41 protein-coding genes are annotated in these 57,671 nt (G+C 48.5%); 12 read left to right on the top strand and 29 right to left on the bottom strand.

All coding sequences use genetic code 11. From position 1 onward, the window contains the following. Window positions 1-118 precede the first annotated feature (118 nt). The 9 genes from BUB16_RS01865 to BUB16_RS01825 all read right to left on the bottom strand — a co-directional run bounded on the left by BUB16_RS01865 (window position 119) and on the right by BUB16_RS01825 (window position 16,967). A complete protein-coding gene (locus BUB16_RS01865) occupies window positions 119-1,819 on the bottom strand; it encodes a RagB/SusD family nutrient uptake outer membrane protein (protein ID WP_073059108.1) in 1,701 nt (566 codons plus the stop codon). A 360-nt stretch (window positions 1,820-2,179) separates the two neighbouring features. Beyond that, window positions 2,180-5,401 carry a SusC/RagA family TonB-linked outer membrane protein gene (locus BUB16_RS01860; protein WP_211483053.1) on the bottom strand — a complete coding sequence of 1,074 codons (3,222 nt, stop codon included), beginning with the start codon at window positions 5,399-5,401 and terminating at the stop codon, window positions 2,180-2,182. A 131-nt stretch (window positions 5,402-5,532) separates the two neighbouring features. Next, complete coding sequence (locus BUB16_RS01855) at window positions 5,533-6,597, bottom strand: FecR family protein (RefSeq protein WP_073059107.1); 1,065 nt, start codon at window positions 6,595-6,597, stop codon at window positions 5,533-5,535. A gap of 438 nt (window positions 6,598-7,035) precedes the next feature. Then, window positions 7,036-10,194 carry a PVC-type heme-binding CxxCH protein gene (locus BUB16_RS01850; protein WP_084087948.1) on the bottom strand — a complete coding sequence of 1,053 codons (3,159 nt, stop codon included), beginning with the start codon at window positions 10,192-10,194 and terminating at the stop codon, window positions 7,036-7,038. Window positions 10,195-10,347: 153 nt separating this feature from the next. Then, the gene (locus BUB16_RS01845; protein ID WP_073059105.1) at window positions 10,348-10,932 is read right to left on the bottom strand and encodes an RNA polymerase sigma factor; all 585 of its coding nucleotides are present in this window, start codon (window positions 10,930-10,932) and stop codon (window positions 10,348-10,350) included. 422 nt (window positions 10,933-11,354) lie between these two features. After that, window positions 11,355-12,668, bottom strand: coding sequence for a Gfo/Idh/MocA family protein (locus tag BUB16_RS01840; RefSeq protein WP_073059104.1), 1,314 nt, complete (start codon window positions 12,666-12,668; stop codon window positions 11,355-11,357). A 379-nt stretch (window positions 12,669-13,047) separates the two neighbouring features. Further along, a complete protein-coding gene (locus BUB16_RS01835; protein WP_073059103.1) occupies window positions 13,048-14,088 on the bottom strand; it encodes a UDP-glucose--hexose-1-phosphate uridylyltransferase in 1,041 nt (346 codons plus the stop codon). Next, window positions 14,085-15,272 carry a galactokinase gene (gene galK / locus BUB16_RS01830; protein ID WP_073059102.1) on the bottom strand — a complete coding sequence of 396 codons (1,188 nt, stop codon included), beginning with the start codon at window positions 15,270-15,272 and terminating at the stop codon, window positions 14,085-14,087. The genes BUB16_RS01835 and galK overlap by 4 nt, the downstream gene beginning before the upstream one ends. 57 nt (window positions 15,273-15,329) lie before the next feature. Beyond that, window positions 15,330-16,967, bottom strand: coding sequence for a sodium/sugar symporter (locus BUB16_RS01825; RefSeq protein WP_073059101.1), 1,638 nt, complete (start codon window positions 16,965-16,967; stop codon window positions 15,330-15,332). Between the two features lie 619 nt (window positions 16,968-17,586). Between BUB16_RS01825 and dgoD the strand changes: the two genes are divergently transcribed. From dgoD to BUB16_RS01810, 3 genes are read left to right on the top strand one after another with little or no spacing between them, the layout of a single operon-like run. After that, window positions 17,587-18,741, top strand: coding sequence for a galactonate dehydratase (gene dgoD / locus BUB16_RS01820; protein ID WP_073059100.1), 1,155 nt, complete (start codon window positions 17,587-17,589; stop codon window positions 18,739-18,741). Continuing rightward, window positions 18,735-19,742, top strand: coding sequence for a 2-dehydro-3-deoxygalactonokinase (locus BUB16_RS01815; RefSeq protein ID WP_073059099.1), 1,008 nt, complete (start codon window positions 18,735-18,737; stop codon window positions 19,740-19,742). Before dgoD ends, BUB16_RS01815 begins: the two co-directional genes overlap by 7 nt. 10 nt (window positions 19,743-19,752) lie before the next feature. Continuing rightward, the gene (locus tag BUB16_RS01810) at window positions 19,753-21,123 is read left to right on the top strand and encodes a GntT/GntP/DsdX family permease (protein WP_073059098.1); all 1,371 of its coding nucleotides are present in this window, start codon (window positions 19,753-19,755) and stop codon (window positions 21,121-21,123) included. 88 nt (window positions 21,124-21,211) lie between these two features. Here BUB16_RS01810 and eda read toward each other — a convergent pair whose 3' ends face one another. The 6 genes from eda to BUB16_RS01780 form a co-directional block, all read right to left on the bottom strand. Then, on the bottom strand, window positions 21,212-21,841 hold the full coding sequence (eda, locus tag BUB16_RS01805; protein WP_073059097.1) for a bifunctional 4-hydroxy-2-oxoglutarate aldolase/2-dehydro-3-deoxy-phosphogluconate aldolase: 630 nt from the start codon (window positions 21,839-21,841) through the stop codon (window positions 21,212-21,214). Between the two features lie 115 nt (window positions 21,842-21,956). Further along, complete coding sequence (locus BUB16_RS01800) at window positions 21,957-23,027, bottom strand: glycoside hydrolase family 43 protein (protein ID WP_073059096.1); 1,071 nt, start codon at window positions 23,025-23,027, stop codon at window positions 21,957-21,959. A gap of 165 nt (window positions 23,028-23,192) precedes the next feature. Next, window positions 23,193-24,998, bottom strand: coding sequence for a glycoside hydrolase family 2 protein (locus BUB16_RS01795; protein ID WP_073059095.1), 1,806 nt, complete (start codon window positions 24,996-24,998; stop codon window positions 23,193-23,195). A gap of 363 nt (window positions 24,999-25,361) precedes the next feature. After that, a complete protein-coding gene (locus BUB16_RS01790; RefSeq protein ID WP_084087947.1) occupies window positions 25,362-26,390 on the bottom strand; it encodes a LacI family DNA-binding transcriptional regulator in 1,029 nt (342 codons plus the stop codon). A 387-nt stretch (window positions 26,391-26,777) separates the two neighbouring features. Then, window positions 26,778-28,106: a xylose isomerase gene (xylA, locus tag BUB16_RS01785; protein ID WP_073059093.1), complete on the bottom strand. Its 1,329-nt coding sequence runs from the start codon at window positions 28,104-28,106 to the stop codon at window positions 26,778-26,780. 229 nt (window positions 28,107-28,335) lie between these two features. Beyond that, entirely contained in the window at window positions 28,336-29,829 is a 1,494-nt protein-coding gene (locus tag BUB16_RS01780) for a xylulokinase (protein WP_073059092.1), read from the bottom strand. A 258-nt stretch (window positions 29,830-30,087) separates the two neighbouring features. Between BUB16_RS01780 and miaB the strand changes: the two genes are divergently transcribed. After that, window positions 30,088-31,449, top strand: a complete 1,362-nt coding sequence (gene miaB, locus BUB16_RS01775) for a tRNA (N6-isopentenyl adenosine(37)-C2)-methylthiotransferase MiaB (RefSeq protein ID WP_244545618.1) — start codon at window positions 30,088-30,090, stop codon at window positions 31,447-31,449. A 249-nt stretch (window positions 31,450-31,698) separates the two neighbouring features. On the opposite strand, the gene BUB16_RS01770 is transcribed toward miaB, so the two are convergent. The 5 genes from BUB16_RS01770 to BUB16_RS01750 form a co-directional block, all read right to left on the bottom strand. After that, window positions 31,699-32,538 carry a DUF4382 domain-containing protein gene (locus BUB16_RS01770; RefSeq protein ID WP_084087946.1) on the bottom strand — a complete coding sequence of 280 codons (840 nt, stop codon included), beginning with the start codon at window positions 32,536-32,538 and terminating at the stop codon, window positions 31,699-31,701. 414 nt (window positions 32,539-32,952) lie between these two features. Continuing rightward, window positions 32,953-33,894, bottom strand: a complete 942-nt coding sequence (locus tag BUB16_RS01765) for a hypothetical protein (RefSeq protein WP_073059089.1) — start codon at window positions 33,892-33,894, stop codon at window positions 32,953-32,955. 15 nt (window positions 33,895-33,909) lie between these two features. Further along, on the bottom strand, window positions 33,910-35,169 hold the full coding sequence (locus tag BUB16_RS01760) for a glycogen-binding domain-containing protein (RefSeq protein WP_073059088.1): 1,260 nt from the start codon (window positions 35,167-35,169) through the stop codon (window positions 33,910-33,912). Further along, window positions 35,166-35,897 (bottom strand): hypothetical protein, encoded by a 732-nt coding sequence (locus BUB16_RS01755; protein ID WP_073059087.1) that lies wholly within the window; start codon window positions 35,895-35,897, stop codon window positions 35,166-35,168. The genes BUB16_RS01760 and BUB16_RS01755 overlap by 4 nt, the downstream gene beginning before the upstream one ends. 3 nt (window positions 35,898-35,900) lie before the next feature. Next, window positions 35,901-36,461, bottom strand: coding sequence for an RNA polymerase sigma factor (locus BUB16_RS01750; RefSeq protein ID WP_073059086.1), 561 nt, complete (start codon window positions 36,459-36,461; stop codon window positions 35,901-35,903). Window positions 36,462-36,739: 278 nt separating this feature from the next. On the opposite strand from BUB16_RS01750, the gene BUB16_RS01745 reads away from it, so the two are divergent. The 3 genes from BUB16_RS01745 to BUB16_RS01735 are packed head-to-tail and all read left to right on the top strand — an operon-like array spanning window position 36,740 to window position 39,787. Continuing rightward, the gene (locus BUB16_RS01745) at window positions 36,740-37,909 is read left to right on the top strand and encodes a peptidase dimerization domain-containing protein (RefSeq protein ID WP_073059085.1); all 1,170 of its coding nucleotides are present in this window, start codon (window positions 36,740-36,742) and stop codon (window positions 37,907-37,909) included. Beyond that, window positions 37,884-38,879 (top strand): glucosyl-3-phosphoglycerate synthase, encoded by a 996-nt coding sequence (locus tag BUB16_RS01740; protein ID WP_073059084.1) that lies wholly within the window; start codon window positions 37,884-37,886, stop codon window positions 38,877-38,879. The genes BUB16_RS01745 and BUB16_RS01740 overlap by 26 nt, the downstream gene beginning before the upstream one ends. Window positions 38,880-38,884: 5 nt before the next feature. After that, window positions 38,885-39,787 (top strand): HAD family hydrolase, encoded by a 903-nt coding sequence (locus BUB16_RS01735; protein WP_073059083.1) that lies wholly within the window; start codon window positions 38,885-38,887, stop codon window positions 39,785-39,787. A gap of 9 nt (window positions 39,788-39,796) precedes the next feature. Here BUB16_RS01735 and BUB16_RS01730 read toward each other — a convergent pair whose 3' ends face one another. Continuing rightward, window positions 39,797-41,509 (bottom strand): sugar phosphorylase, encoded by a 1,713-nt coding sequence (locus tag BUB16_RS01730; protein WP_211483051.1) that lies wholly within the window; start codon window positions 41,507-41,509, stop codon window positions 39,797-39,799. Window positions 41,510-41,836: 327 nt separating this feature from the next. On the opposite strand from BUB16_RS01730, the gene BUB16_RS01725 reads away from it, so the two are divergent. The 3 genes from BUB16_RS01725 (at window position 41,837) to BUB16_RS01715 (ending at window position 44,371) form a co-directional block, all read left to right on the top strand. After that, the gene (locus BUB16_RS01725) at window positions 41,837-43,135 is read left to right on the top strand and encodes a sigma-54-dependent transcriptional regulator (protein ID WP_073059081.1); all 1,299 of its coding nucleotides are present in this window, start codon (window positions 41,837-41,839) and stop codon (window positions 43,133-43,135) included. Continuing rightward, window positions 43,122-43,640, top strand: coding sequence for an LPS assembly lipoprotein LptE (gene lptE / locus BUB16_RS01720; RefSeq protein ID WP_073059080.1), 519 nt, complete (start codon window positions 43,122-43,124; stop codon window positions 43,638-43,640). Before BUB16_RS01725 ends, lptE begins: the two co-directional genes overlap by 14 nt. Before the next feature lie 86 nt (window positions 43,641-43,726). Further along, complete coding sequence (locus BUB16_RS01715; protein ID WP_073059079.1) at window positions 43,727-44,371, top strand: tetratricopeptide repeat protein; 645 nt, start codon at window positions 43,727-43,729, stop codon at window positions 44,369-44,371. Between the two features lie 3 nt (window positions 44,372-44,374). Here the strand turns inward: BUB16_RS01715 and BUB16_RS01710 are convergent, their stop codons facing one another. From BUB16_RS01710 to BUB16_RS01685, 6 genes are all read right to left on the bottom strand, one after another. Beyond that, the gene (locus BUB16_RS01710; RefSeq protein WP_073059078.1) at window positions 44,375-45,010 is read right to left on the bottom strand and encodes an MBL fold metallo-hydrolase; all 636 of its coding nucleotides are present in this window, start codon (window positions 45,008-45,010) and stop codon (window positions 44,375-44,377) included. Between the two features lie 100 nt (window positions 45,011-45,110). Beyond that, window positions 45,111-45,323: a 50S ribosomal protein L31 gene (gene rpmE / locus BUB16_RS01705; protein WP_073059077.1), complete on the bottom strand. Its 213-nt coding sequence runs from the start codon at window positions 45,321-45,323 to the stop codon at window positions 45,111-45,113. A 302-nt stretch (window positions 45,324-45,625) separates the two neighbouring features. Continuing rightward, the gene (locus BUB16_RS01700; RefSeq protein ID WP_073059076.1) at window positions 45,626-47,143 is read right to left on the bottom strand and encodes a sigma 54-interacting transcriptional regulator; all 1,518 of its coding nucleotides are present in this window, start codon (window positions 47,141-47,143) and stop codon (window positions 45,626-45,628) included. Window positions 47,144-47,285: 142 nt separating this feature from the next. Continuing rightward, on the bottom strand, window positions 47,286-48,659 hold the full coding sequence (locus BUB16_RS01695) for a putative oxidoreductase C-terminal domain-containing protein (RefSeq protein WP_073059075.1): 1,374 nt from the start codon (window positions 48,657-48,659) through the stop codon (window positions 47,286-47,288). Window positions 48,660-48,827: 168 nt separating this feature from the next. After that, entirely contained in the window at window positions 48,828-50,099 is a 1,272-nt protein-coding gene (locus tag BUB16_RS01690; protein WP_073059074.1) for a DUF6807 family protein, read from the bottom strand. 81 nt (window positions 50,100-50,180) lie between these two features. Beyond that, window positions 50,181-51,941, bottom strand: a complete 1,761-nt coding sequence (locus tag BUB16_RS01685) for an amidohydrolase (RefSeq protein WP_073059073.1) — start codon at window positions 51,939-51,941, stop codon at window positions 50,181-50,183. Between the two features lie 312 nt (window positions 51,942-52,253). On the opposite strand from BUB16_RS01685, the gene BUB16_RS01680 reads away from it, so the two are divergent. Both BUB16_RS01680 and BUB16_RS01675 read left to right on the top strand, forming a co-directional pair. Then, window positions 52,254-53,636: a Gfo/Idh/MocA family protein gene (locus tag BUB16_RS01680; protein ID WP_073059154.1), complete on the top strand. Its 1,383-nt coding sequence runs from the start codon at window positions 52,254-52,256 to the stop codon at window positions 53,634-53,636. A gap of 63 nt (window positions 53,637-53,699) precedes the next feature. Beyond that, entirely contained in the window at window positions 53,700-54,944 is a 1,245-nt protein-coding gene (locus BUB16_RS01675; RefSeq protein WP_084087944.1) for a mandelate racemase/muconate lactonizing enzyme family protein, read from the top strand. On the opposite strand, the gene BUB16_RS01670 is transcribed toward BUB16_RS01675, so the two are convergent. Further along, complete coding sequence (locus BUB16_RS01670; protein ID WP_073059072.1) at window positions 54,936-55,904, bottom strand: DUF6807 domain-containing protein; 969 nt, start codon at window positions 55,902-55,904, stop codon at window positions 54,936-54,938. The two genes, BUB16_RS01675 and BUB16_RS01670, sit on opposite strands and share 9 nt — an antisense overlap. Next, complete coding sequence (locus BUB16_RS01665; protein WP_073059071.1) at window positions 55,901-57,631, bottom strand: divalent metal cation transporter; 1,731 nt, start codon at window positions 57,629-57,631, stop codon at window positions 55,901-55,903. The genes BUB16_RS01670 and BUB16_RS01665 overlap by 4 nt, the downstream gene beginning before the upstream one ends. Window positions 57,632-57,671 lie beyond the last annotated feature (40 nt).

Raw genomic sequence — 57,671 nt, 5'->3', positions numbered from 1 at the left:
ATGCACGTTACCAAGTATACATGAAATGATTGCATTAATTTAAGAAGGAATAGCTATAGCAGGACTTTGGATGCGGCAGTTGGCCCTATCCCTGCTATAGCTCATCCTGTTTCAATGCTTAATTTTCCCAGCCCGGATTTTGTTCTAACGTCACCCCGTTATTTTCATACAAAGTAATTTGATCGAGTGGGATCGGATATAAATATACCCTCGGATCATCAAATCGTCGCTGATCTTGCGCTTCAAAGGCTGGAACAATATATCCCTCTTCTGCTCCATTTTCGATATGCACATCTCCTTCGGTTGCCGGATAATCCGATCGTTGAATCCATGCTCCCCGGTTGATATCAGGATTTTCGATGGTATCCACATATTCAAGCTTCTTCCACCGCTTTAGATCATCCAGCCGAAAGCCTTCCATCATCAGTTCTACCCTGCGCTCCCGACGGATCTCCCAAATCATCGGAGGAACCGAAGGGTCCCGTTCCGGATCATCGTACGTTTGACCGTTTACAGCGGGTTGATTGCCGATAACCTGCAGGTGAGGCATATCCACACCTGATCTGCTGCGAAGTACATTGATCGTCTGGTCAAGATCTGCCTGAGTCAGTTCTCCCAATTCCGCACTGGCCTCAGCATAATTCAGTAACACTTCACCGTAACGGATAACAGGGCCGTCGGTTGTATTATCATTTGAATTTCCTTCCGGCAGACCTGCTATGGATTCGTTGAAGAATTTGTGTTGCGCATAACCGGAAGTAGAATAATTGCCATCAATTCCATTTAGACGCAACTCTTGCACAAAGGTCTCGTGGATTCGCGGGTCCCGGTTAGCCATTACATCTTCGATGGATTTGTCTCCCTGATATTCAGGTGAAATTGCAACAGGCAGACCATCATCAGCCAAATAAGATTCGATGGCATCTTTGGAGACTCCTGTCTGCGGCTCTTTGTTGGAGTAGCTGTGCAGACTGTGGGTAATGGATCCTGTGGCATACTTTCTAAATAGAATGACCTCCGGGTTTCCGGTTAAATCCAGGGAATTAAACAAACCACGATAGTCATCAGATACCGAATACCGCCCAGATTCCATTACCTGCTTGGCTGCATCTTTGGCAGCCTGCAGATATTCGGTTGCCTTAGCCTGGTTAATGTCATGGTATTTGAGATAGGTTCCGTGGTACAAAAAGACCCGGGACATAAAAGAAAGCACTACATATTTATTGACAGTCAGCTGATCCGTACCATCATCCTCCCGAACGTTTTCCACAGCATACTGAAAATCAGCCAACACGCTGTCCATCACCGTTACCCGTGAATTGCGTTTTTTATACAGTTTCTCAGTTTCATTTTCCTGCAGCACTTCGCCGTACCACTGAATATCTCCAAACCGTTTTACAAGGTCGTTGTATTCCAGGGCCCGAAAAAACCGTCCGATTCCAGTCCAGTGTCTAATGGCTTCTTCATTCATGGGTACGTCCTGTACCCGGTCAATGAATAGGTTAGTTTTACGAACCCAATCAAAAGACCAACCGCCCCCCGAAGTGGGAGTCTGATCAACAAATTTTGGCGGACTTGACGGAGCAAAATCATCATTTAACGACTGGCCTGAGAAATAATCTCCCCAGGAAAAGCTTTGTCCGTACGCCCAGAAATAAGCTTCATAAAAGCCCCAGGCGAAAGTACGCACATTACCTTCACTGGTCCAATAAGTTTCATCAGTAAATTCATCTTGTGGCGGCTGATTCAAGAAGTCCTCACAACCGATCACCGTGATGCATATCCCAAAAACTATCGATATTTGAATTAATCGTCTCATAATAGTGTATAAAAAATGTTAAAATTGCATTTCTAAACCGACAGAGATGACCCGCTGAAACGGATACACACGACCAAATGAACTGCCTGTATTAGTGGGCGTATAGTCAGTCTCCGGATCAAGGGGAACATTTACATTATCTAACTCGAATAAGTTTTCACCGCTTGCATATACCCTCAGATTATCAATATTAACTATGGAGGTAAGTGAAGCAGGCAGCGTATAACCAATGGTTAAATTTTTAAGCCTCATATAGGACATATCGAGGATATAGCGTGTTTGTGGACGGAAATTACGCGTGTAACTTGATTGCAGCTGATTGGTAGGACGAGGATAATAGGCGTCAGGATTATCGGGTGTCTAATAGTCAAGCTGATGATCAAACCACCCCTCATGCGGACGAAATCCAGGAACAAATATTGGGCCATTAGCCCAAAATTCCCGTTTCCCAACGCCCTGTAGGAACAAACTCATGTCGAATCCTTTCCACCCGCCTCCAATACGCAGGCCATACTGAAATTTGGGTGTAGAATTGCCAATTATTTTTCGATCTCCTGGTTCTTCTCTGGTATTGCTGCCAAAATTAATTTCTCCGTCCCCATTTATATCCTTGAATTTAACATCACCGGGGCCGAATGAGAATGAGCCGTCATCCAGAGCGGATTGATCAGGGATCCCTTCCTTAAGGATATAATTTCCATCTTCGTCAGTAATGAGATTTCCCTCGGTGTCCTGCTGAAAATCATCACGCCTGAATAAACGATCAGTAACGTAGCCCCAAATATCACCCAGAACGCGTCCTGTATAATTTGTTCCGATTACCTGGGTGGTATTTGCATACTTGGTAATCTCTTCGGAAAAGTTAGCGAGTGTACCCGTTACATTCACGTAGGCATCATTATCACTAAAAGAGTGATTCCAACCCAACTCCAGCTCCCATCCTTTTGTCTCCAGCTCGCCATAATTTCTCCTGGGCGAGCTGGTACCAAAAGTAGAGGGCAGTGAGATACCAGCCGAGAGCATATCGCTCGTAGTTCTGTTATACCAGTCAAAAGAAACATTTAACTTATCCTGGAACAAACGAGCATCGAAACCAAAATCGAGTGTTGTCACGGTTTCCCAGGTAAGTGAGCTCGAAACAGCGCCCGGTGTTCCAAACGTTACTTCATCTTCGCTACTGCCGATCAACCAGTCAGAACCATAGGAACCCATTGTCGCAATATATGGGTATGTTCCCACAGCGTTATTACCAACTGAGCCATAAGAAGCTCGTAACTTCAAAAAAGTAAGTGCAGGTTTGGTAGCGTCCATAAATGCTTCTTCACTTATTTTATAACCGGCCGAAACGGAGGGAAAGAATCCCCAGCGTTGGTTGGGAGGGAAACGAGATGACCCATCATACCGAGCATTTACTTGCAAAAGGTAGGTGTCCTCATATGAGTAGTTTAACCGTCCAAAGAATCCAACCGTAGACCAATTGCTGCGTGCACCATTTACAAACTGGTCGCCGTTGGCCAAATCAATTTCACCCTTGCTGGGATCAAGCAAATCCCGGCGCTCGGAGTACTGTGAGGTAAAATCAAACATTTCCGCCTCACCACCAGTCAGTATTTTAAAAGAATGATTTTGCAAATCATTCTGATAAGTAGCCACAGCCCGTAAATTACTCCTGCGTGTCCAGTCGGAAGTGTAATTCACGTTGTTAAAAGAGGGACTGGAATAGGTGCTATAATTAAGTTCACCACCGCCAGCCCAAAAATTATATCCCTGAATTTTTCCTCCTGTCTGATCAAGATGATCTTCTTTGCGGTTATAAGTAAAATCAGTGTCGATAGTAAATCCTTTTGCGAGAGTGGCTGTCCCTCCAACACTAATACGAGATAACGATGAGGTATAGAGTGATTTATTTGCTTGTTTGATTCCGGTAACGGCATTGCGAAACGGACGGCCTTCGTAGGTACCATAGGGGTAGGTACGAGGCCATCGGTACAGATAGTACCAGTAGTCATAAGTAGAACCGTAATTCGTATAGGGTCGTGTTCTTTCAGTCTGGGCAAACATGAACTTACCACGTGCATCCAGCCAATTGTTTACATCGGCCTGAAGCCCAATATCGACATTATAGCGTTGCCATTTATCATTACTGATATCCAACACTCCATGTTGGTCGAGATAACCCAATCCGATATTATAAGTTGTCGATTGTGTTCCGCCCGATACATTCATGTTATGTCTTTGCATGGGCGTCCAATCTTTCATAAACATATCACCCGCGTCCCAGGGACGATAGAAAAACAGACGGCCGTCGCGCATTTCAAAATCCCGTCCCATTACCATTTCATTGCTCAGTTTTTGGTCACCATACTGTTCCTCCCATTCACGCATTTTCTGAATAGCTGTTTCGTCAAAATACATACCAACCACCCCAAAAACATTCGTTGAGGGATTAGATCGTTGTAGAGCTTCAAATGCCATTTCTGTTCCTTCAGCCGCCGGCGCAAGATTAAGATCATTAGTGGGGGTGGCAAACGAGAAACTGTTGGTATAATCCAGTTGAGGTTGTGTGTTTTTTTTGCCGAGTTTCGTCTCTATAAGGACTGCACCCCATGCTGCACGGCTTCCATAAATAGCGGTCGATGCGGCATCTTTAAGCACTGAAATAGACTCAATATTATTCGGATTAATTTGATTGAGACTTTCGATTTCTACCCCATCAACCAGGATAAGAGGTTCGGCCCCTCCGGGTGCGTTTAATGATCCCTGAATTCCCCGGAGTGAAATATTAGAGTCAGTTCCAATCTCTCCGGAAGGGTTAGTAATTGTCAAACCTGCTACCGATCCCTGTAGACCTCTTGCCACATCAGTAATTGGTCGTGAAGCCAGTGTTTTGTCAACATCCACTGTTGCAATAGAACTGGTTAAATCTGCCCGTTGCTGTGTTCCATATCCTACAACCACGAGCTCTTCCCCCAAAACGGCTTCGGGACGAAGGTTTATCTCCAGTGTAGTACGTCCATTTATGGGTACTTCACGAGTTTGATAGCCAACAAATGATACCATTAAGGTATCCTGCAGAGATGGTACAACCAGTTCAAACTCTCCATTTTGATTTGATGAAGTACCCGTTGTTGTTCCTTTAACAACTATATTTACCCCCGGCATGGTTTCTCCCGTTTCCTCATCAGTAACCGTACCGGTTACCGTCTCTTGTTGCGCCTTAGCCGGTGCTTCCCACATTCTCAGCAGCACCAGCTGTCCGCTGGCAGAAATACCGAAACGAAAGGGCGTATCTTCCAGCACATGCCATAAAGCTCTTTCAGCCGTTGCCTCTGTCTCCCTTATAACTACTTTCTTATCCAGAGGTACAAATTGTTTGCTGTATGAAAGCTTCAAGTCAGCCTGACGGGCGATAGATTCAAGGACATTGATAAGACTTTGTGTCCCCTGATTGAGAGCAACAACCGTTTTAAGTTTAGTAGAGGTCGTTGCTTCTCCACCGGCTTTCATCTCACTTAAAGCCTTTTCCTTATACATATCGGCCAATGCTGCCTCATTATTTATATCCTGGGCATTTGCCATCATCGAACTTACCAAAAAGATAGGAAGCAGTATTCCGATACTTTTACAGAAAAAAAAGCTTAGTATCCTTATAACTCTCATAGTCCCATAGTTTTAAATTATTATTATAAGTTTATGGTAGATTACCTTTATAATTATTCTTGGTTATCTCTAAACGTTACCGTTCGTTTCTCCCGCTCGTAAGAGGCGCGCACCGAGACGGAGAGCACCTCAAGTACCTCGTCGAGCGGCATATTACTGTAGGTGGCTGTCAGGGTACGTTCTTTTAATTGAGGATCTTCGGTAATACATTCTATATTAAACCAGCGTTCTAACCGCTGTACCACTTCCGGGAATGGGGTTTCTCTGAAGACCAGCTTTCCTTCCGCCCATCCGGTAAACTCCTCCATGTCCGTAATATCAGATACCGTAAGTCCTCCTACCCTTTTCAATATTCCTAACTTATTAGGAGTTAGTTCCACCAGCTCTTTCTGTATAATTCCTTTTTTCACTGTCCCCAGCGATGCCAATCCCTCTTTTACGGCTACTTCGATCCTGCTTGAATCATAGGCCGTTATATTAAACTGGGTCCCCAGATCTTTCACATATCCCCGGGGCGTAATGACGATAAAAGGATGTTGTTCATCATGCTCCACCTCAAAAAAGGCTTCGCCTTCAAGATAGATGGTACGGGTGGGATCTCCGTAATTTTCTGGTATTTCCAAGCTGCTTTCTGCATTCAAGGTCACTAGGCTTCCATCGCTCAGTCGCAGATTCGTCCGCTGACCTCTGTCCGTGGTAATTTTCTGGGCCGCTATCTCAGTAGGTTTGGTTTGCTCATTAGCTTGCAACCAGTCCTGAGAAATAAAGTACAGGGTGGTGATGAGAATGACAGCAGCAGCGGCGATGGAAAACCAGTACGGGTAACCACGTGAGCCTACCTCCTTGAAATGATTGGCAGAAGCCGAGCTCTTTTTTTTAGTAGAAGCACTGCCGATAGGTTGTGAACTGGATGATAGCTTATTCCTTTTTTTAAACTGTTGCCAGGCCGCCTGTGCGTCCGCTTCAAATTCAGCATGCTCTTCCGGATCCCAATCCTCGATAAAGGATTTGAAAAAATCTTCATTGGCCGGATCTTCCTGTAACCATGCCCCCAGCTGCCTGAGCTCTTGTTCCGAGCAGCGGCCTTGTATATATTTCTTTAAAATTTTCCAGTTCATAGATACCTTTTTCCATCTGTTCATTTGGATTACGAGCGAAAAATCGCTTACCCTTAAACTTTTATGGAAAAAGTTTCTGTGATAATTTAAAACGGTAGGTGGGAAAAAAGAACCGCCGCTGAAACCCGGTCAAGGATCAATACTACATAACAGCCATTTTGAACTGCATCGCCCAACGGTGTCAGTTTTAGGCGGTGCAGCTTCGGCGAATGATTCTTTTTTTAGTCTTGATTTTTTATTTCTTGTTTTCCAGCCAGAAAAGGGATTCGAAAAATCGGGGTTTGTTCAAAAGTCAAGGCCGGAGCGAGGTTGGAATCGCAGCATATAGCTCATAGGTGAGAATTATAACCGAACTATAATACCATAATTGGACAAAAGACCCGTTTCGCAACGCCTTCCAGAACTATTGGAATCAATGCGAATAAGTCCTTTTACTAACTATTCTTCCAGATTTGTCAATTGATCGGGCAATGCTTCTAAAAAAGCCATCAGATTAGAAAGTTCTGCCTTTGTTAATTGCTGATCCAGTCCGGGAGGCATTAATGACATGTTCTGTGTATCAATCGAAGAAATTTCATCCCGGGTAATGCGAATTTTCTGTCCCGGTCCCACCGACAAAATAAGCGCTTCTGACAATTGCTCTACAATAACACCTGAATAACTGTTGGAACTCGTAGTAACCTGATAGGTCTCGTATTCCCTTGCAAAGCTGGCCGAAGGAAAAACAAGAGCTTCCAATATATCATGGCGAGACCGAATGGCTCCAATATTCGTGAGGTCGGGACCAAATTCAGTTCCTTCACTTCCAACGGTATGACAGGTTGAACACGTTGCTTTCCCAAAAAACAGTTTGCGTCCTGCCCCCACATCCCCTTTCCCAAGTTGTTTTTCCAATTTCTGTAATTTAGCCAGGCGCTCTGACTGCTTCTTTTGAATCTCTTTCATGAGCGAAGCTGCTGCTGCTTGTACAGACTCAGGATAGGCATTTATTATCTTTTTCAGGTCCTGCTGCGGGACATTATCCAGGTTTTCCGGTGAATTTTTCAGGACTTTTACCAACGCCAGCCCGACTTTTTCACTTTTACTATCCTGGAAGGTTTCTATCAGGCCCGGCACCATAAACGGATCGGCCCGAGGGAGTTGCGTTCGGGCAATATGCAAAAGTTGTTGCTCGTTCAGTTCCGCTTGGCTTAGTATTCGGGCCGCTGATTGCCGGACCGGTGATCTGTTTGCCTCACTCAGGTAATCTGTGACTATTTCAAACTCTTCCCAAGTTATTTGAGGCTGAATGCTCACCCGTGCTTTCATTGCTTCCAACCGAAATTCATTGATTTCTTCCGGATTATGAATAATTTCCTTTAACTGTTGATTCAGCGCTTCAACTTGACGGCTGCCTATCAGGTTCAGGACCGCATAACGCACCTGGTCAGATCCTGCTCTAAGCTCTTTTCCAAGTTGATCCACCCAGAGATCAGGAAGCTCCGGGATATCACATCGGCTCATGACATCTATGAATATTAGTTTGGTTCCCGGGGGAGTATTTTGGGCGGATAGACCGTTTCCTAAAAAGCGTTGCATATCATCATTCCCGCAAAAAGTATTCATCAGGGTTCCATATGAAACCGCCTCTTCATCCGTCAGTTCAGCAGTCCCCATAACCGAATCAAGAAAGTCTACCACGATCTCTGACCACTCGGGATGGTGTGAGGCCACCCAAACACCGACCTCCCGGAGCTCTTTTTTTTCACTGGAAAGAAATGGGAGTAACTGGTCTTTCGTGAGAGAAGAAGAATCCATCTGGTCCAGTGCTGTCAGAGCCGCTTTTCTGACCTGGTTAGAAGTACTCGTTAAAGCCTCAACTAGCGGGTCAGAATCGCCCAGGGTAACGAGAGAATGAATGATGGCGTGCTCGAGGAACCGGTCACTGACTCCATCGGCAGCTCTCAGCAGCGCATCGACCGCGATCGGGTCCCCAATCTGTCCCAACGCCGTTGCGGCCTGCCTTTGAACAGCGGGAGACTCATCCGCCTGTACGAGCTCTTCCAGCTTTTCGATTGCTCCCATATCTTTTGCAAGTCCCGCCACACGGGCAGCAGCTGTTCGCACTTGATCACTTTCATCGGTTAAAGCCGACCGGGCGGCATCATTTGCCTCTGCCGTACCAATCCGGTAAAGCGCAAAAACAGCTGCCGTACGGACCTTTTCCTTAGGCGACGACAACAGGTTTTGCAAAGCGGCTACAGCCCTCCCTCCTTGTTGAACAACGGCCTCTAATGCTTTTTCCCTTACCTTCGGGCGGGAATCCGCAAAAAATTCCGTCAGATCCCTGGCCGGCATCTCGCTAAAGTTGACAGCCTGTCCCCATGGATCATTCACGTGTTGATTGCCTTTTGCCTTTCTTATTCGGTATATCCCTCCTTCTACATTTGGCTTGGATTCTCTTGAAAGAGGACATCCTTCAATGAACCATCCTCCAGTTACCACCACCAATAAACTCCCGTCCGCGTCCTCCAACACATCTGTCGGGTGAATATCCTCCCGCGTTGCGGTTACAAAGGGTTCATCCTCCGTTGAATAGGTAGCCCCATTTCTTGAGATGCTATGCCGCAGCACTTCCCCGGTATTAAAGATCGCGCTAAACAAATTCCCCTGATACGCTTGTCCCCATGCCAAACCTTTGTAACGCATCAAGCCCGAAGGAGCTATGCGGGGAAACTTACTCATCACCGGCATTAAATCACCGGATAATTCAAGCTGATCCTGCTCAATAACTGAATGATATTTGGGATACACTCCACCTTCTACCCAGTGCATTAACGCATCTCTTTGGCCGTTCTGCGGATCGGTAAAATAGGTCATGGTTCCAATGGTTTCTCCCGAGGGCATAAATGCAATTTCTATGGAGTTGTCAAAGCCGCCCGCCGAGACCCACTCCAAATCAGTTCCATCGGGTTTGGTTCGCCATATTCTTGCGCCCTCTCCTGTTAGTGAATCTCCATCTTGAGTCTTAATAGCATATCCCCGCCGGGCACCAGCCATATACAACCACCCGTCGGGTCCCATAAAGGGCCCGCTTAATATGGCCCCATTCGAATTAAGGGTCCATCCCGACAGTAAGGTTTCCCGCTCATCAGCCGCACCATCTCCATTGGTATCCGTCAGTTTTAGCAAATCCGGCGAAGCGGTAACGTATAAACTGCCATTATAGAACTCTCCCCCCATTGGAAACGGAATCTGGTCAGCAAAAATGGTACTTTTATCAAACACGCCATCTCCATCCGTGTCCTCCAGCAAGCGAATTTGATAGGATGGATTTTCCAACATGGTGTCGGTTCCCATCGTATTTGTTTCCGTGGATTCAAATACAAACAATCTCCCCTGAGAGTCAAAGGTGGCAAACATGGGGTAAGAGATCAGATCTGAAGATACCACCCGCTCTATGGTGAACCCTTCCGGCACTTGGAGCCCTTCTATCTGGGTGACCTGCTTCTTCTCACAACCTGTTAGAAGTACCGCCCAGTTTATCATAAGTATCCCAAGTGCAAACCGTACCCATCTCATTCTTTCATTCCGTATTACGCTCAAATAGAATTTCATTCTTCACCTTGTGTATTTTGGGAAGTATTTACAATCCCCTTTCCTCTGAGCATTCATACGGCTACCGAACGGACTTAAGTGCTCATGGGAAGGCAAGATCAGCCGGATATATCCAGCTCAACAGAAACCTTGTTATATCTCAACGGTATAATACTACATGCAATCATGTATAAGAAATAAAAACGGCAAATATTTCGACAGGCGCTCCCTGAGTATCTTTAGTACTCTTCTCATATGGGATTCTACCGTTTTGACGGAAATATCCAGGTAGCCGGCTATCTCTTTGTAGGTAAGGCCCTCTTCCCTGTTCAATTTATAAATTTGGCGGGCTCTGGGTGGAAGATCATTGACGGCCTCACGGGCCTCATCGACAAACGGTATCTTACTACTTTCGTTGAAATTTATCGTGGTATGTGGAGTCTCTGTCCTCTCCTGTTTTGCTTCTGCAATATATTGATCGACAATTTTCTGGTGCTTGATATAATCCAGGGCTTTATTACGAGCCATTTCGTACAGTAGTCCACGAAGGTGTCCCCCCGGATCCAGATTGAACCTCGTTTCCCATACCGTGGCAAATACCTCCTGAATGATCTCTTCGGCAAGCGATTCTGACCGGACGTACTTCCAGATATATTTGCACAGTGGAGTGTAATACTTGAGAAAGGCTATTTCGAAAGCATATTCATCGCCCTCGCGGATCTTTTTTAATAATAAAGACTCACTATGCTCTGAACTCATAATCCCGTGGCTATAAAAAAAGAATTAGTATGTAGGTCAAGTCGTGATTATTCATTGCTTTTTTATACCCTGTCATCCCAGCCAACTGATCTGGCAATCAAAAAATAATAAGTACGAAATGTAACCCAGATGCCCTGATAAAGTATTAAAAGAATAAAATTTGTGAATTCAAAAAATGCATCACAACCGCAGCAGCCTTTTGGCGTTTTCATACAGCACCTTTCGTTCAACTTCCTTGCTTGGCGATAGCCGGCGTATCGTAGCAATAGATACGGCCGCCCGGCAATCCGGGGCCCGGTAACTTCAACGCCGCTCCGGCCAATAACAGGCCTGAATTAGCTAGAAAGGAACGCCTGGAGATTAAGTGAGATCCCTTCATGCCATCAAATTGAGTACAGTTTCTTTTGGATATAGGGTTATTGTTATATCTTCGGCTCCCATCCCGGCTCGTATTCACGATCCCACAGCTGCATGGCCCCTTCGTCCTGGATACGCCCGTTTTCAGCGTTGACATCCAGTGCCTTGCCTGTCCTTGCGGAAATATTCATCAGGTGGCACAACAGTGTACTTGTGGCTCCTTCATCAATAGGAGAATTCAGCTCCGCTTTCCCGCGGATGGCATTGAGAAAATTCAACACGTGCCTGTTTATTTTGCTTCGGCCCGTATCTTCCTCGTCCGAATCCGAACGGATCAAATCGCCTTCCCGGTCATATAGTTCATATCCGGAGCTGAGGAACTTGATAACCCCCTCCGTACCGTACACAACCGGACCCTGTCCCCCATAAGTATCGTAGCCATTGCGACTCTTACCGTCCCACCGAATAACTTTGTCCCCCGGAAACGTCAGTGTGGCATCCATCGTATCGTACATGGTCCACCCGTCGTCAGGGAAATGTTGTTTATGGGCATTGGTGACGACCCGTTTCGGCTGTTCGACCTGCAGGGCCCACCGGGCAATATCCACCGCATGAATCGCATTGTTACCGGCTTCAGCAGTGCCCCACTTCCAGCCGTACCAGTGCCAGTTGTAATCCCAGGCGTTGTGCACGTACTCCTGCCGGGGAGCCGGTCCCTGAAACAGCTCCCAGTTCAAGCCTTCCGGTACCGGGGCCGGGGTTGCCACAGGAACCTCTCCCCGGTCGTTATAATAAGAGGCAACCGCTTTATAGGGTTCCCCGATCAGCCCATTATGAATTTCGCTGATCAATTCCTGAGTGATGGCGGACGCCCGCCTCTGATTGCCCATCTGGATCACATTGCCGTACTTCTTCTGACATTCGACCAGCAGCTCGCCTTCCCGGGGATTATGGCTGCAGGGTTTTTCCACGTAGACATGCTTCCCGGCCTCCGAAGCATAACAGGTGCCGGGAGCATGCCAGTGGTCGGGAGTGGCGTTGATGATTGCATCCACCTCATTGTCTTCCAAAATTTTGCGAACATCATTTTCAAGCTCGGGGGTGTATCCCAGCACCTCCGAATAGTTTTCGGCCGCTGATTCGCGGCGGCTTTTCATGACATCACACAGGTATAACAGCCGGGCGTTGCTCTCTTCAAGGGCGATCGCCTCCGGCCAGGCATGAGCCCTTCGTCCCAGTCCAACAACCGCCAGGTTCAACCGCTCATTGGAGCCCATGATATTAGCATAGCTTGCACTGCTCATTCCCATCCCACCGATCGTCAGGCCGGCCATTCCGAATGCGGACTTCTTTATAAAACTTTTTCTGGATTCACCCATATTTCACTTTTTTTAGTTGAAAATACTTTTCAGATCTGATTTAATCTATAAATTCCATTAGTATATTGCTATCAATGGCTTATAGATATTATTTCAAGTTATTTTACCCCTCTCCCCTTATATCAGCAAACAATCAGCTGTTTTACAATACCATTGCAGTGGCTGTATCTGCAGTCCAGCTTCCTGTCAACGGCATACAGTATGAACGTAATAAAATTGATGAATTCAAAATAAGAAAGGAAGCGTTCTGATAATTTACTGTATGAAAGCAGTACCGGGCAGTTTTTTCCCAGGCAGTCTGTTTTCTAAAACAGTTTGCTGGAAAAAGCAGCTTCAACATCAACTGGCGGTCCCCAAATAGGGCCGGACGATCAAGCCTCTATTTTTTATAATGTTCGGGAGACAATTCCTTTAGCAGCTTCGTGCTTGCCTCCGGGGTAATATCACGTTGCGGGTTACCAAGCATCTCGTATCCCACTCTGAACTTTTTGATCGTAGCCGAACGCAGAAGCGGCGGATAAAAATGCATATGAAAATGCCACTCCGGATGCTCCTCCCCGTCGGTTGGAGCCGGATGGAAGCCTGCTGAATAGGGAAAAGAAACCTCAAAAAGATTATCGTATTTGACCGTTATCTGTTTGATAATATCTGCCAGTCCCCCTTGTTCTTCATCCGTCATATCGGTAAACCGGGAAAAAGGGCGCCGGCTTATGACCAGTGTCTCAAACGGCCAAAAGGCCCAATAGGGAACCACGACTACAAAATGCTCGTTTTCAACCACCATTCGCTCTTCTTGCTCCAGTTCGAGATCCATATAGTCTGTCAGCAGCGTTTGCCCGTGCTTTTTGTAATATTCAGCCTGCCGTTTCCATTCCTTGACCGGCTCATCAGGAATGGTCTCCTGGGCCCATATCTGTCCGTGCGGGTGCGGGTTGCTGCATCCCATGATTTCCCCTTTATTTTCGAAAATCTGCACGTAATTGATATAATCACGATTGCCCAATTCCCGGTATTCGCGGGTCCACAGATCAACGACCTGCCGGATTTGAGAAGTCTCCATCTCAGGCAGCGTCAAATCATGGCGCGGCGAAAAGCAGATCACCCTGCAGATGCCTTTTTCCCCTTTGGCAACCAGCAGATCACCGGCATTCCTGTATTCGGAGGGGGTATCCGGTTTCAGGGCACTGAAGTCATTGGTAAAGACAAAGGTGGAGTCGTATTCTGGATTTTTCGCCTCCCTCGCCCGCTCGTTACCCGGACACAAATAACAGTCGGAGGCGTACTCCGCCTTCTGTGCGGCGGACGTACTTTCCTTCTTTCCCTGCCAGGGACGCCTGGCCCGGTGAGGCGATACCTGTATCCACTCGCCCGTAAGGGGATTCAAACGCCTGTGCGGATGATTTGTGAGATCAAGTGTCATAACTCTTTATCGGTTTTAGCTTTTGGAAGATCGACGAGTTGGGTTCCTGCGGAAATTTTTGCCTGGTAAATCGCTATCGGCTGACCGGTTATCTTTTGGTAACGCTGGGAAATCCGTTCTTTAAATGAATCCAGGTATCGGTCTTCCACGAGGTTAATAGTACAGCCGCCAAAACCGCCTCCCATCATGCGGGCCCCCAACACCCCGTCGATAGTGCGGGCCGCATCAACAAGGATGTCCAGCTCAGCGCAACTGACTTCATACTGGTCCCGGAGCCCCGTGTGCGAGGCGTACATGCGCTGCCCGAAAGCATGGATATCATTCTCTTCGAGATCCCTGCAGGCATCCTGCACCCGTTTGTTTTCTTCCAGGATATAAGTGCAGCGCTTAAAGACAACAGGATCCATTTTTTGCCCGTGCCTGTTCAACAGCTCCGGGGAAACTTCACGGAGACTGTTAATACCGGGTTCATGCTGCTGCAGGATTCGAACGCCTTCTTCACATTGCGAGCGACGAACGTTGTATTCCGAGGACGCCAGCTCACGGCGAATACGGGTATCGCATAAAACGATATGGATATCCCGGCGTTTCAGGGGATAAAATTCATATTCCAGGGAACGGCAATCCAGCTTCATGGCGTGATCTTTTTTGCCGTTCAAACTGACAAACTGATCCATGATGCCGCACTGCACCCCGACAAAGTCGTTTTCCGCTTTTTGGGCCATTTTTGCCATTTCCACCGGCGGGATCTCCCACTCGAATAACCGGGACAGTCCAAACAACATGCCGCCTTCGAGCGCGGCCGAGGAAGAGAGTCCCGCTCCAATGGGTATGTTGCCACCGAACACACAATCAAAGCCCCCGGGGTCATAACCGTGGCGTCGAAGCTGGTCCACGACCCCAAGCAGGTAATCGGGCCAGCCTTTGCCGGATTTTGACAGCTGTCCGGAGATATCGGCTTCAAAGGTTTCACCCGGATCAATGGCGTAGAACCTGCCGCGATTAGATTCATTTTCCGCCAGTGCCAGAAAGATATGTTTATCGATAGCGGCGGGAAGGACAAAGCCGTCGTTATAATCGGTATGCTCACCAATCAGGTTAACGCGTCCGGGTGACTGCACCAGTATCGGGTCACCCTCGTAACGTTGATAAAATTCAGCTACAATTTTTTTCAATTTCTGCATTTACTGAGAATTCGATCTGAAATCTATGATTGTATATAGAATATGCATACATCAGCCTTACCAGAATACCGCATACAGTAAGGCTACCAGCACTAAAATGACATAAGCTCCGATGTTAAAAGACGGACTGGTTTTGAACATTTCGGCCGTGGTATGAATGGCTTTTGGGTCTTCATCACGGGGATTTGTTGTTAAACTGACCCCCGCGATGATTGCAATAGTGCTGATAAGGGTATAAAACATCTGGTCCAAAAAGGGAAGCTGAACGGCCGGTGTTTTTAAAAATACGGCAATTACAATAGATGCCAGAACTCCGTAAATTGCTCCTTTTGAAGTGGTTTTCTTCCAGAATAGTCCCATCAGAAATACGGCTAAAATACCAGGGCTTACCATGCCGGTATATTCCTGGATGTATTGGAACACCTGGGGTACACTATTTAATTGCGGGGCCATGAAAACAGCGGTGATCAAGGCTACGCCGGCCGAGATACGTCCCATATTCACCGTTTGTTTATCCGTGGCACTTTGATTGATATACGGGATATAAATATCCATCGTAAATATCGTGGCTACAGAATTCAGCATGGAAGCTACAGAAGATACAATAGCTGCTGCAAGGGCCGCTACGACAAGACCCAGAAAGCCGGGCGTAAGGAAGACCTTCATGAGCCAGGGATAGGCATTATCGTATTGGATGCTGCCATCGGGCCTGGTAAAGACATCAACAACGCCGGAAATCTGGGTGGTACCTTCGGGTTGATTATACAACACGTACACAATAATTCCGGGAATGACGACGATTAATGGAATGATCAATTTTAAAAAACCGGCAAAGATTATACCCTTTTGCGATTCTTTAAGCGATTTAGCGGCCAGGGTTCGCTGTATGATATACTGGTTAAATCCCCAGTAATAAAGGTTGGCTACCCACATTCCGCCGATTAAAACAGCAATGCCCGGCAAATTGTTGAATTCAGGATTGGACCGATCCAGAATCATCGTAAATTTTTCTCCGGCCACCTCATAAACATGGGTCAGACCGTTTAGGATTCCTCCCTCGGGCGTGACATTATAGAGGCCGGCAAAAGTAACCACAATCCCCCCTATCACCAGTAGCCCCACCTGCAAAACATCGGTCCACGCAACGGCCGAAAGTCCGCCATACAGCGAATAGGCAGCGGCAATGACTGCCATGCCTAGCAGCGCATGAATCATAAAAGTGCCATCCCCCGTACCCATTATGGTATCAAGGGCCAGAGCCCCCAGGTAGAGTACGGTGGTGAGATTAACGAAGACAAACAACGCAATCCAGAAGATCGCCAGAATAGTTTTCAGTGTAGTATTAAACCGTTTTTCGACGAATTCCGGAATAGTGAAGATCTTTTTTTCTATAAAAATGGGCAGAAAGTATTTTCCAACCACAATCAGCGTTACGGCCGCCATCCATTCATAGGAGGCGATGGCGAGTCCCACAGCAAAGCCCGACCCCGACATACCGATGATCTGCTCTGCGGAGATATTTGCTGCGATCAGGGACGCTCCGATAGCCCACCACGGAAGGGATTTCCCCGCCAGGAAATAATCCTCTGCATTTTTTTGATGTCCCTTTTTATCACGGGAAACCCAAAGCCCGATCGCAACGATGAGAACGCAATACAGGATAAAGACAATGGTGTCGATGGTAGAAAACTGCATGCTGAATCAATTAAGTTTTAAAAAAAGGAGCCGTCCGTTGTGTATTGGTTTTCCAGTACTCTTCTGTGTCCCCGCGACCTCAAGCATTGGTTTTGTAACGATGCGGCAGAAGCCAACAACCGGTGGAACGTAGGTTAGTCTGTCAAGCAGGTAACGTATAATAAAAAATGACAAAGTATAAAATGTTTTGATGATTAAAATATAGAATTTTATGTTATCGTTAACAAATATAAGCCCGTATTTGCTATTTTATCGTCGGGCGTTTGTGTAAACAATAAAAAAACTTTTAATTAGCATAAATTATTTTGTATACAGTGGTATCTGTTTAACATTCCATGATGCATCTAAACAAACTGAATTTGCAGTACATAACTATTATTAGCCCGTATTTTTCACACGAGAACATAAAAAAAGCTCCTCTTTCCCTGTAGAAGCATTCGGTATAAGGAGGATCAGCTGTCGCATTCGCTTGCGCTTTAAAGCTTCTTGCCATACAGGCCCGGGCAATAAAGGGATTTAATCCGGGACACGAATTCTTTTATAGCTCTTATCCCGGCCGTCCGATTAAAAAAACGGGTTACAAAATCCATCTTATCATACTAATATCACTATTGCTGCCATGAGTCGCATTGAAAAAATAGACCTGTACAAAGTTCCTCCCCGATGGCTTTTTTTAAAACTCACTACCTCCAATGGTATTGAGGGCTGGGGAGAGCCGATTGTGGAGGGCAAAGCGGATACGGTAATGGCGGCTGTGCAGGAGTTTAGCAGCGACCTGATAGGCAAAAGGGCCGGAAATATCGAAGATATCTTTCAAACGCTCTACCGGGGCAGTTTTTATCGCGGGGGACCCATTCTCATGAGTGCGATTTCGGGGATTGAGCAGGCGCTGTGGGATATTAAGGGCAAAGCGCTTGGGGTTCCCGTTTACGAACTGCTGGGCGGGCCGGTCCGGGATAAGATGAAAGTCTATTCCTGGGTTGGAGGAGATGAACCCTCGGAGCTTATTGAGGCTATTCAGCAGCGCCGGCAAACGGGATTCCGGCATGTGAAGATGAATGCGGTCGGGAAGGTGGCGTGGCTGGAAACCCCCGGGCAGATTGATGCGGTTGTTGGGCAACTCTCTGAAGTACGGGACCACCTTGGGTGGGATATCGATATCGGACTGGACTTCCATGGCCGGGTCCGCAAGGCCATGTCCAAAAGACTGGTCCGGGCACTCGATCCCCTGAAACCGATGTTTATAGAGGAACCGGTATTGTCTGAGCACCTCGATGCCCTGAAGGTTATCTCCCGGTACACCTCCGCCCCGATTGCCATGGGTGAGCGTCTGTACGGACGATCAGGCTTCCGGCCAATGCTCGAACACGGGTATACGGATATTATTCAGCCGGACCTGAGTCACGCAGGCGGGATCTGGGAAACCCGGAAAATAGCCGCCATGGCCGAGACGTATGATGTCGCTGTCGCTCCCCATTGTCCCCTGGGACCCATTAGCTTTGCGTCGGCACTTCAACTTGATTTTAGTACCCCGAACGCTCTCATCCAGGAAACGAGCTTAGGTATCCACTACCACGATGACAGTATGGATTTGCTGGATTACATGGCTAATCCGGAAATTTTTGCGGTTGAGAATGGGTATATCAAGCGTAATGACCGGCCGGGACTGGGCGTGGAGATTGATGAGGATAAAGTGAAGGAGTCGGCCAGGGAGGGACACGACTGGCATAACCCGATCTGGCGAAACGAAGATGGATCCATAACCGAATGGTAGCCGCTGCCCTGAAAAACAAAACTATACATACCACCCCCTTTTTCCTGAGCTGCGACTGGGGCACCTCCTCCTTTCGCCTTAGGCTCGTAGCATCGGACACAGGGAGCGTCATCACCGCCATTAAAGACAAAACCGGGATTAAAGAAATATACAAGCGGTGGACAGCCTACGGTGGTGAGTTGAGCCGGATTGATTTCTACCAGTCCTTTCTGATGCAAAAAGTTGAAGAACTGAAAAGCACTTCTCCCGTTGCTGTCGATTATCCCCCCGTCATTCTGTCCGGAATGGCCTCTTCAAGTATCGGCATCAAAGAGCTTGCCTATGCTCCCCTGCCCTTTGAACTCGATGATCCCAACCTGAATATCGAAATGGTTGCAGCGACGGACCGGTTTCCCTGTGATTTATACCTTGTATCGGGACTTTGTTCATCGGATGATGTTATGCGGGGCGAAGAAACGGAACTTTTGGGCCTTCATTCAACACTGAATATATCAGAGGGATTATTCCTCCTGGCCGGAACTCACAGTAAACACGTGGTGGTAGAAGACCGTACAGTTATCTCATTCAAAACGTATATGACCGGGGAGCTTTTTGATATAATCTCATCTCAAAGTATACTGTCTGCTTCCGTTGCGGAGGATATGGATAGCGCTGCCGCTCCCGGCCGGGACTTCAAGAAAGGAGTTGAGGAAGCTCAACAAAAAAACTTACTGCATTCATTATTCGGAATTCGCGCGCGCGACCTCCTCAGGGATACTTCAGATAAAGGGAGCAACTATGATTTTCTAAGCGGATTGTTAATCGGGACCGAGCTGAAAGAGATGAAGCCGGCCGCACGGACCCCGATTATACTCTGGGGCAGTAGCCGGCTGCAACAGTACTATGCAGCAGCATTGGACGTACTGGGACGGAAAGTGATCCGACCTGAGATCAAGGAGGAAGAGGAAATAACATCGCTGGGTCAGCGCAGCATCTTAAGACAAATTAACACCAACAACTAAACGGATGACTATGACAGGGGAACCGCTATATTTACTGCTTATCACGCTCATCGCTATTTTCTTGCTGCTCTTTCTCGTGATGAGGCTCAAGATTCACGCTTTTATCTCGCTCCTTATGGTGAGTGCTTTTGTCGGATTAGGGGCCGGCATGGGGTTTCAGGAAGTACTGGACAGCATACAGGAAGGGATGGGCGGTATTTTAGGATTTATTGCCATCATTGTGGGATTAGGGTCCATCATCGGAAAGCTCCTCGAAGTCTCTGGCGGCGCCGAAGCGCTGGCCCGTAATATCGTTCAAATATTTGGTACCGAACGCACTTCCTGGGGACTGACGATCACCGGCTTTATCATATCCATTCCCGTCTTTCTGGATGTCGGGTTTATCATCCTTGTGCCCATTGTCTATGCGCTGGCAAGAAAGTCCAAAAAATCCACCCTCTTCTACGCCATCCCGCTGCTTGCCGGACTGGGAGTCACCCATGCTTTCATCCCACCGACGCCCGGTCCCACGGCCGTAGCAGAAATTATGGACGTATCACTGGGCTGGGTCATTATATTCGGTTTTGCGGCCGGAGTTCCGGCAGCGATTTTGGCGGGACCTATCTTCGGGAAATACATTGGTAACAAGATTGATGTAGCTCCTCCTGATTTTAGCGAGACCAGTAAAACCAAGGACCCTTCTCTGGGAGATAAATGGGATTTTTACATTATTCTTGTCGTTATATTACTGCCCCTGTTCTTAATAGTCAACTCCACAATTTTTGATGTTATGCAATCCAACCAGACGGTCGCAGAAGGAGCCTTCTGGGTAAATTTCATCCAGTTTGTGGGTCACCCGTTCGTTGCGTTGATTATCGCCACCCTCGTGGCAGCCTATTTTCTCGGTTATCAAAAAGGCTTTACGGGCAAAGAAGTGCTAAAGTTCTCCGATAAGGCATTGGCGCCTGCGGGACTCATCATATTAGTGACGGGAGCGGGGGGCGTATTCAAGGAAATTCTCATTGACAGTGGTGTGGGGGAAGCCCTGGCCGAAACTATCCTGGCATACCAGGTAGCCCCTATTGTGCTGGCGTACCTGCTGGCCGTCATTATTCGCGTTACCCAGGGATCGGCGACGGTCGCAATGATCACCTCGGCGGGCATGGTTGCTCCTGTCGTGAGTGAATTTGACATGACATCACCTGAAAAAGCGCTGATTGTTATCGCCATTGCCGCAGGCTCAACAATCCTGTCTCATGTCAATGACAGCGGGTTCTGGCTGGTGAACAAGTACCTCGGATTAACGGAAAAACAGACGCTTCAATCATGGACGGCCATGGAAACCATCATCTCCGTCACCGGTTTTGCAATGGCCCTGTTGCTCTATTATACCGTGGTTTAATTTAGTGTAGTGACAACAGTGTATATATATAGCTTTGTAAAACCGTTCTCTTAGCCGTTAACGGCAGCAATCACGTCACAAACTCCGACTAACCCTGTTCAGCTAATATTACGGACTCCCGAACGATTGCTGTGATCTGCTTAAACTTTTTTTCCCGAATCAAATCAGAGGGGGTCAGCCATGAGCCTCCGGCCGCGGTTACCATATCGCTCTCCAGATATGATTTCAGGTTTGACAAATTCACTCCTCCCATCACCAGAAACCGGACCCCCGTATGCTTGTAAGGTCCTTCCAGGCTCCCGATATAGTTCTCGCCTCCCAAATCCGATACCGGGAAGAGCTTCAACATCTTATGGCCATAGGTTAAAGCTAATTCTATATCTGAAGGTGTCGAAACGCCGGGGATGAAAGGAAACTCATGCTCTTGTGCTTTTTCAACCACTTGTTTATTTAGTCCCGGCGATAAGCCAAACTGAGCTCCCGCTTCCTGAGCCGCGGACAGCTGGTCCGGGGACAGAATAGTCCCGGCCCCGACCTTCATTTCCGGAAGCTCCCTGGCTATGGCACGGATCGCTTCGGCCGTCGCGGAAGTACGAAAGGTGATTTCCATCACATTTATTCCGCCCTCCAGTAACGCCTCCGCTACCAAAAGCGCTGAGTGGACATCCGTCACCGTGACGGCAGGCAAGAGTTTATTTTTTTTAATTTCCCGGAACATCGATTATTCGTAATAAGAGATTATGACTGCTCGGCGATGAAATGATAAACGGATAAGTTATGATAAATCTCGCCGGGTTCCAATACGGTAGTGGGTAAGTTTGTCTGGTTGGGTTTCATTCGCATTCACCGGATGGTTTTTCAATGGATTTTCCCGCTGACACCGGTACCCCGAAATGGGGGGACCCGTCCTCATTCCATTCAAACGGCTGCAAATGCACCACCCGGTTCCAGCCCGGATCGGGACTCACTTTTGTATGATATGCAATCCAGTGTTCGCTCCCATCCGGGGAAGTGGTAAAGCTGGCGTGTCCAACCCCATAGACTTCCGGGGTGCCTTTAAATACCGGTCCTTTCTTCTCCCAGTGATCGGGATGCATGGGGTCATGTTCCGTTAATCTCAACTGACCCAAATTATAGGCCGGCAGCCATGACTCGCTGGCAGAATAGATGACAAACACGTCCCCTTTCTTATTTTTGAGAATCTGAAGTCCTTCATTAATGGCCAGTTCTGTCCCGGTTTCCCAGGATTTTTCGGGCGAAGATATGATCACCCTGTTGCTGCTGATCGTCCACGGATTCTCCATTTCAGCGATATACAGGTGCTGGGGCGTTCTGTCCGTATCCTCGTTTTTCTCCCACCCCGACCAGACAGCATAGAGCTGCCCATCTATCTCCAGGGGTGTTAAATCAATAGCCCACTTGGTTTCTGTTTTATTTTGAATGTCGTCGCCGGTGTAAAGCATTCCTTTGTCGATATATTCTCCCTGTGGATCATCCGTCTTTGATTCCAGGACGCCACTCCTCTGCCGAATAAAGGGCGATCCGTCGGTATTACCGGCGGTGTAATAGATATACCATTTCCCATCCAGGTAATGCAGCTCCGGCGCCCATAAATTCGACCGGTTCCATCCGGTATCCGGCTGAGCCCAGACCTTTTGCTCATCTTCTTTCAGTTGGGTCAGATCCCTGTTTTTTGAAACATACAGTTCCCCACCGCTGGATTCGAGGTAATAATAGAACCCGTCTTTTTTTATCACCCATGGATCCTGCCCATCCGCTGCCGGATTGCTAAACGTGCAGGGCTCCGGCGCACCACCTCCCTTTTTATCGGTTTGAGCTGTAGATCTGCACCCATGTAAAAAAAACAGTATCACAAAAGGCACCCACAACTTTGAATAACGCATACCTGCTGATTTATGATAAATTATATCAAGTACTACTTATAACGCTTTAGCAGCTTCATGCCAAATCCTGATTCCAATGAAGGAATCAATTGACCATCCTTCAACTTATAATCCCCGAAATATACATCTATTGACTCGCAGGTTACCCCCTTATCATCGAATGCATTAGTTCTCAATCAACGCCTCATGAATTTCCCGGAGATGCTCAAAGTCAAACTTGACCACTTCCCGGTCATACGTCATCAGGCCGTTTACTTCCGTCTCAACATCGGTTGTCTGGGTATAAACAGCAGCTGCCAGCCCATTATCTTTGAGTTTCATCAGCTCCTCAATCATTTGATCGTAAGTTTCATGCAGTTTGGACTCCGACTGGGACGTCTCATAGTGGCTGGGAGCACGGCTGAAGTCCTGCAGCCAGAGATGATCCTCGACCACCAGGGCTTGTCCCCCGTACTCCCCCAATACCGCGGCACGGTTGTCTTCCGTCTCCGGCATATCGGGACCCGGGTACTCATGCATGTCAATAACATCCCCGACCCCGTGGTCGGTCCATCCGCTGGCGTTATTAACCAAACGCGTAGGATCATAATTTTTGGTCCACTCTACAATTTTTTCGGTCTGGAACTGTCCCCACCCTTCGTTAAACGGGACCCACATAACGATAGAGGGATGATTATAGAATGCATCAATCATCCGCTCATACTCCTGCTTGAATTGACGGGCCGACTCTTCGGTCCTCCCCGGAATTTGTCCCGGCCTCATATCCCCGCTGGGCATATCCTGCCAGACTAAAATCCCCAATTTGTCGGCCCAATAATAAAAACGCTGCGGTTCAACTTTCACATGCTTGCGGAGCATATTGTAGCCCAGATCTTTGGTCACCTCAATATCGTATTTAAGGGCTTCATCCGTCGGTGCCGTATAGAGTCCGTCGGGCCACCATCCCTGATCCAGCGGGCCCATATGAAAAAGTGGTTCATTATTCAGGAACAACCGCGTATATCCATCTTCGGCTTTGGCAATTTCTATCTTGCGCATGCCAAAATAGCTGGATACCCTGTCGACCAGCCGGCCATCTTCATCCAGCAACTCCACCTCCAGATCATACAAAAACGGGTTGTCGGGGGACCACAGTTCGGGATTATCCAGCTCAATAAGAAAGTCCTGTTTGTGCAATCCTTTCGACTCGCCAACCACTTCTCCTTCTTTCAATGCCTCCACCCTGACCTGGTGTCCGTCGGAAAGATGTTTGCCGCTGACTTCGACTTTTACCCGGCTGTTATCCACGTCCGGTGTAATGTTCAGATCCTTAATATAGGATTCCGGAACGTACTCCAGCCAAACAGTTTGCCAGATTCCCGTGACCGCCGTATACCAGATGCTTCGCGGGTCGTGCGTCTGCTTACCCACCGGCTGATAGCCAATATCCGTCGGATCCCAGACGGTAATTTCAATTTCCTGCTCACCCTTTGTGAGCTGATCCGTAATATCAAACGTAAAAGGATCGTACCCTCCCTGGTGGGTGCCGACATACTCACCATTCACGCGTACATGTGTTTCCCAGTCACTGGCACCAAAATGCAGTAAAACTCGTCCTTCTTCATGGGGATTATCCACCTGAAAGCTTCGCTTGTACCACACGCGGTTATCGGCCCCTACGGTCTCTCCGATTCCTGACAAGGCTGACTCCACCGGGTACGGTACCAGGATCTGCTGCTCGTACTCGCCAAAAGCATTGTCTTTGGCTGTTATTTTAAACTCCCACAGCCCATTCAGGTTCTGCCAGTGCTCGCGTTCCATCATGGGACGCGGATACTCCGGCAGCGCGTTTTCGGGCCCCACTTCGTCCGCCCATCTTGACATCAGGGGATTTTCCGCGGGCTCCCAGTCGTTTTGTTGACCATACACGGTACATGGAAGCGATATACTTAACACAAGGGTAAAAAATAAGGGAAATATACGTTTAAGCATGGGATATTTATTATAATGTTATCGATAACATATGTAATCGTAATTTTAAAAGGAATGTAGATATTGTCAAGGTTTTTTCTATGTATTTAATTAATTTAGACATTCAATAGCAGATTGTTAGTTACTTCATGTAGTCCTTTAATATTTCTCCGCCATGAGGCTCTTCAACACGTTTTACTGCAATTTTTCTTAGATTTCGTCTATAGTTGCTTTTATATTCCCTGCATTTTTTTGCAAAACGAGTTCCCCAACTTCCCGGCGAAAGGAATGTCAAAATGCAATGGGTGCATGACAAGCATTCATTGATTCCCTTCATCCACACAAAAACATTGGAATTACTTTTGTTCTCAAAGTGATCAGCCATCACTCTTCTCCACACCCGCACGACTCCCGTATCTTCAGCGTTGTGAGCACTTCGATATTTTCGGCGGGCTCCTCTTCATGTTCTATCGTCTTGATCAGTTTTTGAGCGGCCCTCTTCCCTACTTCATAGGCGGGCTGATGAACGGTGGTAAGCGGTACCTTCAGCAGCTCTGCCCGGACATCATCGGTAAACCCGACAACCGCAAAATCATCCGGTATGGAAAAGCCGGCTTCACCTATGGCCTGGATAGCCCCGATCGCACAGGGATCGTTGACCGTCACTACGGCCTCGGGACGGTCCTCCGGGGGGAGGGCCAGCAGTTTATTCATGGCGTTGTAGCCGGACTTTTCCCGGAAGCCCGCTTCAATGACCCAGTCGTCATTTACGGGGATGTTATGTTTTTCCAAGGCCTCCATAAATCCCCGGTATCGTTTACGTCCGACCGAAACTTCCTGGGGTCCACTAAGATATGAAATTTTCTTAATGTTATGTGTAGTAATAAGGTGCTCCGTAATTCGGGTAGAGCTGCTGCGATCGTTGACACTGACACAGCTGGCTCCGAGGTTCTCAACACAACGGTCAAAGAATACCACTTTGGTGCGTGAGTTGAGGAGCTCCTCGTAAAATGAAAAATCTTCCACGGTCTGTGAGGAGGAAATCAAAATACCGTCTACCCGCTGCGATTGCAGTGCCCGGATCGCCTCCATTTCACGGCTAAACTGCTCATTGGCGTTGGTCAGAAAAAGCTGGTAATCCGAGCCGTAGGTAACTTCTTCAATTCCCCGCACGACCTCGGGGAAAAAGGCGTGCGTAATTTCCGGAATGACCACGCCGATCGTATAGGTTTTGTTGGAAACGAGGCTTTTAGCCACATGGTTCGGCCTGTACCCCATGCTCCTGGCTTTCTCAACGATCTTCTTTTTCGTTTGCTCATCGACATTGGGACGATCATTCAGTGCCCGGGAAACAGTCATGGCCGAGACGCCCAGCGCCTCTGCGATATGCTTTAACGTGACTTCAGAACTCAAAATAAAAGTTTCTTAATAATTAAACAGGCTGTTCAGCCTCGGTTTCTATTACCCGTATTTTATCATTATATATTCCTTCTGCGTGTAGCAGTGCTGGCAGCCAATCAGTGAGTGTTTGCTTCTTCAGTGTTTTTGATAAAAGAATGTTTCAAGTCTTGTGGATCCTGAAAGGTTATTTGTAACCATCCGCACAACGGGTTATAAGTTATATACAGGATGTTACCGATACCAATATAACAAAACTGCCTGACAATACAGGGCCTGCTAATGTATATAAATATTGAATAGTCTCGGGATGCGGAGACTCACCCGGAGAAGCAAACGGTAAAGCCCCATAGTAATAGTTGAATTTTAAAATTTCCTGTACTCACTTATTAAGAGTCCCGATTAAATATATTGGTTAATCAGGTTTTCCAGGTATTCCTGGCGACCGCTGATCTGCTCCGGCTCGCCCTGCTCCATGGCCACTTCTTTCAGATCCCCGAGGCTTAGCTCGCCTTTTTCAAAAGCAGCGCCCTGGCCACTGTCATAGGAAGCATATCGCTGCTTTCGGAATTCACGATACGGGGATTCCTCCAGGATTTTGTTTGCTGTCAGCAGTGCCCGGGCCATGATGTCCATGCCGCCGATATGCGCATAAAAGAGATCTTCAAGGTCGGTGGAGTTGCGCCGGATCTTCGCATCAAAGTTGATGCCGCCGGTATCAAATCCGCCGTTTTCCAAAATGACCAGCATGGCCTGGGTCACTTCAAAAATATCGGCCGGAAACTGATCGGTATCCCAACCATTTTGATAGTCCCCCCGGTTCGCATCGATACTGCCGAGCATCCCGGCATCGGCGGCTACCTGCAGCTCGTGCTCAAACGTATGCTTGGCCAGAATAGCGTGATTCACCTCGATATTGACCTTAAAATCATCCTGCAGGCCGTATTCATTCAGGAAGCCGATAACCGTAGCCGTGTCGAAGTCGTATTGATGCTTGGTGGGCTCCATGGGTTTGGGCTCAATGAGAAAGGTACCCTCAAACCCATTTTTCCGCCCGTAATCCCTGGCCGTATGCAGAAATTGAGCGAGGTGATCGCGCTCGCGCTTCATATCCGTATTTAAGAGGGACATATATCCCTCTCTGCCGCCCCAGAACACGTAATTTTCTCCTCCGAGTGCTATCGTGGCATCAAGGGCATGCTTAACCCGGGTCGCCGCATGGGCAAGCACATTAAAATCGGGATTGGTCGCCGCCCCGTTCATGTAGCGGGGATGGCTGAACAGATTCGCGGTTCCCCACAGCAGCTGAACGCCGCTTTCTTCCTGTTTCTGTTTCGCATACTCTACCATCTTTTGCATGCGTCGCTCTGTTTCTGCTATGCTATCCCCTTCATCCACCACGTCAACATCGTGAAAACAATAATAGGAGACGCCCAGCTTGGTGATAAACTCAAAGGCGGCATCCATTTTAGCCCGGCCGCGGTCCAGGGCTTCCTCATAACTCATCCAGGGCCAGAGGCGGGTACCGGTCCCGAAGGGATCCCCTCCCTGCTCGCAGAAGGTATGCCAGTAGGCAACTGCAAAGCGGAGATGCTCTTTCATGCTCTTATCACCTACTTTGCGATCTGCTTGGTAATAGTTAAAGGCTAATGGATTCGTAGAGTCTTTCCCTTCAAAGGGAATTTCATCGATATCGGGAAAATAAGAAGTACTGCCGGTAGTGATATTCATAGATTATGTATGATAGATATTATTAAGTTTAGTACTAAATTAACGTGTTTAAAGGTTGCATGTCCCCCGCTATCTTTTATTCATATACAACAAAATAAGTTGCCTGAGTAGCCCGGATCGGTATTCACGAAAATCCTCTGCGCAACGGTGTGTCCTTTTCGTTTAGATTCGTATAATAATTTCTTTGGAAATAGCAGAGTTTATGTGTTAACGTCTGAAATTTAAATTTTTATTCGCCTTCCAATTCCTTTTGTAAGATCTCATGCCAGTGGTCGTAGGCCTCGTTATATGGTTGCTGCAATTCAGAGGCGGGATACAGGGTGTCCGTCCTTGCGAGTCCCCGGAAAGCTTCCTTCCTGTTTTCAAAAACTCCTGTACCGATGCCGGCGCCGATTGCCGCCCCAAGCGCCCCGCTGCTGTCGTACAGTTCTACCGAGAGTCCGGTGGTGTTGGTAAAAGCCTCCCGGAAAACGGGACTCAAAAACATGTTGCCGTGGCCTACCCGGATGGTATCGATATCCAATCCCATCTGGTGCATAACCTGCAGCCCGTAGTTCATGGAGAAGGCGATGCCCTCCTGCGCGGCCCGAATAATATGCGCCTGAGAGTGTCGATTGAAATCCAGATTCTTTACCTGCGCACCTGTCGGTTGCTGCCCCAACACGCGTTCCGGCCCGTTACCAAAAGGCAACACCGTTACGCCTTCTGCCCCTGTTTCCACCGCTGCAGCAAGCTCGTTCATCTTATCATAACTGTGTAATCCGTTGAACAGCTCATTTTTCAGCCAGCTGTTCAATATCCCGGTTCCGTTGATGCAGAGCAGCACGCCGTACCGCGACTGCCGCTCGTCATGGTTCACATGCACAAAAGTATTCACGCGGGATTGCTCGTCGTAGAGCGGTTCATCGGTGACCCCGTAAATAACCCCTGAAGTCCCGGCCGTAGCGGCGGCTTCCCCCGGCTGCAATACATTCAGGGAAAGAGCATTGTTGGGCTGGTCGCCGGACCGGTACCCCACGGGTGTGCCTGCCTGTAAGCCCAGCTCCCCGGCAGCTTCCGGTGTCAGCTCCCCGGAAACGGCAAAATTCGGATCGTAATCCGGCAATAGATCGGGGGAAATATCATAGTACTCAAGCAGTCTGTCGGCAATGCTGTGGGACTGGTAGTCCCAGAAGATCCCTTCCGAAAGTCCTGATATGGAGGTTCTGATATCGCCGGTAAGCTTCATAGCTATGTAGTCGCCGGGCAGCATCGCCTTATGAATTCTGGCGTACCGCTCGGGCTCGTGCTCCTTCACCCATCGCAGTTTGGAGGCGGTAAAGTTACCGGGAGAGTTCAGGTAGTGGGTCAGGCAATACTCCCGGCCGATGCCGGCAAAAGCTTTATCGCCGATTTCCACCGCCCGCCCGTCGCACCAGATGATGGCGGGACGCAGTACCTGTTGATGCTCATCCACCAGCACCAGGCCGTGCATCTGGTAGGCAATGCCGATGCCTTTAACGGCCTGAGGGTCGGCAGCCGCTGATTTCATGACCATGGTCGTGGCCCGAACGACATGCTCCCACCAGGTCTGCGGATTCTGCTCTGCCCAGCCGGGCCGCGGCGCATCCATCTTGAGCTCCTCTTCCGGGGAGGTGGCCGAAGCAACCTCTTTGCCTGAGGATGCCTCAAGCAGCGAAGCTTTAATCCCTGAACTCCCTATATCAAATCCCAGTAATTGCATCTCTTGTCCGTAAGATATCTATTTATGCTATTGAATCAGGCATCAGTAATGTTCGCCTCCATTTATCGCTGCCGGCGAATTCCTTTCTTCAGCATGGAAAATAGCCTTTAATTCAGATCATCCGGCTATCTACCATCCAAAAATAAAGGAATGCCGGAATAATGCAAGAACCAAAATGACAACTATGGGAGTCTTTTTATCCCAAAATTTTTATTATATTTACCCTTCATAATCCGCAAGCAAAAAACTCCTATTCCTTTGGATCAACGCAACTTCTACATCGAAACATACGGCTGTCAGATGAACGTCTCTGATACGGAGATTGTAAACTCTATCCTCATGGAAGAGGGCATGCAGCCGGTGAACGAACCTGACGAGGCGGAAGTCATTTTTGTGAATACCTGCTCTATCCGGGAAAATGCCGAAGAACGCGTCTGGAACCGCCTGAAAGAGTTTAAGGCTCTTAAACGAGAAAAAGACGGCCGGCTTACGGTTGGTGTCCTGGGATGCATGGCCGAACGCATCCGCGAACAGATCATGGAAAAAGAAGAGCTGGTCGACCTCGTTGTGGGGCCCGACGCCTACCGGGATCTGCCGAAATTACTGGCGGATGTGGACGACGGACGAAAGGCCGTCAATGTATTGCTGTCGCTGGAGGAAACATATGCTGATGTCAAACCCGTACGCACCAATGACAACGGTGTTAGTGCCTTTGTAACCATTATGCGCGGCTGTGACAATATGTGTGCCTTCTGCGTGGTTCCCTTTACGCGGGGACGTGAACGCAGCCGTCCGGCCGAAAGCATCCTTGACGAGCTCCAGCGGCTGAGCGATCAGGGGTATAAAGAGGTTACGTTACTGGGGCAAAATGTTAACTCCTACGACGACGGGGAGCATTCGTTTGCGGATCTGATGTACAAAGCCAGTCAGGTGGACCCTGAGATGCGCATCCGGTTCTCTTCCCCTCACCCCAAGGATTTCCCGGAAGAACTGCTCCAGAGTATCAGTGAACAGCCGAATTTGTGTAATTATATCCATATCCCGGCACAGTCCGGAAACAATGCGGTCCTGGAGCGGATGCGGCGTCCCTATACGCGCGAACAGTACCTGGACCTGGTGGAAAAAATGCGGAAAATTATCCCGGGGGTCACTCTTTCCACGGATATTATCACCGGATTTTGCGATGAAACCGAAGAGGAACACCGGGACACGCTTTCCCTGATGGCGGAAGTCAAGTACGACCTGGCCTACATGTTTGCCTATTCCGAGCGAGGCCGCACGCTCGCCCAGCGAAAGTATGAGGACAATGTACCCGAGGAAGTCAAGAAGCGGCGGCTCTCGGAAATCATTGAACAGCAAATGAATATACAGGAAGAGTTAAACAAGAAAGAAATCGGTCGGCGGCACCTGGTGCTGGTGGAAGGGACCAGCAAACGTTCCGACGAGCAGCTGCGCGGGCGGACCGACACCAATAAGATGGTGGTATTCGACCGTCGGGATTATGAAAAAGGGGATTATGTGGAAGTGACGATCACGGACTGTACATCGGCCACGCTGATGGGCGATCCTATCCGAAAAAGCAGTATTGCGGAGTTTGAGGCCGAACCGGTCGCAGTATAAGAGGACTTTGAAAAGCCAGAAACTTTAATCACTGTCAAGGCCTGAGTGCATCCCAAACCGCAGCTTATGAAGAAAAAGGCATATGTGCATGTGGGGATGTTGAATATGCGAAAATACAGAAATCGGCCAAAAGAGCGATTTGCAAAACTCTATTAATAAAGAAAGGGCCCGCAACATACGTCGCGGACCCCTACCGCCCTAAAGAATACTCAGTGCCTGCTTCCTTCTCTGCTTATCGCATACCGTTTCTTACTCCTCCGTAGCCGGAGGCAGTTCAATCGTCCCTATCTCAGCCGTCGCGCCAACACTCACACTCACGTCTTCTTCCACTACGGATTGATAGGCCTCATTCCTGGAATGCAGGGCTACCTCATAACTCCCCTCCTCCAGGCCAATAATTCTGAAATCACCGCTTGTGGTATCGGCAATCGTGGAAGCAAGCGTATCGGTACCCGAAATGGCATAGACAACGGGACGAGATTCAGCGGGATCGGCGGTACCTTCAATATTCCCGGTAATCGCTTCCTCTTTTGCAGTAACAACCGGTTTTAAAAGATATTTAACAGCATTGCCCGGCGGGCCCGCTGCAACGACAGAGCGACTGGCGTCAAAATCAAGCAGCAGCACATATTCAATATCAGGTTCTATCTCTGCATTAATGTTAAGCTTGATTCCGGTCTGGGGACCACTGGGGACCTTCATATCATGCACTTCCCCGTTAACTTCCACACTATGTCCGCCTTCGCTTAAAATGAGTCGAATTTGGTTGTAAACTCCCGGTTCAAGCTCACTGCTGCCGATTACTTCTGTAGCACCATTCACAAGTTCCAGCAAGTTATAGCTTTGTTGAGGCTCATTTAAGACCGTCCACCCTTCCTCATCTTCGGCATTATTGACTTCCACTCTTTCAATGAAGACATTCACTGCATCCGCGGAATCTATGGGGGCATCTGTCATTTGAACGGTCATTGTTCCCATACCACCATCTGCTCCCAGTCCGCTGTCATCGGTCTCACAACCGACGACAAGCACTGAAATTCCAATCAAGAGTGTCAGGGGGACAGATAATATTTTGTTTTGTAATATCATATAACTCTTTTAAGAACTATTAATCATATTTTTTTGAATTCTGCTTATAAGACGACCGAAATCCCAAAAGGTTACAAGAATTATTTATTTTTGCAGATGAGTCCCTGGTTTTCCATTGTGAAGGAATGGTATGGCAGCTATACATTGGAATGAAGGTTGTATTATCTCTTCATATGATGTGCCGGGCCCGTAGAAACGATTTCTACGGATATTTTTACCCGTAATTTGGGGACCTGTGTTGTTTTAAATGCCGGCTTGATTGCGCTGTCGTTTAGCCCGTGTTATGAGTTATGAGGGGAAACAATGCAAAAAACACCGAAATTGTGGATGGCTTAACTTGTGCTGGTCTCCCCGACGCTCGCAGTCATTTAACTCCTCCCTTATAATCCTCAAGACAACAGTGAATGAAGAGAATTACCTACCGCCGGGACCGTTATTACCACCACGGTTGTTATTGCCACCGCGATTATTATTGCCGGGATTATTACCGCGATCGGGACGACGCTCCAGTCCCGGGGGGAGGTTTCCCGGCGGACCGCCCCCAATGTTGCCATTGAAAAGATTCTGTAAAACCTGTTTGGCCGGAGTACCTTGTTCCATTTGCTGAGCCGCGCCTTTGATCACCGAGGCCGCAGGCAGCTGGCTTCGCTGCTGACCCATCTTCATCGCTGATGGAAGCTGCTGTAGCTTATCGGCATCAAAACCGCCCCGGAGCGCCCTGACAATGAGGGAAGCAGAAGTTTCAGGCTGAGTAGAGGTGGTAGGCAAGTCCGGCAGGACATTGATCGCTGTAAGCAGATCAGCAGCCGAACGCTCGGAGAGGATCTCTTTATTTCCGATCTCATTAAAAATACGTTTGACTTGACCGGGAGGAATTTTTTGAACGAATGATTTAGACGCTGCCCTGATCATTTGCCCCCGGTAGTTGTTTTGCGACATCGATCGCCCCGGACGTCCCATCATCTGCTGTACTTCCGGCCGCTTCATCCACGGGTCTACTATTTCAGCGGCTTGCCTCATTCCTTCTGCTATATTAAGAACGGCGGGAATGATACGATCTGCAGGGACCCCCTTCGAGAGTCCCTCGAGGGCTTTATCAATGGCAACTTGTCCCGGCAGGTTTTGGTCAGACAAATCCAGAGCCGATTCCAGAATCTGCTGAAGCTGCTGGTTACTCATGCCCTGGCTTTGGGCCCTGTTCTGGAGCTCCGTTACCGCCGATTGCTCGATCCCTGCAGCCTCAGCCTTTTCTATCAGGGCCGAAACCTTTGTGCCTTGCGCCTGGACCGAACCGGTCGTCAACAACAAGAGTCCGCCCATAAGTCCTGCAAGTAAAAGATGTTCTAAAACATTCATAATTTTTTGGTATGATTATTCAACTAAAATCATTGCATTTTCATTGTCGAACCCGTCACTGACCGTATACACTTCATTGGAAAATTCAAGCCACTCTTCTGAATCTCCCCGCACTCTCAGTACTTTGTATTCATAAGCCCCCATCTCCAGTGAGAGTTGGGTGGTGAATGTATTCTCAGACTGCTCTGTTAAAGGTATCCCCTCTTTGTTCCAGTTATTAAAACTACCAACGAGATACAGGCGTCCTTCGCCCGAAAATGATATATGAATCTCCTGATGTTCCCCTTCTTTCTCCCACTCGGGGGTAATAGCAGGAGCGCCGCTGTTTAATTTTGGCTCAATGCTGAAGCGTATGCCTCCGGAAACGTTAAAATCGCTGGTGGACTCTTCCACAGCATTGTCTAAAAAGCGCATTGCCCCGATATCAGCAAAAAGGGCCAGACGTTTACTCACAGGCAGGGCGCTTTCCAATCCCACACGCAGAATGCGATTTGTATGATCAGCAGTCCCCGTTGCAGATCCTCCCCCGCCAGGAGGAATCGCATTTGTGCCTCCATTGCTTTCGGTTATCGCTTGTTGAAACTGGTATTGCTGCAAATAACCGGTCAGGGTTATCGAAGCTCCATTTCGAAAATAATAGCCTGCTGAAGTCTGGGTGGTAAATCCTTCTTGAATATCGGGCAACGTATCCATTCCCCCGTAAATTCCGGCAGTAAGCCTCCAGCGATACGTAGGCCATGTTTCGAATTCCAGGCTGTAGAGGTCCAGCCGGTCGGATAGCTCATCCACTTCTCCATAGTTCCTATATCTTCTGAAGTTGGAACCCAGTTTAGTTCGAAGAAGCGTAAAGGGCGTCAGGAACCAGGTGAATTTGGGTTGTACCCAGGCGAATGTTCGGTTATACTGGCTTTGCATATAACTACTCCCTCCCTCCACTCCGATACTAACATTGTTCGTAAGTCGGTAGTTATAGTCCACAAGTCCTATTCCTCCCTTCCAGGTGGAAAGCTGTTTGTCAAAAAAAGGTTCATAGATCACACCTCCCGACAGTGAAAAAGAATGGCCGCTGCCGTACCAGAACGACCGGCCTAAGAGAGACGTAAAATTATATCCTGTTTCCACCGTACTGTCCCATTCTCCCAAAAATGGATTTAAATAACTGTTCGTCGAGTATCCCACCCGTGAATCGAGAGACAACACCGTTTGTCCATGTTGGCCGAATCCGGATGGTGTTGTCAAAAAGAGCAGGCATATGATGAACGGGAGTTGCTTCATAAATAGATCACAGCATTTTTATTGCCAAAACCATCATCACGGTGCACGGGAGCCAGCGGGTCGGTAACCCACTGTTCCCCGTTCTTCACAAACATGTAATGGTGCTCGCCGCGCTTCACCGATACGAAGCCGGTCCAGACCTCTTCGCCGTTTACCTCCTGACGGGTCAGCTCAACGGGCTCCCAGTCATTGAAATCACCCGCCACGGATACCGATTGTGCTTCTTCATCGATATAAAAAAAGCGAAGAATGACCTCTTCCCCGCCATCTCCGGAAGAGATCTGCCGGACAGAATCATTCAAACCAGCACTTTCGGAACTCGCAAAAGGACGTTCATTTCCCATATCCTGAACCATATACAGCGGATAGCCAAGCGAGAATAGCAGTATAACAGCGATAGCTAAAGCGTAAGCAGGCCGCCATTGTATCTGTTTCGGAATCCACAAGCTGCGATACCAGGCCTGCAGACGCCCGGTAACACCCAAAGAATCGGATGATTCCCCCATCCCGTACACTTCCTGCATCACCCGTTCTGAAAATCCCTCCGGCACGGGGTCGGCCTCCGACTGAAGCAAAGCAACGAATGCCGTATCATTTAGTTGATGCTCAAAACGAAGCATCGAACGCAACTCATCATCTTCTGCAATTTTATGAAGAGCCTGCTTCTCCTCCTGGGGCGACAGCTCTCCGTCGACATATTGTTGGAATAGTTCTTCCCTGTTCTTCATATTTCAGCTGTTTTGTTCGATAAAAGCTTTTAATTCCTTTTTGGCTCTATATACGCGCACCTTCAGCGCTCCTTTGGAAGCCTCAAGCCGTTGAGCCATGGCCTGGTACGTCATTCCTGCTTCATACTTCATTAAGAATGCTTCCGCATAATCGGTGTTAATCTCTTTTAATCCCTTCTTCAACAGCGCAATCCATTCAGCTTTTTCCAGTTCCGCATCCGGCATGCTATATCCTCCCATGTTATTTTTGAGATCCTGTTCTCTCACTTCGTCAAAGGATTCGTTCTTTCGCCGTATATTCTTTGCGTAATCCCGGCAATGATTATAGGCAATACGGTACAGCCAGGAAGAAAATTTCGATTGCTTGTTAAAGGAAGACAACCTCTCATAGGTTTTAACAAATATTTCCTGAGCAAGTTCTTCTGCTTCCTCCCTCCGACTCACAAATTGATTCACGATATTAAAAACCAATGGAGCATGCCGATCGACTAATTCCCGATATCGATCCTTCTGCCCGTTCAGGACGGCTTCTACTATCTGAAATTCTTCTTCCGAATTGTTCATCTGGAATATTAAACTAAAGAATATGTAACAGTGCCGGCAGAGCGAACACCATTATATCATAAACTAAAGTTCAGATAGTTTCCACTTTAATTATAAGACGATTATGATTGCTGATGGTTACAAAATTATTTTTTATAATTAAGCCTTCTGTAAATATGTGCGAGGAAATATCATCTCTTTGGAATAGCTTTAAAATATATCTTACTTATCTTTATAGAGATATGATTTTTTACCTTTTAACGCACTACAAAGGCAACCGTTAATCTAAGGAGAAAACAGTGGAACAGTCATTTGAAGACATTCTGGGTTCGCTTTCCGAAATCAGAAAAACGGCACAGGAGCTGAGAGAAATTCTTTTGGCCAACCTGGTCATGGTTGGAGAAATTCCGGCTCCCACTTTCGGGGAGGATAAACGTATGGAGTTTGTACTGAACCGATTCAAAGAAGCCAGTATTACCAAAAACTCGGTTGATGAAGTCGGTAATGGCATCGGTATTTTAGAGGGAAAAGAAAACAGTGGTAACGTCCTGGTAGTGGCCCATGCCGATACCGTCTTCAACACCAAAGTGGATCATACCATACAGATTCAACCCGAGAGCGTTACCGGTGCAGGGGTTGCCGACAACAGTCTTGGACTGGCTGTTCTGTCGACCCTCCCCACTTTTCTGGAGAAACTGGATATCGAATTGAATCACAATCTTATTCTCATGGGCGCTACCCGAAGCCTGGGACGCGGAGATCTGGAGGGACTCCGTTTTTTTCTTTCCAATTTTGAACAGCCTATCAAGGCGGGGGTGGGCATTGAAGGCGTCGAACTGGGTCGCCTGAGTCATACTTCCATTGGTATGAAACGGGGTGAGATAACCTGCCGGGTCCCCGAAGAATACGACTGGTCCCGTTTTGGAGATGCCAGTGCTATTCTCACTCTCAACGAGGTAATCAATCATATCAATGAAATACGTCTGCCTCAACGTCCCCGAACCAGCATTGTTATGGGCTCTATAGAAGGCGGAAGTTCTTTTAATACCACGGCTCTTAAAGCCAAGCTTCAGTTTGAAATTCGTTCGGAATCTTCCGGGATGGTGCAGGATATTCACCGGTCGATGGAAGAGATTGTAACGGAAGTAGCATCCCAAAGCGGCGATACCATCCACCTTGATATCTTTGCCCAACGTGAGCCGGGTGGTGTTTCATTCTCTCACCCGCTGATACGCCATACCCGCCGTATCATGGACCAGCTGGATATTGCCCCTCGCCCCGGTCCCAGTACTTCTGAGCTCTCTGCCTTTATCGACAAGGATATTCCGGCGATAACCCTTGGTCTCACGCACGGCGACAATATTCATGAAACTAATGAAAGCATTGAAATCAAGCCCATATACACCGGTATCGCACAAATTATCGGCACATTATTAGCAATTGATGGAGGTTATTGTGAAGAAGCTTAAAAATTGGATCGACGACAACACCTATCACCACTCACAGTTTTGGGACTTGAAAAAACTGGTTGAAAAAAAAGAAAAAAATGGGCTGACCATCTCTTTGTGTCTCCCCACGCTCAATGAAGAAAAAACGATCGGAAAAGAAGTTATTATCTTTAAGTCGGAACTGGTTGACCGGTATCCGTTGCTCGATGAAATCGCAGTGATTGACTCGGGATCGGACGATCAGACCCGTGAAATAGCAGCAAACTTCGGAGCGGATGTATATCTCGCTGATGATATCCTGCCCGGACTGGAAAAGAAGAAAGGCAAAGGTGAAAACCTTTGGAAGGCGATACACCAGCTGGAAGGCGACATCATTGTCTATGTCGATGCCGATATCAGTAATATCCATCCCCGTTTTGTATACGGACTGGTGGCCCCGCTGATTTATCGCGAGGAAGTCAAATATGTAAAAGCGTTTTATGATCGTCCCCTTGCCGTATCGGGTTCGGTACGACCTTCGGGCGGGGGACGCGTGACAGAAATCCTGATACGTCCCCTCTTCTCGCTGTATTTTCCGGAACTTACCGGAATCATCCAACCGCTTTCGGGAGAGTATGCTGTTCGGCGGGAAGTATTAGAGAATATAAACTTTCCTATTGGCTACGGGGTTGAAACCTCTCATCTTATTGACGTATATACCAAATATGGCCTCGATGCCTTTGCTCAAACCGATCTGGACCAGCGCGTGCATGAAAATAAGCCTACGCGGGCTTTGGGCAAGATGGCTTTTGGTATCCTGCAGACATTCATCAAGCGGGCTAAAGCACTCGATATCATTCAGGATATTTCTGATTTTAACACAATCTTGCGGCAAACGCAGGCAAAAGACAACACCTATGAGCAAGTTGAACTTGAAATCATTGAAGAAGAGCGTCCTCCTATGATTGAAATTGATGAATATCGCAAAAAATTCAATCGATCGATGGATTAACAAAGATGAATAAAGAGCAGCTGATCCAACGCATACGTACGCTCACTCACCCGCTCGAGCCTGTTTCAACGGGACACGCAACCCGGCTGCAGAAGATCAGGGGGATTCGCTGTGTGGCCTACGATTTTTACGGGACTATGTTTATCTCGGCAGTGGGAGATATCGGGGTTGATGAGCAGCAACAGCAGCAGAGCCCCGGCTGGTTTGTCGAAGCGCTGGAAGACAGCGGATTTTCCATATCCAGGCCGGATGTCGGCCCCAGGGGCATCAGCATTTTTGAGCAAACCGTCGAAAATCACGTCCGCAGGGCACGGGATAAGGGGATCGAATATCCGGAACCCAATATTGTTGCCGTCTGGCTGGATGTCCTGAACGAACTCATGGAATCAGGTGATATACGTGGCGACACAAGTCGTAGTAAGGCCATTCAGTTCGGCATTGAGTTTGAATTTCGTATCAATGATATCTGGCCTGTTCCCAACCTTTCTGCCGTCCTGGGATCATTAAAAAATCGCGGACTGGAACTCGGCATCATTTCCAATTCCCAGTACTATACCCCTATTGCTTTCGAAGCTTTGCTCAATCAGTCGCCGGCCTCCTTTGGATTTAACAAGGAATTGTTGATCTGGTCCTACGAAACCGGACGAAAAAAACCTTCAACCGAGCTCTACAGCCTATTTACAGAAGCAGCCAAAAGGGAGAAGCTGGAACCCCGGGAAGTATTATACGTGGGCAATGATATCCGCAAAGATATAGAACCGGCCAAAGAACTGGGATTGCGGACCGCCCTGTATGTGGGAGACCAGCGATCCATTCGTCACCAGCCGGGCGATCTGAAAAAGACCCGGTATCGTCCCGATCTTATTGTGGACGATCTCAGCCAGATCAATGATTGCCTGTCGACTTAGCACCGGCTTCTAACGGGACAGCCAAAGCGTTTCAAAAGGATCCAACATTAATTCAGGCGAAACAGACTGCGGCTTATCCGTTAACAGGTCTGTTACTTCTTTACGTTCTTCTGATTCAAAAAACATGGAAAGGTCGGCATCGGGCAACCTTACGTCGTGGGCGGTCATGTTGCTTATCACCAGGATTTCTTCTTCCTGCTGGACGGCCGTCCGGGTAAAAGCAAACAGCTCACTGCCTAAATCCAATACTTTCTGCTCGGCTTCGGGGTTAAAGGCGGGATGCTTCTTTCGGATATTCAGTGCCTTTTTATAAAAATTCAATACAATATGAGCTGGATCGGACTCATCCTCTACCCTTTTTGTCAGCTCCTCGTAGCTCCATTTTTTCCGGTTGATCGAACGTTTTTCGCCCTTTTTCAAAACGCCGGCAACATAGTTTTTCGAAGCCACCAGATTCTGAAAATAGATGCCGGGTACGCCCTGCAGACTCAGCATAATGATCTGGGAATTCAGGTAGCGCTTCATCTGAAGTTCCGTCTCCTCCTGTCCCGGTTCCGAAAAAGCATCGAAGTAGGTGATATTCAACTCATAGGGACTTTGGGTACCGTCGGAATTGGTTTTGTAGGATACAAATCCCCCACGCTCCTTGGTGCTTTCCATAAGGTAGTCGAACTCATCCTCCGGTACCAGGCCTTCCAGTGGACGAACCCCGATACCATCATGGGAGGCCGTGAAGTTGAAATAGGTACACCCTTTCGGCGGCTCGGGCAGTTCGCTGGCCCATTCGGTAAGGTACCGGGAATTTTCCGTCAGAAGAGCATGCAGCAGCAGGGGCGGCAGGCTGAACTGGTAAATCATATGGGCCTCATCGCCTTCTCCGAAATAGCTCACATTTTCCTCGAACGGCACGTTGGTTTCTGTAATAAGGATAGCATCAATATCAATATGATCCACGATATCCCGGAAAAGCTTGACGACATGATGTGTCTTTTCCAGATGGATAGACTTCGTTCCTATCTCTTTCCACAAGTACGCGATGGCATCCAGCCGAATCAGACTGATCCCTTTCGAAAGATAGAAAAGAAATATATCGATAAATTCAAGCAGCACATCCGGATTAGAAAAATCCAGATCAATTTGATCATCACTGAAGGTGGTCCACACGTGCCGAAGACCATTGCTGGTTTCCACGGCTGTATATAAGGGGGAGCTGCGGGGACGAATAACCTTGGAGAGGTTCACGGACGGATCAATCTCGATAAAATAATCCTTACCGGGCTCCTTGCGCATCTGGTAATTTTCAAACCATTCACTAAAGCGTGAGGTATGGTTGATGACCAAATCCGCCATCAGGCGGTATTTACCGGCCATATGCTCCACGTCAGACCATTCTCCCAGATCGTCCCGAACCTGCTTATAGTCTATGACCGAAAAGCCCTCGTCCGAAGAACTCGGGAAAAAAGGCAAAATATGAACCGAATTTACAGCATCATTCAGATACCGGCTGAGAAAATTATCCAGGAACCGGATTTTATGGTTGGCCCGTCCATTTTGATTAATGACATCTCCATAAGCGATTAATATCGCGTCCTGTTCGCTCCAGGAGGGATAGTTAGTCTGTTTCTCCTGAACTCTGAACCCGTAATCCGAGAACAATTCATCGATACGGTCGACAAGTGTTTCTGCAGTGTCTCGGTCATAAATTACACGAAGATGCTCCAAAACCTTTTGCTCAAAAACCATATGCCATGAATATACTCTTCCTGCTATTTTAAACCGTAAAAATAACCATTGAAATTTTAAATGAAAGGGGGAAATTCAAAAAAATCTTTTTTATTCAATTTTTGACTATTCTTTTCGTTGTACCGAAAGCACAACCCGGGAGCGTTGGTCTCAGGCAAGACAGATCCACATGCCCGGCACACCATTAAATAATATTTAATTTATGGTAACCCGCAAGCAGGTTAATTTAGGTATCTAAATGAGTAATTATTACCTTTGGGATAGAGAATAAAAAAGTATTTAAGACTTTAAACTGGCGTTTTTCCTATGGACCGCGAAGCATTTCAGGAACGATTTGGACTCATCGGCGAATCAGCTGCACTCAAGCAGGTTATTGACAAAGTTATACAGGTAGCTGATACCGATATCACCATTCTCCTGGAGGGCGAAAGCGGAGTAGGCAAGGATATAACGGCCAAGGCCATCCATGAAGTAAGCAAGCGAAAAAATGAAAATATGGTTATCGTGAACTGCGGTGCCATTCCTGAAGGCATCATCGAAAGCGAGCTTTTTGGCCATGAAAAAGGCGCTTTTACCGGCGCTCATGAAGCCCGGGAAGGCTATTTTGAAAAAGCCGACGGCGGGACCATCTTTCTGGATGAAATCGGAGACACCCCGCCCAATGTACAGGTGAAGCTGCTGCGCGTTCTTGAGTCGGGAGAATATTTTCGTGTCGGTTCCAGTAAGATGCGCACCACGGACGTAAGGGTTATTGCAGCGACGAACAAAGATCTTTGGAATCTTGTACAGGAGGAAAAATTCAGGGAAGATCTTTACTACCGGCTTGACACCGTTAAGGTTAAACTTCCTCCCCTCAGGGAAAGGCCGGATGATATCATCCCCATTTTCCGGACCTTTGTCACTGAATTTTCAGCCAAATATGATTCTGTATTCAAGGGATTTTCAGACGATGCCAAAGAGCTTCTGATCTCCTATCGGTGGCCGGGTAACGTCCGGGAATTGCGCAACGTTGCCGAGCAACTGGTTGTACTGGAAAAATCACAGTTTATTGATACCGAAAAGCTTCGGAAATATCTAAAGGGACGTCAGCACACCGGTTCTGCCGATAACCTGCCGATGTTAGCTGATCAGCACAAAAATACCTCATCAAATGGAGCCTTCGGAGACGGGGAACAGCAACTTATTTACCGGGCATTGGTAGAGCTTCGTAATGATATTAGCGAACTAAAGAAAATGCTCGGCACTTTTCTGTATTCCACTTTTTCTCAAAAAAATCTGAAAGCTTTGCCCCAAAACATCCAGGATGAAGTACAGCACAGCAATATGTCGGACCTGGATATTGACGTTGATGACACGGCCGATGAGGATATAGGCGTACAGTCTTTTGCCGAAGCTGATATCTCAGAAGAAAGAGAGGAGCAGGACGAAAAAATATTTAACCGGTTCTTCAATACCGGGACGATCCCTTCTATTGAAAAGACCGAGCAATTCCTCATAGAACAGGCACTGCAAAAATTTGAGGGTAATCGCCGCAAGGCATCAGAAGCGCTGGGTATAAGTGAACGGACATTATATCGCAAGCTCGATCAATATGATCTGCAATAAAAACATAACGGTTGTCTTCCTTTTACTGGCAAGTCTGATCCTGGCCGGCTGTTTCAGATATAGCTTTACTGGAACTTCCATCCCGGAAGATGTCAATTCGGTCTATATTCCTTTTTTTGCGGATCAATCATCGAGCGGGGTGGGGAACCTGAGCGACCGGCTCAATGATGCACTTGTAGATCGCTTCATTAATCAAACACGCCTCCAGCTGGCCAACTCACAGGCCACAGCCGATGCCGTATTGGAAGGTTCCATTGTCCGCTATACGAACGGCCCTTTCAGCGTGACCGGTGAGGATGAAACCAGTCTGAACGAGGTCACCATCAGCATAAGTGCCACGTTTCAGTTCAACGGAGAGGAAGAACCGGAATGGAGTAAATCATTTAGCGTTTCAGCCACCTATGACATCAATGAAAATCCTATTGATGGAGAAACAACAGCCGCTGCAGAAGCTCTGGGACGAGCTGCGGATAATATGTTTAATGATGCGGTAAGCGGCTGGTAATTACAATGATAATTTTTTGTCTGCTTTCCCCATCTATTCATATACTGAAGGGTGACAGCAGGTATGGGAACTTTTAAACAGAATAGATGCTTCAACTACCCTTTAAAATATCCAGGTCGCTTTCTTCCTATGCAGAACATTTTGATGAGAATCCTGTGCGGGCGACTCAGCGGCTCAAAAAACAGTTGAAAAAAAGAGGTCCCGATGCCGTCGGGTATTTCTTGTTGGCCTGGTTTTATCATTTGCGGGGGATGCATGAAGAGGCCGTGGAAGAAGCGCTGCGGGCTCGCATATTCGCCCCGGGAAGCTCTTTTTTTCAAAAACTGCACTATTACCTGAGTCATCCCCGTACCTTTGAGGCCTGGACGCCCGATACCAAACCATCAGGGTATAGCGCCTCCCCCTCCTCACCGACAACAGACCGGAGAAGTCCGGTGCTGGATTTAGACTCACTCATACAAAAACTATCCGATGTCAAAACCCATCGTATTACACCAAAAGAAGCTTTTCCAAAAGATAAAAATTCACGGAAAAAGGAGGGAAAGGACACCGAGGCAGATGATATTGTTTCAGAAACACTGGCAAAGATCCATGAAAAACAAGGAAAAATAGATACGGCTATTCGATCTTACCAGCAACTGAAAAAAATCAAGAAGGATAAAAGCGATTATTTCGACGAGCAGATTAGCCGTCTTAGAGAAATTAAACGAAAAAATTCCGAAGAGGAATAGCGCTCACCCCGTAACAAAAGGGTTGGCCTGCTTTTCATGCCCAATAGTCGTTTCAGGACCATGCCCGGGATAGACGACCGTTTCATCGGGTAACGTATATAGCTGTTCGCGTATCGAAGTCTTTAAGAGGGACATATCTCCCTTGTAAAGATCCGTACGTCCCACGCCCTCTTTAAAAAGCGCATCCCCAACAATAAGACTCCCGCTTCTTTTGTGATACAGGGAAAGGTGATCCGGAGAGTGACCCGGCGTATAGCGTATGTCAAACATAAACGGACCTGTCGTCCAGTCTTCGTCAACCGGCAATATCTCAGGATCAAAACCAAAGTCCCGGACCTGAAATCCAAACAGGGCGGCCTGAGACGCATAGTTATTCCACAGGTAACGATCTTTGTCACTTAAATAGACAGGAACGTCAAAATGCTCAAGTACCATCGACAATCCGAACAGATGATCCACATGTGCATGCGTCAAGAGAATGGACCGCAAATGTACTTCCTGAGAGTCCAGCAGGGATATGACTTGATCAAACTCACTTGTATCGGAAAACCCGGGATCAATGATCAACGCCTGCTGTTTTTCGGTAAGCAGATAAGTGTTTTCGGCAAACGGTCCGACAGTAAAGCAGTTAATTTGCATAAAAAGTATTCACAACTAAATGTTACACACCTTTTCTATAAAAAAAAGGATGCATCTCACTACGACATGCATCCTTATATAATTAACAGATAATCAAAAATTAGTCCTTCCCGTAACGCTTCTTAAAACGATCAATACGACCCGCTTTCTTCTGAAAGTTCATGTTACCGGTGTAAAAGGGATGATTTTTGGAGTCCACTTCACTCCGGAAAACCCCGTCTTCCGGGTCCATGGTACTTCGTGTTTTGAATTCTGTTCCGTCGCTGAGGACGACTGTGATTTCGTTGTATTCTGGGTGAATTCCTTTTTTCATAAGATCATTAAATTTCTTTATTACCTGTTTCAGGTTTTCAAAGATAAGACTATATAAGTCTACTTGCAATCCGAACCCGCATTTCCACCGAATAAAAAATATATGGAATACGCTGAGCCTCTAAAAAACAATGGTGTATGGTTTTGTTCGCAGATATGATACCAATATACCCCCACCCGGCGGAATAATAAGGCCTCTGCGCTGTATCAACGTTTAAAACGTTTGTTCAAAGCAGGTACGTATACCCGTGTACTTTTTCATTCACCTTGTTCATGCAAGCAAATTTATCGGAAAAAAGCGGATTACTCATCAAAATTTTCGAAGTCATCGAAATCATCCATTGAACCGAGCATGCTTCCCAGCATGTCGGAGTAAGAACGGCGGTCTTCCAAATCTTCCTTGCCCAACATCGAGTGTTGATGCAGAGCTTCAATCACGAAATCCATAAATACGTATTTCTTTTCTGTATGATCCGGATTTACTTTTTTCTCGACAATACGCTGCAGGCCCGTGATTCCGGAAAGAGCTTTCCGGTACTTTTTTTCCGGCATATCATCACTAATTTCAAGGGTATTGCCTTCTGCAAACCAGTTTAACACCGGCTCGTAAATACTCGTATCTTCCTGCTTTTTTTGTTCTTCGGGATCCGGGAAATATCTGCCGAACGTCCGTTTAACAGCCTTTCCGATAATGTGTTTTGCCACATTCAGGGCCCCCTCCTGCTCTCCCTCATATACCAGTTCGAGTTTGCCGGTCAGGGCCGGCACGGTATGAAAGAGATCGGTTACACGTACCGTCACTTCCACTTCATTATTGACAAGAGCCCGCCGTTCAGCGGAAGAGATCATCTGTTCCATTGCAGTGATGGTCATACGTGTAGAAACACCACTTTTCTGGTCGATATATTCTGATTCCCGGGCCTCGAAAGCCGTCTGCTCTAACAGCTCTTTCATTATCTCAGGCACCTCCACCCTCACCCGGTCATTCCTGCTCGTCCACGCCTCTTGTTCAGTAATTTCTATTCCAATGGTTATTTCACGCGGATAATGCGTCATTATCTGGGAATCAATCCGATCCTTCAACGGCGTAATGATACTTCCGCGGTTGGTATAATCTTCCGGGTTCGCCGAAAAAACCATGAGCACATCCAGCGGTATGCGAACATTGAAGCCGCGGATCTGTATATCCCGTTCCTGCATAATATTCAGTAAAGCAACCTGGATACGGGGTTGAAGATCCGGCAGTTCGTTAATGGCAAAAATACCGCGATTGGTTCGCGGCACCAAGCCGAAATTAATAACATTCTGATCGGCCAGGGTCAGCTTTTGGGCAGCGGCCTTAATGGGGTCGATATCTCCGATCAGATCGGCAACGGCCGTATCGGGCGTTGCCAGCTTTTCTCCGTACCGGCGACTCCGGTGAATCCACTCGATCGGGGTATCGTCCCCCTGCTCTTCGATGCGTTCACGTGCCTGTTTGGAAATGGGGTTCAGGGGATCATCATTAATCTCCGATCCCTTGACGACCGGTATATATTCATCCAGAAATGATGTAAGCTGTCGCAAAATCTTCGTCTTTGCCTGCCCGCGCAGTCCCAACAGGATAAAATCGTGCCGGGCCAACAGGGCGTGCTGAAGTTCCGGTATAACCGACTGATCATATCCTTTAATACCGGGGAATAACGGGTCCCCGGATTGTATTTTGGTAATAAGGTTCTGTCGAATTTCCTCTTTAACAGAAACAGAAGCCCATTCCGTCTTTTTGAGTTGACCTAAGGTTTCAACATCCTTATACCGTGGGTCGAAATCGCTTTTTGTCATCTGTTTCCTGATCTTCTTTATGATAGAACGTTATGCTAAGGGAAACTGACAGTCATTTACCACCAGGTCCTTTTCAAATTATTAAGTACTGGAGCGCCAACCCGTCCTACCATATAACTAAACTCGCCTCTTTTTCATTTCATTAGCGCTGATCTGTTTTATACCCATCTTCCGTCGCCCGTGCCAACTCCCGTGCCTGTGTGGTGATATAGTACTTGGTGATCATGTTGGGAACCTCCCAGGCGGGGAGCTGTCCGTCTACCAGATAGCTGAAAAAGTCTTCGGCCACTTTCCCGAAATGCGCTTCATGACCGAGATAGAAGGAGTCCGGAACCGTCAGCTTCCACCCCTCAGGGGACGGCTGGTAGCTGAGTCCGGGATAATCTTTCTCCAGATCTGCCACTGCCTCGTCGAATGCCGGTTGAAGGGTAGATTGTCCTATCCCCTCCACCGGCTCCACGTAGAGCGTACTTTTAAACTCCTGCTCCGGGCCCTGGCGGATTACCAGGTTGCAGCGGGTGCCCCGGAAGACCGAATAGTGGGTATCTCCGCCGCCCGAAGGGGCCTGGTAATTCCACTGGGCCGATATTTTGGTATGGTGTCCCCGCAACGTTATCAGCATCTCCCCGTTACAGTAATACGGCAGTTTACCATCCACAAGCTGATCCTGCAAATAATCTGGAAATTCGGTCTCCCCGGTAATTTTTTCAAACTGCTCGGGGGATAGTACCGTGGGACTACGTTCGGCCTGCAGCATCTGTACATCTTCGCGGTAATCAAAAGATTCTCCGGGGAATGCACCCCACAGAGCCAGGTCCGCCAGATGGGTATTAATATCCACAATGCCTTCTCCCTGCTGGTTGACGTCAAAATACCACGGGGGACGCCGAAGCGTCTGTCCGGACACGCTTTTTAGCAGGTGATGGGTATTCTGCTGGACAATAGCCGGCTTGTCGATCGTGCCTGCTACAAGCTCGCCAAACAGCTCTTCCCGCTGGGCAAGGCGCCGCTGGATCCTGGTGGTCACCTCCTTGCGTTCAGTCATGATATCGTAGAGCAGCACCCCGTTTTCTTCGGCAAGCTCGAAGGCCTCCACCAGCAGCTCCCATCCCTCCCTGTCAATCACCATCGGCTTGTCGGAGAGCACGTTAATACCTTCTGCCACCGTCTGTTTGATATATTCGGTCTTCTTTCGATTATTGCCGGCCGTGACCATGACGTTGCCCGGTTTCTCCCGGAGCATCCGCTCCAGGAAATCGTCCCCTTTGTAGACTTTGCAGGTCCAGTCTGTGGGATTTTTATCCCGGCTGTTGAAACCTTCAATCCGCTCCAGGTGCATATCCAGATCGGGTCCCCCGGGGCTGTATATATAGACCGTGGAGTCCACCTGGGGGATCGGATGCTTCTGCACCAGGGCCGCGTGAAAATGGGCCGGATCCAGCGTCATGAGGCGGATTTCATTGGGATTGCCTGTAAAAGATTCCGTGTTCTGATCGCCTGTGTTTTTATTACTCATAAAAAACGCTGCTTGATAAATTTATTGATATTAGTTCGTCACAGTGCCCAAGTTGCAGGTTTTTTTCATAGTCACTCAATCCTGGACACTTTTATAATGGTATTCTCTTAAATATGTCTGCCGGGAAACCGTTCGCCCGGCATTTTGACTAATCTTCGTCGAATAGCCTCACGGGCTCGCGGCATAGGCAGCATACTCTGCTTCCATCTGCTGCCGGTCGATATCATGGCCTTCAGCTATGACAAACCGGTACTGCAGGCGCAGCGGCTCGTCCTCGTCGATTACCACGCCGGGGATAAACTCCCCGAACCGCCCGTACAGGCGTTCGGACATCTGTCCCCCTGGCGGGTTGTCCGGATGGCTTAAATAGCCTACCGTGTACGATTGGTCTTCTACCACAAACTGAAAAGCATTCCACGGCTCATCCAGCCGCTCTTCGGTATCATTGAGCTCTTCATCGGCGGGGTGGTCCGACCACTGCTGCGGGCGGAGATATCGGGATTGCTCCGTGTGGTCGGCCACATACTGGGCGGCCCGGAATTGAAGGCCGGCGTGCTGGAGGTCCCCGTCCAGGGTCACCGGTCCCACGTTCGAGGAAAGCCTGCTCTCCACATCAATCACCATGGTCCCGTCCGACCGCGGATACAGCCGGAGGGTGCGCACTTCCTCGGCAAAAACCTCCCCCTCACCGTCCCGCCAGTCAATGGCTGCCTGGTGTCCTCCGAACAGTGGTCCGGCCCACTGTTCCAGGATACGAAGGTGTTGGGTGCCCTCAAGGTTATCACCGTCGCTCGACCAGGTACTTACGGTATCATCCTTAAAACGAATATCTCTGTAACCGTAAAAAATGCCCCGGTGATGGGGGTATAATCCGTCTACATCCCCCTTTGTAATCAGCTGTGAGCCGTCGGGAGCATAGACATGATGATAGGGCTTCATCGTCTCTTTATAACGGCTAAGATCAAACTCCGGGTGGACATATTCGACGGCCGGTTGTCCGTCGACCAGCAACCGGGAGCGATCCGAATCGACCTCTTGCCATTCAAAGTCGGAAGTACCGCAGTTGGTCTGACTGCTGGGTTCATAGGTCCGCGATTCCCCGGCCGGCACATCAGCCGGCAACCATAACTGGGTACGATCACCGTCCGAACGGGACTGGACCGGCACGACCTGACCATCGCTTTCCATGCAGGAGGGGACCTCACCCTCCCACTGCGCAGCCACCGGCATTCCCGTCAGGTCATAGGTATCACTGGTTATCGTAATCGTATTATCCCCTGCAGTGACGCTTACCGGACCGGTATCGGCAGGGGAATTATCGCTATGATTGAGCTCGTCACCTCCTCCGCAGCCTGCCAGGATGAATGCGGCGCACCACAAAGTCGCTGCGGCGTTGAATGACAATAGAGAGGCAAAACGTTTGCGAACTGAATATTCCATTATGGTTGTGTAGTTTTTTTGTCTTTTAACTTGTTATGTTCACAGGCAGGTCCCCCCTGCCCTGAGGATACGAAGAACCGTTTATTGCGCCGATGGTTTGCTTGTGTCCGGCCCGTGCACCACCTTTCCGCCTACGATCGTATACTCCGCGCGGATATCCCTGATGGCTTCTTCCTCGACACTCATCAGGTCATCCGTCAAAATCGCCAGGTCACCCAGCTTGCCGACTTCGATAGACCCTTTACGGTCTTCCTCGAAGCTCATCCAGGCCGCGTTGATGGTCATCATGCGGAGGGCATCTTCCCGCGAGACCTGCTGGGCCGGCCCGATGACCTGCCCTCCTTCCGTACGTCGCGTGATGGCTGTATACATAGTAATAAAGGGATTATACGGATTCAGGGAGTCGTCCGGATCAAAACCATACATATGATCCGAATTGATAGAGACTATTGCTCCGCCCTCCTGCCAGTTTCGGAGTCCGATAAATTTCTCCATCAGGTCGGGACGCAGGATATCCGCCAGGGCATCGCCATCCTTGTAATACCAGGCAGGCTGCGTATCCACCCCAACCCCCAGGGCAGCCGCACGCTCGGCCGTTTCGGGATGGGCAAAATAGGCGTGAATGAGATTAAACCGCAATTCTTCGTCCGGCAGCTGCTCTTGGGAAGCTTCCACGGCGTCCAGCACTGCGTCCACCCCCGCGTCGCCGGTCACGTGAGCGCTCAGCTGCCAGCCCATTCGATGTCCGGTATGAATAAGGTTATCCAGCTCATCCGGACTAATCAGCAGTTCGCCCCGGTGATCAGGATCGTCAAAGCCATAAAACGAGAGAGCCTCCTCCCCATACGGGGCACGCATATATGCTGATCCATACAGGATGCCGCCGTCCACCCGGATTTTAAGCGGTCCCACGCGCACGTGCTCATCCCCGTCCCCGTAGTCGACCGGGAGCGAGCGAATAAATTCCTCGGTCTCCTTGACCGACCCATCCGACTCGAGATACATCGTGACTGTTGCACGGACAGGAAGGCGGTTCTCTTCCCTTAGCTTTTGATATGCCCGGTAGCCCTCCAGATTGCTGCCCCGTTCGCCGATGCTGGTAATCCCAACGTCGGTATAGGTGTTGAGCAGCCGCTCCAGGTCATCATAGAACTGCTTGTCGGGAATCTCCCGGGAGTAGAGGTACTCGTCAATGAGTTCGCTGCTGTTTTCCAGAACCCCCGTGGGGGCGCCCCCGGAATCCCGCTCGATCTCCCCTCCTTCCGGGGCGGTGGTCGCACTGGTAATACCCGCCGCCTCGAGGGCCGCCTCGTTCAGCACCTGCACCTGCCGGCTGGCAAACTGCCAGTTAAAAACGGCCGGATGATCCGGGGCCGCCTCGGTCAGCTCCTGTGGAGTCGGAATACGTCCCTCTTCGATACGCGTGACATCGGTCCGCGGCAGCTGAATCCACTGTCCCTGCGGGGTCTGCTCAGCTTGCTCGCGCAGCCATTGCTGGATATCCGCAATAGAGCCGTGCTGCTCGAACGGATAAGGTGTGGCGTACTCCCGCCGTACCACACTTATCGCATGCGTATGCGAGGCAATCAGCCCGGGCACCACCGTCTTTCCGGCTGCATCAATGACCCGGGTCTGCCCGCCGATAAAATCCTCGACGTCGCCATTATCTCCAACCGCCACGAACTCTCCCCCGCGGATCGCGACCGCTTCCACCTGCGAAAAAGAGCTGTCGACCGTTAGAATTTTTCCGTTCTGTACTACCAGGTCCGCCGGAGGTCCACTGCTGCAGGCTCCGAAGAACAGGAACATACTAATAAAGAATACCCACTGAAATTTATACATTACCTTTCTATTAAATTTGACTAACATTATTTATGCCCTATTATAAAAAGAAACACAACCGAAAAGTTATGTTTTGATTGTGTGATATTGGTTTATTTTACGGTATATAACTATTTTGAAAGTTTATGTCTAAGATTATTTTTGTATAACAGGGATTTAAATCATATTTGCCTGTATTAGGGTCTTTATGACATGCATTTCGCTGGATGACTGAATATATTTACGGCGGAGGAAATTTTTTAGATGAGATTTTTTCTATACCCATAACTTTAATCCGGGGATTCTTTAAAATTATATTAGTTTATGAAAAAAATTAACCGCAGAACTTTCTTAAAAAATGCGTTGGCAACATCAGCGGGAACATTGGCCTTTCCCGCCATCCTGCCCTCCTCTGTATTAGGCAAAAACACGCCCAATGATAAGATTAATATTGGTCAGATCGGCTGTGGACGTATTGCCCGGGGCCATGATATTCCGGAAACGCTTAACCATGATGTCGCCAGAATAATCGCTGTTTGTGATGTCGACAAGAAACGCATGAAAGACGGGAAGAACCTTGTCGAGCAATTCTATGCGGAAAAAAAGGGCAGTAAAAATTATATGGATGTGGAAATGTATGAAGACTACCGCAAGCTGCTCCTAAATCCTGATATTGATGCGGTGATCATTAGTACGCCTGATCACTGGCATGTACAGCCAGCCATTGAGGCTTCCCTGGCGGGCAAGGATGTTTACCTGCAAAAACCCGTTTCTTTGACCGTTGCCGAAAGTCAACTATTACGCGATGTGGTAAAGGAACAGGGAACAATTTTACAGGTTGGCACACAGGTTCGTTCCACCTCTAAACAATTTAAATATGCTGCGGAGTTGGTCAGAAACGGCAGAATTGGGACATTACACACGGTAATTGTAAACTTTCCCGCTGATGATCCCGGGCCAGAGATAACCCGGATGCCTATTCCCCGCCACTTGAATTTTGACAAGTGGCTGGGTTCGACCCCCGAAATGCCCTACTCGGAATCTGCCGTACACCCCAATGACGGCTATGGCCGGCCGGGCTGGTTATGGCAGGAGCAATTCGGGGCCGGTATGATCACAGGATGGGGACAACATCAGTTCGATTTGGCTGCCTGGGGAATGGGTACGGAATATACCGGTCCGACCTCTATAGAAGCCATGGCCCGGTTCTATAAAAATCGCCCGCGTCATGTTCACGGTGATTTTATGGTCAAGACTCAATATAAGAACGGTGTCACCATGTATGCCAATTCAAGATCTCCGGTTGTTATCAGGTATGAAGGCTCAGAAGGCTGGATAGAAGTGTTCAGAGGAGACTATTCTGTGACAAAGGATAACCCGGCTACCTCGGAAACCAACAGGAAAGTACTTAATGCCAGCGATCCCAAAATTCTTACCTCGGAAATTAAAGAAGATGAAATTCGCCTGTATCCCATTACCAATGAGCACCATGGCAACTGGCTGGACTGCATCCGGTCACGAAAGCAGCCGATGTCTCCCATTGAAGTGGGACATCATATATGCACGCTCTGCCTGATCAGTCACATTGCCATGAAAATACCGGGGAGACTGGAATGGGATCCGGACAAAGAGCGGTTTGTCAATAACGACAGCGCCAATTCCATGCTAAGCCGGCCGCAACGTCATCCTTATGGTACCAACTATATAGATATGTAGTAAGTTATTCACCGATTTTTAGAATTCATTCGGTAAAACAACCGTCCAACCAAGTTACCCGATATGAGCAATATTAGCCGAAAAAAATTTCTTGCAAGGACAACGGCTGCCGCTGCCTTGCCTTTCCTTCCCGATTTAACCGGGCAGGATACTACTTCCGATAATACTGTAACGTCCCTTCCGGAGAACATAAAAATTGAAAGGATTGAAACTTTCCCGGTACGTTACCCTTCAGTATTGCCATTCCGTTTTCTGGATGGTCCGACAGGTACCGGGCGTCCCGCAGTCCTGGTAAAAATTACGGCCGATGACGGCAGCGTTGGCTGGGGAGAAAGCGTACCGGTGCCCCGGTGGAGTTACGAGACGCTTGAAGCCTCGGTCCATGCCATAGACACCTATCTTACGCCGGTATTGACGGGACACAACCCGTTTGATCTCAAGGGGATCAATGAGCTGATGAGTCGGGAAATTGCCCCATCATTCACTACCGGCATGCCGATCACAAAATCAGGTATTGACATGGCACTCCACGACCTGATGGGGAAAGTCACCGGGCGGAATATCGCTGAATTGTGGGGAAGGACGACGGGCGACGAAATAACACTGAGCTGGACGATCAGCACCACAGATCTTGGCGAAGCGGAGGATCTGGTCAAGAAAGGGCTGGAAAAAGGATACCGGCATTTTAATCTCAAAGTGGGTCCGGATCCGGAGTATGATCTGGAGCTTGTGGAACAGGTCAAACAGATCGTACCCGACAGTTTCCTTTGGGCGGACGCCAATGGGGGATACGACCTCTCCACGGCCCTTGACGCTGCTCCCAGGCTGGCAGACGCCGGCGTGCCGGTACTGGAACAGCCCATACCTATCAGCCAGATTACCGGTTACCGCAGGCTTGTGGACCAGGGGGCACTTCCCATTATTGTGGACGAGGGCATGGTTTCACCGGCGCAGGTCCTTGAGTTTATCAAACTGGAATGTCTCGATGGAGTAGCCATGAAACCGGCCCGTACCGGGGGACTTCTTTCAGCGCGCCAGCAGATAGAATTGCTCGGTCATGCCGGACTCCGGTTCCTTGGCAGCGGACTTACCGACCCCGATGTATCCCTGGCAGCTTCCCTGATTCTTTTCAGTGCCTATGACTTATCATACCCTGCCGCCCTTAACGGACCGCAATTTCTGGCCGAGAGTATTATAACCGAGCCTTTTCGTCCCGTTAACGGAAAAGTACGGGTACCGCAGGGCGCGGGGCTGGGCATTGAGGTCGACGAGGATAAATTACAAGACCTGGTCAGACGGTCAAGGTGAGGATTCCCGGACAAAATTCTCAAACTTCTTTTCCACCCCGGCTAAGTCGGCATCCCCGCGATGCACAAAAACACGATACTTGAGTTCAAAAGTTTGACCCGGGTTAAGCGCCAGCCGCTCATATTGCGGCCAGGAAGCCCCGAGAAACCCGTAATGCCGGAGAATCCATCCTGAGTGGGGAAATCCCGGGTTCCCTGGATGCTGAAAAACAGATAATCCCGCATAAGTATCGTCGGATATCAGAGATGAATAGTCCGCCCAGCCGCTATCCACCACCAGGGCATCATCCTCCATTACCCCTTCAGCTGTTGTTATTTTATTACCCGGACGGCTGCCGACGGGACGTATATTAAAACCGCCATAACCGGTTTCTCCACGTCCCCTTAACGTTACTTCCTTTGCTGAAACATTTTGAAAACGAAGGGTAAAATCAATAGAGCGGCCTATTTCATCTGATTTATGGATGGTAATGCTGATGAACTCCTCCACAAAAGATTTCCATCCTTCATCCAGACGCCATCCGCTCTCAAACGAAATAGTAGCCTGTTCCTCACCGGCCTCTTTATGATACCACTTCCGAAATAGCTGCCGGGCCCCGTCCAGTGCCCAGGGATCGATACTTTTCGTGCCAAAGGTCACATCCGGCCAGGTCCAGAAGAGTCCGCGGTGATGCGGATGATCTTCCGGAAAATCTTCGGTTAGCTTTTCACCATCAAGACCGAAAATGGGATGAATATAATTGGATCGCCAGTATTTGCTATCAATGCCTTCAGGCGGATCCATACGCCCGTGTACAATGCTCAAGACGGGCTGATTATGCTCGTAAATGGTAAGCGTAGAGTCATTTTCACCGAAAGAAAAATCACCGTTTTCCTGCACGCCCGTCCGGAAGCCTGCGAGCACGCCAAAAACGACTAATGGTATAACGAAAAAGAGGACGGTATTGGAGACGGTCTTCATGATCTGAGAGGACTACTTTTTGTTCGCTTCTTCCACTCGACTACGACTGCGGCGCCAAGGAACAGCAGGAGAGCAGTTAATCCCCAGATTCCGCCGTATTGCCAAAGCATATAGATACTGGCGGTGCCGATCAGCACAATGGAGAGGATCATCAGCGTATTCCATATGACTCTCCGGCGACCGGTCGGCTTGTGTTCTTTCATGATAGCCTTGCTGTTGAGCATTAGGAAAAACGTCACATAGGCAATGGGCAGCAGCATGAGCGTAACCACCGACGTGGGAATAGCCAGCCAGAACAGCGCCTGGTCCCAAAAAAACGGGCCCAATACCCCGACACTCGGTATCATAATACCGGCCCGGAAATGCCAGCTGTCATAGGGGACTTTCATGATCTCGCAGACCACAAATCCACAGATGACCATATGTATCGTTATCGTGGAGAGCGCCATGGCAAATACTCCGATTCCAAATATAATATTGCTGAAGGCTCCGCCGAGCAGCGGCTGAAGCGACAGGGCAAGGTCAAAAGCATCACGGGTGACCAAAGTGGCGGCCATGCGCTGCTCAGTATCTCCCAGCTGCTCGACCTGTGAGGCTATCTGCTCATCGGACAGCGCTCCGGTCCCCCCCGCTTCGTGCAATACCCGGCCTTCCAGCAACCGGTTGTATTCACTGACCTGTTGTTCGTTCGGCTCCCACTGAACACTCTGATCATTTTCCAAAAATCCCGGTTGCGGGACGGTATGAAACTGGCTGGCGCCGGCAATAACCACGCAGCTTGTCGCCAGCATAAAGGGAAGAAGCATACCGGCAATCAAATCGAACTTCATCATCCCCTTGTATTCGGTCCCCCACTTGCGTCGCAGCATGGAGTAGGCAAAAAGGAAGGTGGCGTTGATACCCACGGCACTTGAAAGGGCGGCTGCCATCACCTCCTGCTGACGGGAGACAATCAGTTCCGACCAGTACTGGGCTGATATCTCGGGAAGCTCATTCAAGAGGGGTAGAAAACCTTCGGCGGGACGAAATATCAGGGCCGGATTGGGGATAAATCCGGCGAATACTTCCCCCCAGTCGATCGCATTACCGGCGATAGTCAAACGGACCACCACTCCTATGAACGACAGCACAACAATGGCCACAAGCCCTTTAAGAATCATCTCGAAAATCGTGACCCCCCGGCTTCCGCCCCCGTAATTCCAGGTCATCCCCAGCGTAATAGCCAGGGCCAGTACCGAGATAAACAGCATGCTGCCAAAATCACCGAACACACTTCCGGGCCCGAATATTCCCGGCAACAGATTTTGCTGTACCACCCCGTTAGCCAGGGAAAACTGAGGCATCACCCAGACCATACAGGCCAGAATCGAGCCGAGGGCCCACCCCCATCCCAGTACCGGGTTGATATGTTCATTGATCGCATAAAACGGCCGCTGGTCCGTGGCCAGCGTCACCAGTCCGAGCGCGCTGAGCATAATGATGCCCAACAGCATTGCCAGAGGCTGCAGCCACAACATACTGACACCGGTCAGTACTCCCAGGTACAGACCGCTGGCCAGCGATCCCCCCCCAAGCGTCAACGCACTCTGAAGCCATCCCGGTCCCGACAAGGCAAAATAGGTCTTTAATTTTACATACCATTTTTCACCCTGCAGAGCCCGCAATCGCCGGGCCTCTTCATCAAAACGCTTATTATCTTCCTTCGATAATCTACTGTCCTCTGGCATGCAACCCTTAATTGATGATTAACAATAGTTAAAAAAATTA

The organism is Fodinibius roseus (assembly GCF_900129315.1).
In the GTDB taxonomy this organism is placed as follows: Bacteria; Bacteroidota; Rhodothermia; order Balneolales; family Balneolaceae; genus Fodinibius; species Fodinibius roseus.
The sequence above is the reverse complement of the archived record's forward strand: the minus strand, read 5'-3'. Positions and strand labels throughout refer to the sequence as shown.

Coding starts and splice junctions, on each gene's coding strand:
- dgoD (WP_073059100.1), top strand. CDS start 17,587: ATGAGTCGCATTGAAAAAATAGACCTGTACAAAGTTCCTCCCCGATGG.
- BUB16_RS01715 (WP_073059079.1), top strand. CDS start 43,727: ATGCTTCAACTACCCTTTAAAATATCCAGGTCGCTTTCTTCCTATGCA.
- BUB16_RS01860 (WP_211483053.1), bottom strand. CDS start 5,401: ATGATGGCAAATGCCCAGGATATAAATAATGAGGCAGCATTGGCCGAT.
- BUB16_RS01755 (WP_073059087.1), bottom strand. CDS start 35,897: ATGAAGAACAGGGAAGAACTATTCCAACAATATGTCGACGGAGAGCTG.
- BUB16_RS01665 (WP_073059071.1), bottom strand. CDS start 57,631: ATGCCAGAGGACAGTAGATTATCGAAGGAAGATAATAAGCGTTTTGAT.
- BUB16_RS01685 (WP_073059073.1), bottom strand. CDS start 51,941: ATGTATAAATTTCAGTGGGTATTCTTTATTAGTATGTTCCTGTTCTTC.
- BUB16_RS01700 (WP_073059076.1), bottom strand. CDS start 47,143: ATGACAAAAAGCGATTTCGACCCACGGTATAAGGATGTTGAAACCTTA.
- BUB16_RS01845 (WP_073059105.1), bottom strand. CDS start 10,932: ATGAGTTCAGAGCATAGTGAGTCTTTATTATTAAAAAAGATCCGCGAG.
- BUB16_RS01865 (WP_073059108.1), bottom strand. CDS start 1,819: ATGAGACGATTAATTCAAATATCGATAGTTTTTGGGATATGCATCACG.
- xylA (WP_073059093.1), bottom strand. CDS start 28,106: ATGAATATCACTACCGGCAGTACTTCTTATTTTCCCGATATCGATGAA.
- BUB16_RS01815 (WP_073059099.1), top strand. CDS start 18,735: ATGGTAGCCGCTGCCCTGAAAAACAAAACTATACATACCACCCCCTTT.
- BUB16_RS01750 (WP_073059086.1), bottom strand. CDS start 36,461: ATGAACAATTCGGAAGAAGAATTTCAGATAGTAGAAGCCGTCCTGAAC.
- BUB16_RS01840 (WP_073059104.1), bottom strand. CDS start 12,668: ATGGGTGAATCCAGAAAAAGTTTTATAAAGAAGTCCGCATTCGGAATG.
- BUB16_RS01725 (WP_073059081.1), top strand. CDS start 41,837: ATGGACCGCGAAGCATTTCAGGAACGATTTGGACTCATCGGCGAATCA.
- BUB16_RS01795 (WP_073059095.1), bottom strand. CDS start 24,998: ATGCTTAAACGTATATTTCCCTTATTTTTTACCCTTGTGTTAAGTATA.
- BUB16_RS01760 (WP_073059088.1), bottom strand. CDS start 35,169: ATGAAGCAACTCCCGTTCATCATATGCCTGCTCTTTTTGACAACACCA.
- BUB16_RS01675 (WP_084087944.1), top strand. CDS start 53,700: ATGAGCAATATTAGCCGAAAAAAATTTCTTGCAAGGACAACGGCTGCC.
- BUB16_RS01690 (WP_073059074.1), bottom strand. CDS start 50,099: ATGGAATATTCAGTTCGCAAACGTTTTGCCTCTCTATTGTCATTCAAC.
- BUB16_RS01765 (WP_073059089.1), bottom strand. CDS start 33,894: ATGAATGTTTTAGAACATCTTTTACTTGCAGGACTTATGGGCGGACTC.
- BUB16_RS01810 (WP_073059098.1), top strand. CDS start 19,753: ATGACAGGGGAACCGCTATATTTACTGCTTATCACGCTCATCGCTATT.
- BUB16_RS01835 (WP_073059103.1), bottom strand. CDS start 14,088: ATGACACTTGATCTCACAAATCATCCGCACAGGCGTTTGAATCCCCTT.
- lptE (WP_073059080.1), top strand. CDS start 43,122: ATGATCTGCAATAAAAACATAACGGTTGTCTTCCTTTTACTGGCAAGT.
- BUB16_RS01710 (WP_073059078.1), bottom strand. CDS start 45,010: ATGCAAATTAACTGCTTTACTGTCGGACCGTTTGCCGAAAACACTTAT.
- BUB16_RS01850 (WP_084087948.1), bottom strand. CDS start 10,194: ATGAAATTCTATTTGAGCGTAATACGGAATGAAAGAATGAGATGGGTA.
- galK (WP_073059102.1), bottom strand. CDS start 15,272: ATGCAGAAATTGAAAAAAATTGTAGCTGAATTTTATCAACGTTACGAG.
- BUB16_RS01770 (WP_084087946.1), bottom strand. CDS start 32,538: ATGATATTACAAAACAAAATATTATCTGTCCCCCTGACACTCTTGATT.
- rpmE (WP_073059077.1), bottom strand. CDS start 45,323: ATGAAAAAAGGAATTCACCCAGAATACAACGAAATCACAGTCGTCCTC.
- BUB16_RS01855 (WP_073059107.1), bottom strand. CDS start 6,597: ATGAACTGGAAAATTTTAAAGAAATATATACAAGGCCGCTGCTCGGAA.
- BUB16_RS01740 (WP_073059084.1), top strand. CDS start 37,884: ATGGAGGTTATTGTGAAGAAGCTTAAAAATTGGATCGACGACAACACC.
- BUB16_RS01735 (WP_073059083.1), top strand. CDS start 38,885: ATGAATAAAGAGCAGCTGATCCAACGCATACGTACGCTCACTCACCCG.
- BUB16_RS01800 (WP_073059096.1), bottom strand. CDS start 23,027: ATGCGTTATTCAAAGTTGTGGGTGCCTTTTGTGATACTGTTTTTTTTA.
- BUB16_RS01780 (WP_073059092.1), bottom strand. CDS start 29,829: ATGCAATTACTGGGATTTGATATAGGGAGTTCAGGGATTAAAGCTTCG.
- BUB16_RS01695 (WP_073059075.1), bottom strand. CDS start 48,659: ATGAGTAATAAAAACACAGGCGATCAGAACACGGAATCTTTTACAGGC.
- eda (WP_073059097.1), bottom strand. CDS start 21,841: ATGTTCCGGGAAATTAAAAAAAATAAACTCTTGCCTGCCGTCACGGTG.
- BUB16_RS01670 (WP_073059072.1), bottom strand. CDS start 55,904: ATGAAGACCGTCTCCAATACCGTCCTCTTTTTCGTTATACCATTAGTC.
- BUB16_RS01825 (WP_073059101.1), bottom strand. CDS start 16,967: ATGCAGTTTTCTACCATCGACACCATTGTCTTTATCCTGTATTGCGTT.